This is a genomic window from Streptomyces sp. NPDC047117 (genome assembly GCF_040643545.1).
GTDB lineage: Bacteria > Actinomycetota > Actinomycetes > Streptomycetales > Streptomycetaceae > Streptomyces.
Genome location: NZ_JBEYUN010000011.1, coordinates 112,304 through 169,245, shown reverse-complemented (window position 1 = coordinate 169,245; position 56,942 = coordinate 112,304). Strand labels below are relative to the sequence as shown.

51 protein-coding genes (2 of these 51 running past the window's edge) are annotated in these 56,942 nt (G+C 72.5%); 28 read left to right on the top strand and 23 right to left on the bottom strand.

From position 1 onward, the window contains the following. A protein-coding gene (locus tag ABZ840_RS22515; RefSeq protein WP_361561869.1) for a benzoate/H(+) symporter BenE family transporter crosses the window boundary here: on the bottom strand, window positions 1-943 show its 5' portion. The gene continues 338 nt to the left of window position 1, outside the view; only the first 943 of its 1,281 coding nucleotides appear in the window; the start codon lies at window positions 941-943; its stop codon lies off the left edge, out of view. A 121-nt stretch (window positions 944-1,064) separates the two neighbouring features. Here ABZ840_RS22515 and ABZ840_RS22510 point away from each other — a divergent pair, with 121 nt between their 5' ends. The 3 genes from ABZ840_RS22510 to ABZ840_RS22500 all read left to right on the top strand — a co-directional run bounded on the left by ABZ840_RS22510 (window position 1,065) and on the right by ABZ840_RS22500 (window position 3,559). After that, on the top strand, window positions 1,065-1,616 hold the full coding sequence (locus ABZ840_RS22510; RefSeq protein ID WP_361561868.1) for an XRE family transcriptional regulator: 552 nt from the start codon (window positions 1,065-1,067) through the stop codon (window positions 1,614-1,616). A 142-nt stretch (window positions 1,617-1,758) separates the two neighbouring features. Beyond that, the gene (locus ABZ840_RS22505) at window positions 1,759-3,084 is read left to right on the top strand and encodes a DUF1479 domain-containing protein (protein WP_361561867.1); all 1,326 of its coding nucleotides are present in this window, start codon (window positions 1,759-1,761) and stop codon (window positions 3,082-3,084) included. Next, window positions 3,071-3,559 (top strand): hypothetical protein, encoded by a 489-nt coding sequence (locus ABZ840_RS22500; RefSeq protein WP_361561866.1) that lies wholly within the window; start codon window positions 3,071-3,073, stop codon window positions 3,557-3,559. The genes ABZ840_RS22505 and ABZ840_RS22500 overlap by 14 nt, the downstream gene beginning before the upstream one ends. A gap of 31 nt (window positions 3,560-3,590) precedes the next feature. Here the strand turns inward: ABZ840_RS22500 and ABZ840_RS22495 are convergent, their stop codons facing one another. Further along, window positions 3,591-4,787 (bottom strand): ROK family transcriptional regulator, encoded by a 1,197-nt coding sequence (locus ABZ840_RS22495; RefSeq protein WP_361561865.1) that lies wholly within the window; start codon window positions 4,785-4,787, stop codon window positions 3,591-3,593. A gap of 163 nt (window positions 4,788-4,950) precedes the next feature. Between ABZ840_RS22495 and ABZ840_RS22490 the strand changes: the two genes are divergently transcribed. Beyond that, the gene (locus ABZ840_RS22490; protein WP_361561864.1) at window positions 4,951-5,535 is read left to right on the top strand and encodes a nucleosidase; all 585 of its coding nucleotides are present in this window, start codon (window positions 4,951-4,953) and stop codon (window positions 5,533-5,535) included. 227 nt (window positions 5,536-5,762) lie between these two features. Beyond that, window positions 5,763-6,884 carry an NADH:flavin oxidoreductase gene (locus tag ABZ840_RS22485; RefSeq protein ID WP_361561863.1) on the top strand — a complete coding sequence of 374 codons (1,122 nt, stop codon included), beginning with the start codon at window positions 5,763-5,765 and terminating at the stop codon, window positions 6,882-6,884. Between the two features lie 20 nt (window positions 6,885-6,904). Here the strand turns inward: ABZ840_RS22485 and ABZ840_RS22480 are convergent, their stop codons facing one another. After that, window positions 6,905-7,825, bottom strand: a complete 921-nt coding sequence (locus ABZ840_RS22480) for an alpha/beta hydrolase fold domain-containing protein (protein WP_361561862.1) — start codon at window positions 7,823-7,825, stop codon at window positions 6,905-6,907. Between the two features lie 165 nt (window positions 7,826-7,990). Here ABZ840_RS22480 and ABZ840_RS22475 point away from each other — a divergent pair, with 165 nt between their 5' ends. Beyond that, a complete protein-coding gene (locus tag ABZ840_RS22475; RefSeq protein WP_361561861.1) occupies window positions 7,991-8,479 on the top strand; it encodes a hypothetical protein in 489 nt (162 codons plus the stop codon). Between the two features lie 28 nt (window positions 8,480-8,507). Here ABZ840_RS22475 and ABZ840_RS22470 read toward each other — a convergent pair whose 3' ends face one another. The 4 genes from ABZ840_RS22470 to pstS form a co-directional block, all read right to left on the bottom strand. Next, window positions 8,508-9,239, bottom strand: coding sequence for a TetR/AcrR family transcriptional regulator (locus tag ABZ840_RS22470; RefSeq protein WP_361561860.1), 732 nt, complete (start codon window positions 9,237-9,239; stop codon window positions 8,508-8,510). A gap of 134 nt (window positions 9,240-9,373) precedes the next feature. After that, window positions 9,374-10,723 (bottom strand): S1 RNA-binding domain-containing protein, encoded by a 1,350-nt coding sequence (locus ABZ840_RS22465; RefSeq protein ID WP_361561859.1) that lies wholly within the window; start codon window positions 10,721-10,723, stop codon window positions 9,374-9,376. 113 nt (window positions 10,724-10,836) lie between these two features. Continuing rightward, window positions 10,837-12,303 carry an APC family permease gene (locus ABZ840_RS22460; protein ID WP_361561858.1) on the bottom strand — a complete coding sequence of 489 codons (1,467 nt, stop codon included), beginning with the start codon at window positions 12,301-12,303 and terminating at the stop codon, window positions 10,837-10,839. Between the two features lie 438 nt (window positions 12,304-12,741). After that, a complete protein-coding gene (gene pstS, locus ABZ840_RS22455; RefSeq protein WP_361561857.1) occupies window positions 12,742-13,899 on the bottom strand; it encodes a phosphate ABC transporter substrate-binding protein PstS in 1,158 nt (385 codons plus the stop codon). A 279-nt stretch (window positions 13,900-14,178) separates the two neighbouring features. Between pstS and ABZ840_RS22450 the strand changes: the two genes are divergently transcribed. After that, window positions 14,179-15,639 carry an aldehyde dehydrogenase family protein gene (locus tag ABZ840_RS22450; protein WP_361561856.1) on the top strand — a complete coding sequence of 487 codons (1,461 nt, stop codon included), beginning with the start codon at window positions 14,179-14,181 and terminating at the stop codon, window positions 15,637-15,639. Window positions 15,640-15,668: 29 nt separating this feature from the next. On the opposite strand, the gene ABZ840_RS22445 is transcribed toward ABZ840_RS22450, so the two are convergent. From ABZ840_RS22445 to ABZ840_RS22435, 3 genes are all read right to left on the bottom strand, one after another. Beyond that, on the bottom strand, window positions 15,669-16,697 hold the full coding sequence (locus ABZ840_RS22445) for an alpha/beta hydrolase (protein WP_361561855.1): 1,029 nt from the start codon (window positions 16,695-16,697) through the stop codon (window positions 15,669-15,671). Between the two features lie 52 nt (window positions 16,698-16,749). Continuing rightward, window positions 16,750-18,135 carry an MFS transporter gene (locus ABZ840_RS22440; RefSeq protein ID WP_361561854.1) on the bottom strand — a complete coding sequence of 462 codons (1,386 nt, stop codon included), beginning with the start codon at window positions 18,133-18,135 and terminating at the stop codon, window positions 16,750-16,752. A 109-nt stretch (window positions 18,136-18,244) separates the two neighbouring features. Next, complete coding sequence (locus ABZ840_RS22435) at window positions 18,245-19,144, bottom strand: LysR family transcriptional regulator (protein ID WP_361561853.1); 900 nt, start codon at window positions 19,142-19,144, stop codon at window positions 18,245-18,247. Window positions 19,145-19,269: 125 nt separating this feature from the next. Here ABZ840_RS22435 and mdlC point away from each other — a divergent pair, with 125 nt between their 5' ends. Then, window positions 19,270-20,862: a benzoylformate decarboxylase gene (mdlC, locus tag ABZ840_RS22430; RefSeq protein ID WP_361561852.1), complete on the top strand. Its 1,593-nt coding sequence runs from the start codon at window positions 19,270-19,272 to the stop codon at window positions 20,860-20,862. 21 nt (window positions 20,863-20,883) lie between these two features. On the opposite strand, the gene ABZ840_RS22425 is transcribed toward mdlC, so the two are convergent. Continuing rightward, window positions 20,884-25,356: an HAD-IC family P-type ATPase gene (locus ABZ840_RS22425; protein WP_361561851.1), complete on the bottom strand. Its 4,473-nt coding sequence runs from the start codon at window positions 25,354-25,356 to the stop codon at window positions 20,884-20,886. Window positions 25,357-25,593: 237 nt separating this feature from the next. On the opposite strand from ABZ840_RS22425, the gene ABZ840_RS22420 reads away from it, so the two are divergent. After that, a complete protein-coding gene (locus ABZ840_RS22420; protein ID WP_361561850.1) occupies window positions 25,594-25,905 on the top strand; it encodes a hypothetical protein in 312 nt (103 codons plus the stop codon). Window positions 25,906-26,031: 126 nt separating this feature from the next. Here ABZ840_RS22420 and ABZ840_RS22415 read toward each other — a convergent pair whose 3' ends face one another. Together ABZ840_RS22415 and ABZ840_RS22410 are read right to left on the bottom strand one after the other, a co-directional pair. Beyond that, entirely contained in the window at window positions 26,032-26,994 is a 963-nt protein-coding gene (locus ABZ840_RS22415) for a YihY/virulence factor BrkB family protein (protein WP_361561849.1), read from the bottom strand. A 114-nt stretch (window positions 26,995-27,108) separates the two neighbouring features. Next, complete coding sequence (locus ABZ840_RS22410; RefSeq protein WP_361561848.1) at window positions 27,109-27,903, bottom strand: SDR family oxidoreductase; 795 nt, start codon at window positions 27,901-27,903, stop codon at window positions 27,109-27,111. 105 nt (window positions 27,904-28,008) lie between these two features. On the opposite strand from ABZ840_RS22410, the gene ABZ840_RS22405 reads away from it, so the two are divergent. The 6 genes from ABZ840_RS22405 (at window position 28,009) to ABZ840_RS22380 (ending at window position 34,721) form a co-directional block, all read left to right on the top strand. Continuing rightward, window positions 28,009-28,605 carry an AAA family ATPase gene (locus tag ABZ840_RS22405; protein WP_361561847.1) on the top strand — a complete coding sequence of 199 codons (597 nt, stop codon included), beginning with the start codon at window positions 28,009-28,011 and terminating at the stop codon, window positions 28,603-28,605. A gap of 75 nt (window positions 28,606-28,680) precedes the next feature. After that, the gene (locus ABZ840_RS22400; protein ID WP_361561846.1) at window positions 28,681-29,214 is read left to right on the top strand and encodes a DUF2243 domain-containing protein; all 534 of its coding nucleotides are present in this window, start codon (window positions 28,681-28,683) and stop codon (window positions 29,212-29,214) included. Next, window positions 29,214-30,059 (top strand): cytochrome c oxidase assembly protein, encoded by an 846-nt coding sequence (locus ABZ840_RS22395; RefSeq protein WP_361561845.1) that lies wholly within the window; start codon window positions 29,214-29,216, stop codon window positions 30,057-30,059. The genes ABZ840_RS22400 and ABZ840_RS22395 overlap by 1 nt, the downstream gene beginning before the upstream one ends. Before the next feature lie 108 nt (window positions 30,060-30,167). Further along, window positions 30,168-31,634: an aldehyde dehydrogenase family protein gene (locus tag ABZ840_RS22390; RefSeq protein WP_361561844.1), complete on the top strand. Its 1,467-nt coding sequence runs from the start codon at window positions 30,168-30,170 to the stop codon at window positions 31,632-31,634. Between the two features lie 37 nt (window positions 31,635-31,671). Next, a complete protein-coding gene (locus ABZ840_RS22385; RefSeq protein ID WP_361561843.1) occupies window positions 31,672-33,216 on the top strand; it encodes a GMC oxidoreductase in 1,545 nt (514 codons plus the stop codon). Continuing rightward, a complete protein-coding gene (locus ABZ840_RS22380) occupies window positions 33,216-34,721 on the top strand; it encodes an APC family permease (RefSeq protein WP_361561842.1) in 1,506 nt (501 codons plus the stop codon). The genes ABZ840_RS22385 and ABZ840_RS22380 overlap by 1 nt, the downstream gene beginning before the upstream one ends. On the opposite strand, the gene ABZ840_RS22375 is transcribed toward ABZ840_RS22380, so the two are convergent. Then, on the bottom strand, window positions 34,667-35,128 hold the full coding sequence (locus tag ABZ840_RS22375) for a hypothetical protein (RefSeq protein ID WP_361561841.1): 462 nt from the start codon (window positions 35,126-35,128) through the stop codon (window positions 34,667-34,669). The genes ABZ840_RS22380 and ABZ840_RS22375 overlap by 55 nt on opposite strands. After that, entirely contained in the window at window positions 35,082-35,927 is an 846-nt protein-coding gene (locus tag ABZ840_RS22370) for an FAD-dependent monooxygenase (protein ID WP_361561840.1), read from the bottom strand. Before ABZ840_RS22370 ends, ABZ840_RS22375 begins: the two co-directional genes overlap by 47 nt. A gap of 123 nt (window positions 35,928-36,050) precedes the next feature. Here ABZ840_RS22370 and ABZ840_RS22365 point away from each other — a divergent pair, with 123 nt between their 5' ends. Further along, window positions 36,051-36,812, top strand: a complete 762-nt coding sequence (locus ABZ840_RS22365; RefSeq protein ID WP_361561839.1) for a TetR/AcrR family transcriptional regulator — start codon at window positions 36,051-36,053, stop codon at window positions 36,810-36,812. Here the strand turns inward: ABZ840_RS22365 and ABZ840_RS22360 are convergent. Continuing rightward, window positions 36,790-37,812: an SDR family oxidoreductase gene (locus ABZ840_RS22360; protein ID WP_361561838.1), complete on the bottom strand. Its 1,023-nt coding sequence runs from the start codon at window positions 37,810-37,812 to the stop codon at window positions 36,790-36,792. The genes ABZ840_RS22365 and ABZ840_RS22360 overlap by 23 nt on opposite strands. 163 nt (window positions 37,813-37,975) lie before the next feature. On the opposite strand from ABZ840_RS22360, the gene ABZ840_RS22355 reads away from it, so the two are divergent. Together ABZ840_RS22355 and ABZ840_RS22350 are read left to right on the top strand one after the other, a co-directional pair. Continuing rightward, window positions 37,976-38,470 carry an SRPBCC family protein gene (locus ABZ840_RS22355; RefSeq protein WP_361561837.1) on the top strand — a complete coding sequence of 165 codons (495 nt, stop codon included), beginning with the start codon at window positions 37,976-37,978 and terminating at the stop codon, window positions 38,468-38,470. A gap of 1 nt (window position 38,471) precedes the next feature. Continuing rightward, window positions 38,472-40,100: an NAD(P)/FAD-dependent oxidoreductase gene (locus ABZ840_RS22350; protein WP_361561836.1), complete on the top strand. Its 1,629-nt coding sequence runs from the start codon at window positions 38,472-38,474 to the stop codon at window positions 40,098-40,100. A 70-nt stretch (window positions 40,101-40,170) separates the two neighbouring features. Here ABZ840_RS22350 and ABZ840_RS22345 read toward each other — a convergent pair whose 3' ends face one another. Next, window positions 40,171-42,282, bottom strand: a complete 2,112-nt coding sequence (locus ABZ840_RS22345; RefSeq protein WP_361561835.1) for a tetratricopeptide repeat protein — start codon at window positions 42,280-42,282, stop codon at window positions 40,171-40,173. 3 nt (window positions 42,283-42,285) lie between these two features. Then, complete coding sequence (locus ABZ840_RS22340) at window positions 42,286-42,696, bottom strand: hypothetical protein (RefSeq protein ID WP_361561834.1); 411 nt, start codon at window positions 42,694-42,696, stop codon at window positions 42,286-42,288. 350 nt (window positions 42,697-43,046) lie between these two features. Between ABZ840_RS22340 and ABZ840_RS22335 the strand changes: the two genes are divergently transcribed. The 8 genes from ABZ840_RS22335 (at window position 43,047) to ABZ840_RS22300 (ending at window position 50,365) form a co-directional block, all read left to right on the top strand. Beyond that, window positions 43,047-44,207, top strand: coding sequence for a Gfo/Idh/MocA family oxidoreductase (locus tag ABZ840_RS22335; protein ID WP_361561833.1), 1,161 nt, complete (start codon window positions 43,047-43,049; stop codon window positions 44,205-44,207). A 7-nt stretch (window positions 44,208-44,214) separates the two neighbouring features. Then, on the top strand, window positions 44,215-45,162 hold the full coding sequence (locus tag ABZ840_RS22330) for a PmoA family protein (protein WP_361561832.1): 948 nt from the start codon (window positions 44,215-44,217) through the stop codon (window positions 45,160-45,162). A gap of 17 nt (window positions 45,163-45,179) precedes the next feature. After that, entirely contained in the window at window positions 45,180-45,926 is a 747-nt protein-coding gene (locus ABZ840_RS22325) for a cupin domain-containing protein (RefSeq protein ID WP_361561976.1), read from the top strand. A gap of 2 nt (window positions 45,927-45,928) precedes the next feature. Continuing rightward, window positions 45,929-47,206: an extracellular solute-binding protein gene (locus ABZ840_RS22320; RefSeq protein WP_361561831.1), complete on the top strand. Its 1,278-nt coding sequence runs from the start codon at window positions 45,929-45,931 to the stop codon at window positions 47,204-47,206. After that, complete coding sequence (locus ABZ840_RS22315) at window positions 47,203-48,195, top strand: sugar ABC transporter permease (RefSeq protein ID WP_361561830.1); 993 nt, start codon at window positions 47,203-47,205, stop codon at window positions 48,193-48,195. The genes ABZ840_RS22320 and ABZ840_RS22315 overlap by 4 nt, the downstream gene beginning before the upstream one ends. A gap of 56 nt (window positions 48,196-48,251) precedes the next feature. Then, entirely contained in the window at window positions 48,252-49,028 is a 777-nt protein-coding gene (locus ABZ840_RS22310; protein ID WP_361561975.1) for a carbohydrate ABC transporter permease, read from the top strand. Further along, on the top strand, window positions 49,025-49,630 hold the full coding sequence (locus tag ABZ840_RS22305) for a hypothetical protein (RefSeq protein WP_361561829.1): 606 nt from the start codon (window positions 49,025-49,027) through the stop codon (window positions 49,628-49,630). The genes ABZ840_RS22310 and ABZ840_RS22305 overlap by 4 nt, the downstream gene beginning before the upstream one ends. A gap of 177 nt (window positions 49,631-49,807) precedes the next feature. After that, a complete protein-coding gene (locus ABZ840_RS22300; protein WP_361561828.1) occupies window positions 49,808-50,365 on the top strand; it encodes a 2'-5' RNA ligase family protein in 558 nt (185 codons plus the stop codon). A 10-nt stretch (window positions 50,366-50,375) separates the two neighbouring features. On the opposite strand, the gene ABZ840_RS22295 is transcribed toward ABZ840_RS22300, so the two are convergent. The 5 genes from ABZ840_RS22295 to ABZ840_RS22275 all read right to left on the bottom strand — a co-directional run bounded on the left by ABZ840_RS22295 (window position 50,376) and on the right by ABZ840_RS22275 (window position 54,984). Next, the gene (locus tag ABZ840_RS22295) at window positions 50,376-51,410 is read right to left on the bottom strand and encodes an aldo/keto reductase (protein ID WP_361561827.1); all 1,035 of its coding nucleotides are present in this window, start codon (window positions 51,408-51,410) and stop codon (window positions 50,376-50,378) included. 65 nt (window positions 51,411-51,475) lie between these two features. After that, a complete protein-coding gene (locus ABZ840_RS22290; protein ID WP_361561826.1) occupies window positions 51,476-52,234 on the bottom strand; it encodes a glucose 1-dehydrogenase in 759 nt (252 codons plus the stop codon). Beyond that, window positions 52,231-53,667 carry an L-fuconate dehydratase gene (locus ABZ840_RS22285; protein ID WP_361561825.1) on the bottom strand — a complete coding sequence of 479 codons (1,437 nt, stop codon included), beginning with the start codon at window positions 53,665-53,667 and terminating at the stop codon, window positions 52,231-52,233. The genes ABZ840_RS22290 and ABZ840_RS22285 overlap by 4 nt, the downstream gene beginning before the upstream one ends. Window positions 53,668-53,764: 97 nt before the next feature. Further along, window positions 53,765-54,604, bottom strand: coding sequence for an amidohydrolase family protein (locus tag ABZ840_RS22280; protein WP_361561974.1), 840 nt, complete (start codon window positions 54,602-54,604; stop codon window positions 53,765-53,767). A 68-nt stretch (window positions 54,605-54,672) separates the two neighbouring features. Continuing rightward, on the bottom strand, window positions 54,673-54,984 hold the full coding sequence (locus ABZ840_RS22275; protein ID WP_361561824.1) for an L-rhamnose mutarotase: 312 nt from the start codon (window positions 54,982-54,984) through the stop codon (window positions 54,673-54,675). A gap of 214 nt (window positions 54,985-55,198) precedes the next feature. On the opposite strand from ABZ840_RS22275, the gene ABZ840_RS22270 reads away from it, so the two are divergent. After that, window positions 55,199-56,563 carry a sugar porter family MFS transporter gene (locus ABZ840_RS22270; protein WP_361561823.1) on the top strand — a complete coding sequence of 455 codons (1,365 nt, stop codon included), beginning with the start codon at window positions 55,199-55,201 and terminating at the stop codon, window positions 56,561-56,563. Between the two features lie 49 nt (window positions 56,564-56,612). After that, window positions 56,613-56,942, top strand: the start of a protein-coding gene (locus ABZ840_RS22265; RefSeq protein WP_361561822.1) for an alpha-L-fucosidase. The gene runs 1,407 nt beyond the window's last position; 330 of the gene's 1,737 nt are visible here — the first part of the coding sequence; its start codon is at window positions 56,613-56,615; its stop codon lies beyond the right edge, outside the window.

Sequence of the window (56,942 nt, the reverse complement as noted above, 5' to 3'; positions counted from 1 at the left end):
ACGCCACCGTGGCGCCGAGGAGGCCGACGCAGAGGTAGAAGATGCCGGCCCAGACACCGGCGACATAGCGCCTTCGGCGGTCGGGGTGGGCCTCCTCGCTCGTGCAGATGGCGGCGGTGATCGCCGCGAGATTGAGGCCGTACGCGCCGAACGGTGCCAGCAGGAAGTTCGCGGTGCCGGTCCACGTCATGAGCGGCGACACCGGTACGTCGTAGCCCGCGCCCCGGAGGACCGCGACGCCGGGCAGGTTCTGCGAGGCCATGGTCACCACGAACAGCGGGACGCCGACGCTGACCAGGACCTTCCAGTCGAACTCCGGGGCCACGAACACGGGCGTGGCGACGGAGAGCCGTACCCGGTCGGTGTGCCAGCCGCCGGTGAACACCGTGGCGACGACGCCCGCCGCGAGGGCGAGCAGTACGGCGTAGCGCGGCAGCAGCCGGCGGCCCAGCAGGTACGCCAGGAACATCGGGAAGGCCACGGCGAAGCTCGTGTGCATGGTGGTGAAGAGGCCGGTGCCGAACTGGAAGAGGACTCCGGCCAGGAGCGCGGCGGCCAGCGGTACGGGGATGCGGTTCATGGCGCGCGCGAACCAGCCGGTCACCCCGCTGACGAGGATGAGCAGCGCGGAGAAGAGGAACGCGCCGACGGCCTGCGCCATGGAGACTCCGCTGAGGCCGGTGGTCAGCAGGGCGGCGCCCGGCGTCGACCAGGCGGTCACCACGGGCGCCCGGTAGCGCACGGACAGGCCGATGCAGGTGCAGGCCAGACCCACACCGAGGGCGAGCATCCAGGAGGAGATCTCGCGGGAGTCGGCGCCGGCCGCCTTGGCCGCGGTGAAGACGAGGGCGGCCGAACTGGTGACGCCCACCAGCACGGCGATCAGTCCGGCGACGACCGCGGAGGGCGGGGCGGCGGCGCGTATTCGAGCCATCAGGGACATGGTTTCCAGGGTTCTGTTTACGGAACGTTCTGTTTACGGAACAGTAGAGAGTAGGCTGGTCGGCCGTCAACGACCTCCCGACGAGGGCGAGCGAGCACGAAGAGGAGCGGACGCGCACGGTATGGGCCTGAACGATGAGGTGGGGCGCCGGCTACGGGAGCTCCGGCAGCAGCAGCGGCTGTCCCTGTCCGAACTTGCCCGCCGCTCCGGCGTCGGCAAGGGCACGCTCTCGGAGCTGGAGGCCGGGCAGCGCAACCCCACGCTGGAGACCCTGTACGCGCTGACCACCGCACTCAACAGTCCGCTGAGCGCCGTCCTCGGCGACCCTCCGCGGCACGCCTTCGAGGCGCGGACCGAGGGCGTCTCGGGCAGTGCGGTCACCGCGGTGCTCGTCGAACGCTTCGAGGAGCCCCCGGCCGTCACCGACATCTTCCGCATCCGGATCGCCGCCGGCAGCGTCCAGGAGTCGGCGGCGCACATCGCGGACACCTCGGAGAGCCTGATGGTGCTGACCGGTACGGCCGTGGTGGGCGATCCGGCGGAACCGCAGACGGCGGGCCCGGGCGAGTACGCGCACTGGCGCGCCGACACCCCGCACCTCTACAGCGCCCCGGACGGCGACGTGCACGGCATCCTCTTCGTCCGCTACCCGCGGGCGACACCGCCCCGCTGACGCCACTCCCCCCGCATCACGCACCCCCTGGACCTCCTTCAGTAAGGAGGGTTGCCCAAAGCTCGCCCCGGGGTTACGTTGCTGCGCGGATATTCAGTAAGGAGTCCTTACCAAAGAAGAGTCCTGTCAAAGGAGCCCGACCGTGACCGACGACGTGAGCACCGCGCCCTCCGGCGAGCGGGACCGAGAACTGCCCGGCCTGCCCCACTGGGAGACGGTCCCCGACGACCTCCCCGCGGCGATCCGCCGCCTCAAGCCGGCCCTGCGCGCCCGCATCGAGGCCTCCGGCCGCGGCGTCGAGGAGGTCTTCGCCGCCGTGGAGCACCGGGTCGCCGCCCGGGTGGCCGAGATCAAGGCCGCGAAGGAGCGCGGTGAACAGGTGTGGCCGGTCATCGAGTACGCCGACATCGCGAACGGCACCGTGTCCGCCGACCGGCTCGCCCGGCTCAAGGAGCGCGGCTGCCTGGTCGTACGGGGTCACTTCGACCGCGACCAGGCCCTGGCCTGGGACGCCGGCATCGTCGACTACGTCGAGCGGAACGAGTTCTTCGCGCACTACACCGGCCCCGGTGACGATTTCTTCGGCAGTGTCGGCTCCAAGCCCGAGATCTACCCGATCTACTGGTCGCAGGCGCAGATGGAGGCCCGGCAGAGCGACCGCATGGCCCGCGTGCAGACCTTCCTCAACTCCCTCTGGAAGCACGAGTCCGAGGGCGTGCGGTGGTTCGAGCCGGACCGCGACGCGCTGTACCCCGACCGCATCCGGCGCCGTCCGCCGGGCACCGACTCCGCCGGGCTCGGTACCCACTGCGATCCCGGGACCCTCGACCTGTGGATGACCCGGGCGTACCAGCAGGCCTTCCGCCACCTCTTCGACGGCAGCGTCGAGGAGTACGACCCGTGGGACGCCGCGCACCGTACCGCCGGTCCGCAGTACCCCGGCTCCACGATGTGTTCGGCGTTCCGTACGTTCCAGGGCTGGACCGCCCTGTCGGACATGGACCACGATCAGGGCGTGCTGCACACCGTCCCGATCCCGGAGGCGATGGCGTACCTGATGCTGCGTCCGCTGCTGCCGGACGTGCCGGCGGACGACATGTGCGGGGTCACCACCAACCAGGTGTTCCCCGCGACGGAGAAGTGGCACCCGTTGCTGATGGAGGCCCTCACCGGCATCCCGGACGTCCGGGCCGGCGACTCCGTGTGGTGGCACTGCGACATGATCCACAGCGTCGCCCCGGTCACCGCCCAGCAGGGCTGGGGCAACGTCATGTACATCCCCGCCGCCCCGTGGTGCCCCCGCAACGAGCGGTACGCGGCCGAGGTCCGGCAGGCCTTCCGCACCGGCTCCAGCCCCGCCGACTTCCCCGAGGAACACTACGAACGCACCTGGCACGGCCGCTTCACCCCGGACCGGCTCAACGCGACGGGCCGCCGCGGACTGGCGCTCGACAGTGCTGCTCACTGACGGCGCGAGCCGCATCGCGCTGCGGCCCCTGCGCTACCAGTTCCCGGGGGACTCCGGCGACACCTTCGACGACAACTGGCTCGTCGTGGCAGCCGAGGTGACGACACCCGAAGGCGCGTGGTCCTTCACCGATCCGTGCCTGCTGACGGACGAGGCCCGGGAGCTGTCCGGCTGGCTGCGTGCGGTGGCCGCAGGCCGGGTCGCGGACACGGACCTGGTGCCGGACCCGGACGGCGACCTCGAACCGGGACTGGCCTTCCTCGAACCGGACCTCGCCTTCAGCCAGGTCCGGTGGCGGGACGGCAAGGGCCTCCTGCGGGTCCACCTGTCACTGACGGCCGTGCCGCCGTGGCGGCGGGACGACGAGGACCTGGAGGTGTACCGGTACGGGATCGAGGTCGCGACGGACCGGGCGGCGGTGCTCCGCGCGGCGGAGGAGTGGGAGCGGCTGCTCCTCCCCTTTCCCAAGCGGTAGGAGCGCCGCTCCGTGCAGTCGTGGGCCGCGGTCAGCTGTTCGCCCGGGACCAGAGGTCGGTGCGGGCGCGGTGGATCGCTTGCGTGAGGGCGCCCTGGAGGGAGGCGTGTTCGGCGAGGGTGCCGGTGCGGACGTGCGGGGGCAGGGGGGCGAGGTCGGTGACGGTGTCGCGGACCGGTTCGAGGAGCGCGGGGTGGCCGCCGATGGGGCCGCCGAGGAGGACCAGCTCGGGGTCGACGACCGCGCAGACGGCGGCGACGGCCTCGCCGATGGTGCGGCCCTCGCGGGCCACCACTGCCTGCGCCGCCGCGTCGCCCCCGGCCGCCCGGTCCAGGATCGTGCGGGCCGCCTCGACGGCCGCCGCACCACCGAGCCCCGGCTCCCCGACGGTGGCGAAGCCCTCGGCGACCGCGCGGGCGAAGCCGTGGCGATCACCGGCACGATCGGGGCTGCCGCCGAGGTAGCCGATCTCGCCGGCCATGCCGCGCGCCCCGCGCACCAGCTCGTCCCCGATCACCAGCCCCATGCCCATCCCGGCGCCGATGTGGACGTACGCACAACTGGCGGCCTCCCGTGCCGCACCGTGCCAACGCTCCGCCAGGGCCGCGAGGTTGATGTCGTTCTCGACCAGCAGCGGCGCGTCGGTGACGCCGGCCAGCGCCGACCGGGGCCGGAACAGGCCCGCGGGATGCGGCGTTTCCGGCAGTGCGACCACCGCGGAGGTCTCCGGGTCGACCGGGTTCGCGAGGGAGAGCCCCACCGCGAGCAGCGGGCCGCGGGCGTCGCCACCGTGGGCCAGCGCCTCGCGCACCATCGTGCGCAGCTGCTCGGCCGCGTCCTCGGGCCGGCCCGATCCGGCCGGTGGCGCCGCGGTCTCGTGGAAGGGCGTGCCGAAGAGGTCGGCGGCGGTCAGCCGTACCTCGGTGGAGTTCAGCGCGACGGCGAGGACGAAGCCGGCGTCGGCGGCCACCTTGTAGTACGTACCGACCCGGCCCTGCCGGCCCGTCTGGGCGCCGGCCGGCAGCAGCAGGCCCGCGCCCTCCAGGCGGCGCACCGCCTCGGAGACGGTCGGCTTGGAGATGCCGGTCGTCTGAGCGATCTCGGCGCGTGTGATGGGCGCCCGCTCGAACACCGTGTCCAGGACGATCCGGTCGGTGAGTTCGCGCAGCAGCGTCATGCTCGGCAGTGCGGCGCGGCCGAGCCCGCCGAACCCTCTGCGGTATGTCATGCCACCCTCGTCCGCCGCGCGTCGATGCTGCCGCCGCTCAGCCTATCGGCAGCGCGTCGCCGAGGGCGTGCGCCTGACCTGGGGCGGCCCCGCGGTCCCCGGCGCCCCAAGGGCCCGCCGCCCCACCGCCGGGCCGTGTGACAGCTGCGGTTACCGTGGCGGCATGGAACTCATAGGTGAGATAGCCGCCGACCGCCCCCTGCTCGTCCTCGCCCTCAAGGAAGAGGCGCAGTTCCTCGGGGCCGATCACCCGGTTCTGCTCACCGGCATGGGGAAGGTCAACGCGGCGACCGCGCTCGCCACCGTACTGGCGCGCGGCACCCACCCCTCGGGCATCGTCAACCTCGGCACCGCGGGCGCGCTCCGCCCCGGCCTGCGCGGCACCCATGTCATCAGCTCCGTGATCCAACACGACCTGGACAGCGAGCTGCTGGCCACGCTGACCGGCGAGGTCACCGGTGCGCCGCTGGACCTGGCCGACCTCGGCGGACCCGTGCTGGCCACCGGGGACTCCTTCATCGCCGACGACGCGGCCCGCGACCGGCTGGCGGCCCGGGCCGCGCTGGTGGACATGGAGGGGTACGCGCTGGCGCACGTCGCGCAGGAGGCGGGCGTGCCGGTACGGCTCGTCAAGCACGTCAGCGACGAGGCGGGGGACGGCGCCGACCGCACCTGGCAGGAGACGCTGACGGCCTGCGCCCGCGAGCTGGCGGCCTGGGTCACGGCGAACGTGCCCGTACAGGCCTGAGGCACCCGCGGACTTCCGTGGCACCACGGCGGCCGGCCGTCGCCCGAGACTGCGGGCTTCACCTGCGAGCTTCGTCTGCGGGCGTCGACCGCAGCCTCGCCTGCGGCTTCGACTGTGACGAAGGCTACACCCGAAAACGGATGGTGGCTCCGTTTCGTGGTGTTCGGAACAGCGGAACGTCCGCCCGTCCGCGGCGTTCGCACCGCTTTCCGACCGAGGAGAACCACGTGACATCCAGCGACACCACCGCCCGTGCGGCGCAGGTACTCTCCCGCCCCTTCTCCCTGGGCGGGCTCACCGTGCCCAACCGCATCGCCATGGCGCCGATGACCCGTGAGTTCTCCCCCGGCGGCGTGCCCGGCGCCGATGTCGCGGACTACTACGCACGCCGGGCCGCCGGCGGCGTCGGCCTGATCATCACCGAGGGCACGTACGTCGACCACCCGGCCGCCGGTACCAGCGGCAAGGTCCCCCGCTTCCACGGCGACGACGCGCTCGACGGCTGGCAGCGCGTCGTGGCGGAGGTGCACGCGGCGGGCGGCACGATCATGCCGCAGCTGTGGCACGTGGGCATGGCCAGGGAAGCTGGCGCGCCGCCCTTCCCGGACGCCCCGCCGTCCGGCCCCTCGGGTCTCGCCATCGACGGCACGCCGGCCGGGCACGCCATGACGCTGCAGGACCTGGACGACGTCATCGCGGCGTTCGCCAAGGCCGCCGCCGAGGCCGAGCGCATCGGCTTCGACGGGATCGAGCTGCACGGCGCGCACGGTTACCTCATCGACCAGTTCCTGTGGGCGCAGACCAACCAGCGCACCGACGCCTACGGCGGCGACGCGGTGGCGCGCACCCGCTTCGCGGCCGAGATCGTCGCGGCCTGCCGGGCGGCCGTCTCGGCGGACTTCCCGATCCTCTTCCGGATGTCGCAGTGGAAGATGAACAACTACCAGGCGCGGCTCGCCGAGACCCCGGAGGAGCTGGACGCCGTCCTCGCGCCGCTCACCGCGGCCGGCGTGAGCTCCTTCCACGCCTCGACGCGCCGCTACTGGCTGCCGGAGTTCGAGGACTCCGACCTCAACCTCGCGGGCTGGGTGAAGAAGCTCTCCGGCCTGCCGACGGTCAGCGTCGGATCCGTCGGCCTCGACAACGAGTTCATCCAGGCGTTCCAGGGCAAGCAGGCCGGTGTCGCCGGCATCGAGCGGCTGCTGGACCGCATGGAGCGCGACGAGTTCGACCTCATCGCCGTCGGCCGGGCGCTGCTCGGCGACCCGGAGTGGGCCGCCAAGATCTTCGAGGGCCGCACCGGCGAACTCGTCCCGTTCGACGCTTCGATGCTGCACACGCTCAGCTGACGTCCCGTCCGCCTGCCGGATCACCGCCTCACGAGCGGCGATCCGGCGGGCGCCGGCAGGGACGCCAACAGGTGGCGGCGGGCCTGGTGGCCCTCGGCGGTGGGCCACAGCGGATAGACGTGGATCTGGCCCGCCGCCTCGGCGTAGTCCACCTCGACGCCCTCGGCCGTCGCCAGGTCGCGGAAGCGGCGGGCGTCGGCGGTGAGGATGTCGCGGGTACCGGCGAAGACCGTCGTACGAGGCAGCCCGGCCCGGCTCCCCCGTAGCGGGCTCACCCAGGGGTGCGCGAGGCCCAGTTCGCCGGCCCAGAGCGAGCCGCAGTAGCGCAGCGCCTCCACGCCCAGCATCGGGTCGTGCGGTTGCAGGTCCGCGATGCCCGGGGAGTCCATCACGACGTCCAGCCAGGGTGAGATCAGCACCAGCTCGTCCGGCAGGGTGCCGCCGGTGTCCCGCAGCCGCTGCGCCAGCGTCACGGCCAGCCCGCCGCCGGCCGAGTCGCCCATGAAGACGGTGGGCAGCGAGCCGTCGGCGGTGAGCCGGCCCGCCAGTGCGGTCAGGTCGGGGACGACGGCCGAGGCGGTACCGCGCGGCGCCAGCGGGTGGACCGCGACGGTCACCCGGGCCGCCCCTTCGGTCACCAACTGCTCGATCAGGTGCCAGTGATTGTCGCCGATCTCCTCGATGTAGGCGCCGCCGTGCAGGTACAGAACCTGTACGCGTGCGGCGCCGTCCCGCGGGGCGACGTCGTAGCAAGGCCAGCCGTACCGGAAATGGGCGGTCACCCGGCAGTGCCGGTCCAGCCGCCTGGGCGGCCCGAAGGCGGCGGGCCGTCGCTGCTGCTTCTCGACCTTCCGCCGGACCTCGTCCAGGTCGCGGTACCCCATCTTGTGCCCCAACGCCGACGCGACGAGCAGCAGGGCCCGGCTGCTCAAGCTGGGCACGGCGCCCACCTCCCTCTCCACGCTTTCCTCGCAGTTCATTGCACGTCCCTGTGCACACACGCGTTCCACGCGATGCGGATCGGAAACGGACCGGCACGGGTCGCGGCGACCGGCCCTTCCCGCGCGCGATAGCGTCGGGCTCGGACAGAAGGGCTGGTGGTGGGTGTGACGACGCTTTCCGTGACAGGGCATATGGATCTCACCGAGGCGAGCGCCGGGCCGGTGCGGGAGGGGCTGCGCGCGCTGCTCCTGCGGCACGGCGGGGACGGGCTGGTCGGGGTGTCCTGTATCGCGGAGGGGGCGGACTCGCTCTTCGCCGATGAGGTGCTGAGGGCCGGCGGGCGGCTCGTCGTCGTGCTGCCCTCCCGTGACTACCGGCAGGCCGCGGTGTCCCCCGCCCACGCCCCGGATTTCGACCGGCTGCTGGCGGCGGCCGGTGAGGTGTGCGTGATGCCGTACGAGACGGCGGGCCGCGCCGCGTACGAGGCGGCGAACGCGGCCGTACTGGACCGGGCGGACCGGCTGGTGGCCGTGTGGAACGGCGAGCCGCCCGCCGGCAAGGGCGGCGGGACCGCCGATGTGGTGCAGGAGGCCCGGGCCCGCGGGATCGCGGTGGACGTCGTCTGGCCGGCCGGCGCGGCGCGCAAGGGCTGAGGCCCGCGGCGTCCGGTCGCGGCCGGGGTCACGCCTCCGGGGCGGGCGGCCGGTAGTCGGCGGCCAGGCCCATCCTGGCCATCAATTCCTGCATCAGCAGCTCGAACATCGGCTCCTGACCGCCCGGTACGAGGGGCGCGAAGTGGTCGAACACCTCCAGTGCCACCTGGCCGTAGATCGACCGCCAGCAGGAGAGCATCACCACCAGGGCGCCCAGCGGCATGTCGACGCCGGTGGCGGCGCGGTAGGCCGCCATCTGCCGCCGCAGCTCCGGGGCGAGTTCGCCGTCGGCGAGGATCGGGTAGGGGCGGGCGGCCCAGAACTGCATGAACACCTGCCCCCACACACCGGCGAGTTCCCGTACCCACTCGCTGGTCAGGTCGCCGTGCGCGTCGCCTGCGGCCGTCGTCGGCGTGCCGAACAGCAGGCTGAATTCCTGGCGGTGGGCAAGGGACCACCGCCGGAACACCCGGGACGGGGCGATCATCCGGGCCGCGTAGTCGGTCTGTTCCTCGGCGTCCACCGCGGCCCGCAGTTCACGCGTCAGCTCGGTGACGATGTCGCGGGCTGTGTGCCGGACGATGTCGGCCAGGTCGTCGAAGTGCCGGTACAGCGCGGCGGGGGTGACGCCGACGCGGCGGGCGATCTCGGCGAGCGAGAGGGCCTCCACCCCGTCCTTGGTGATGATCTCGCGTGCGACGGCCCGTACGTCCTCGGACATCTGCGCGCGAAGTCGGTCGCGTCGGGTGGGGGTGCGCAACGGGCCGTGCCTTCCTCTGCCTCGGGTCTCCTCGAAGGGCGTCTCGGGGTCGACGATATGCGGTCGCGCGCGGGCGGGGTGGGCGCGGGATCGCCATCCGCCCCACCCCAAGGGCTAGTACCGGTGGAATTCCGTCACGTCGCCGCGGGGACGCCGTCGAGGTCGCCGTCGTCGGCCGCGGGATCATCGGCCACGACGTCCGGCACTTCGGCCAGATCCCGCACCTTCACCTCGTGGAACGGCGGGTTCTTGCGCGAGGGATGCACCTGGATCACCTCGACCGGGAGCGTGTCCCCCTCGGCGAGCAGCCGGGAATTCATCCGCGTACGCAATTCCGGCGTCATACGGGAGCAGTGCAGGAATGCGGCGAGCGGAAGGTTCGGCCAGTCCTGGAGCGTCATCAGGATGTAGCCGCCGCCCCCGCCGGGCTGTTCGGGAACGACCCGGGTCACGGTTCCGGTCTGCCGGTCGCCGTGGCGCGGGTAGGTGTCGGCGGCGGGCCGGCCGGCGGCCGGTGCGGGCTGTCGCGAGAGCGCGAGGTGAATGCGCTGGCGGTCGGCGTCGACGCCGGTGACCACCGCTTCGACTTCCATGCCCAGTTGGAGATCGGCGGCGCGGGTCTGGGCACCGGGCAGCAGCCCGTTCACGCCGTGCGCGACCGCGATATAGGCACCGGCCGGTTTGATGTCCACCACGCGCCCGACGAACACATTTCCCTTCGGATAGGAATTCTGCAGATCCGGCCAGGGATTGCGCTGGTTCACCCGCTGGGAGAAGCGCGGCCGGCCGTCCGCCTCGGTGACGAATGTGCCGGAGACCTCGCGCCCGACCGGATACCGCTTCGCCATGTCCAGGGGTACGTCCCGCAGATAGTCGACGTCCTGCTTGTGCATTTCGGCGATCCGGCCGGTGCGGGCGCCCTTGACGATGACGTGGTCACGGTCCGCGATGAGCACTTCGGCACGGTCCTGTTCGGCGTGCCCCTCCAGCGGCTTGAGGGTCATCTCCGTGCCGACCGGCTCCGCCAGCGCCTGCCGGATGTGCGCCTTGAGGTCCTGCATCATCCGCGGAATTCCGGTGCCGTCGAACGAGTACTGAATGGGCCGCAGCAGCCCCGTCACGTCCGTGGGCACGTCCCGCTCGATGTCCTGGGCGAGGACGATCATCCGCTTGTGCAGGCACATCGCCCAGCCGAATTCCAGTGCCACGTCGGCCGAGCGGGTCGAGAAGTCGATGACGACGACGCCCGCCTGCTGGATTCCCCGCCAGGCCGACTCCAGCACGCCCTGGCTCGTACCGAAGATGCTGTCCGCACGGCACGGGGTGAGATCGAGATCGCGGACCGCCGCGGCGTAGGCGTTGTCGTACAGGTCGTCGTAGTCCCGTTCCGGGCCGCCGGCGGCCGACTTGCGGCCGTAAGGCATCGCGAAGAACACGATGTTGTCGTCGGGGCGGTCCGTTCTCTCGATCTTGATTTTGTCCACCGTGCGTCCCCCTTGGCGCAGTAACCGTGAACAACAAAGTAATGCTGCTTTACCTTCACGGGAATACTCGCGCCTGACGTCTTTTCAGGGGCGCACGGTGGACACGGTGATCGTCAGTTCTCCCCGGCGGCGGACTCGTCCGCGTGCGTGTCCTCCGGGAGCGTCACCAGCCAGTGGGTTGCCTGCCGGGGGCGGAGGTAGCAGGCCCAGTACAGGGTGGCGACGGCCATGATGCCGCCGGTCCACAGCAGGTACTGCGTCTCCTGCTGCGTGAGGATGTAGACCAGGACCACGATCAGCAGCAGCGGCACCGCCGGCCACAGCGGCATCCGCCACGCGGCCGTCTTCTTGTGCGCGCCGCGCCGGGACGCCAGCGCCGCGATCGCGACGAGCAGGTACATGCCCGTGACGGAGACGCCGGTGACGCCGTAGAGGGTGTCGAGGTCGACGAAGCAGAGCACGGCGCCGGGGATGCCGACGACCAGGGTCGCGACCCACGGGGAACCGAAGCGGCCGAGCTTGGACAGCGCGTTGTTGACCGGCTGGGGCCAGGCCTTGTCACGGGCCGAGGCGAACAGCACCCGGGAGTTCTGGATGACCATGACAATCCCGGCGTTGATGATGGCCAGGGCGACACAGAGGCTGACGAAGGTGCCGACGGCCGAGTTGCTCCACGCGATGACCATGGTGCTGATGTCGCCGGAGGTCAGTGCCTGGAGGCTCGGGGCGCCGAGGGTGATGGCGATGACCGGTACGAGGATGACGGCGGCGGAGATCGCCAGCGTGGCCAGCACGGTACGGGCGACGTTGCGGCGCGGTTCCTCCAGCTCCTCGGAGAGGTAGACCGCGGTGGAGAAGCCCTGGGTGACGAAGAGGGCGATGGCCAGCCCGGAGACGACGAGCAGGCCGGTGACCGGGCCGGGGACGCCGCCGGGGCCTGCGACCGCGCCGTGCAGGAGCGCGGAGCCGCCGCGCTCGGTGTGCGCGAAGCCGAGTACGGCGACGACTCCCGCGGCGATGACCTCCAGGACCAGGAAGATGCCGGTGATCCAGGCGTTGGCGCGCAGGTCCAGCAGGCCGGCGAGGGTGGCCAGGAGCATCACGGCGGCACCGGCGACGGGTGCGGGGACGTGCACCACGGGGGCGAGGTAGTCGGCGGTGCCCATGGCGATCACCGGTGGCACGATCATCACGACCAGCAGCGACAGGACGAACACCAGCCAGCCCGCCAGCCGCCCGGTCAGCGTCGAGACCATGGCGTACTCGCCGCCGGCGCTCGGGATCAGGGTGCCCAGCTCCGAGTAGCAGAAGGCCACCGCGATGCAGAGCACGGAGCCGATCGCGATGGTCAGGGCCGTGGCGGTGCCCAGGTCGGCGAAGAGGTCCGGCACCACGACGAAGAGCGTGGAGGCGGGCGTGACGCAGGACAGCGTCAGCAGGGTGCCACCGACGACGCCGATCGAGCGCTTGAGGGTACGCGCGCCGTCGGGGGCGGGACCGTCGGCGGGGTGCGCGTCGACGCCGGGAGCGTCGGGGGCGGCGGTGGCGTCCGCGGGTGGCTGGCTGAGGGTGTCGGTCATGGAGCGGTTCCGATCGACTGGTGCGGCAAGGTGCTGTGCGGGAGCGGTATCGCCTCCGTGGACGGCTGTGTCGTGCTTCGCTGTGCTCCCGGCGCACATGGAAGCCCGACTGGATCCGGAGCGTCAAGGCTTGATTGCCTACGGAATTCGTCGCCAATCGCTTCTATGGATACGCTTTCCACACATCGCGACAGCGGCTGACGCTTGAGTCGTCCGCACCGGAACCGCGCGGGAGCCTTTGAATGGTTGGTTGAATCGACAAAAACTCCTGGGATACACAGGAGATAGCCGCTCCTCACCAGCCCTGTCTCGCGCACCGGCGCAGCACTACGGGAACCGCAGAGCGGCCGCCTCGATCATTTTCCCTGGTCAGGGACGTTCCCCACGCATGGCCATGACCGCGCCGTCCGGACGGCGCGGTCATGGTGGGGGCGTGCGTCAGGAGATGTCGCTCAGCTTGGAGCGGACCTCCTTCATGATCTTGGCGGGGAGGGTGGCATAGCCCTGGAAGGAGAGCTCCCGCTGGCCCTCCAGGCCGGCGGTGTAGGTGAGGAACGCCTTGGTGGCCGGCCACGTCGCCGCCTTGTTGCCCTTGTCGCAGACGATCTCGTACGTGACCATCGCGATCGGGTAGGCGCCGGCGGCCTTGGTCGTGTGGTCGAGACGGAGGACCAGGTCACCCTGGGCCCCCTTGGTCCGCGCACCGGCGAGCGCCTTGGAGGCGTTGACGACGGTGGCTTCGACCGGCGCGGCGGCCCCGGTGTCGATCGCCGCGGTGGGGAGGGACCGCTGGATCGCGTAGGCGAGCTCGACGTACCCGATGGCGCCGCGGGTCTGCTCGACCTCGTCGGCCAGCTCCGACGACCCCCCGGCGGCGGTGCCGCCCTCGGCCGGCCACCGCTGGCCCGGCGGGTGGGGCCAGGCACTCGGCGCCGCGGCATGCAGATAGGCGGTGAAGTTGTCGGTCGTGCCGGACTCCCCGGAGCGGTGCACCGTCTTGATGGCGGTGGCGGGCAGGTCTGCCTTCGGGTTCAGCCGGGCGATCGCCGAGTCGTTCCACTTCGTGATCCGCCCGTCGAAGATCCGGGCGAGAGTGCCGGCGTCCAGGACGAGCTTGTCGACGCCCGGCAGGTTGTACCCGACCGCGATGGGGCCGCCGAGCATCGGCAGGTGGACGGCGCGGCCGTCCTTGCACACCTTCTTCGAGCTGGCCACCTGTGCGGGCCGCAGCGCGGCGTCCGAGCCCGCGAAGGCGGTGCGGCCCTTCAGGAAGTCCGTCTGCCCGGCGCCCGAGCCGGTGTCCTCGTAGTCGATCCGTGTTCCCCGGCACGCCTTCTGGTAGCTCTTGGTCCAGGACCGCATCGCGTTGTGCTGCGCGGTCGAGCCGGAGGCCTTCACCGTCGCCTTCTTGCCGCACCTCACCCCGCCCCCGGGCGACGCGGTACGGGAGCCGGAGGCGGTCGCCTTCCCGGACGCGGAGGACCCGCCGGACTCCGGCGGGTCGTCCGAGCCGCAGGAGGTGAGGGCGAGTACGCCCGAAAGCGCCACCACTCCGGCGGCCAGGGGGCGCAGGCCCCGGTGTCGCTGTGCGGTCACGGTCGACCACTCCTCAGGGTTTCGGCACGGGGGCACGCACGGGATCTCTGTACCCCGGCGCGACGCCGGCGCCCGACGGGTGGCGAAGGCTTCACCCGCACGCCATGCTCCCTGAAGAGGCCGTGCCCGGATCTTGACATTCGCGGGGGCCGGAAGCAGCATTTCCGGTATAAGTGAACAACAGTTCACTATACGAACACGTGATCGCTCGGGGTGGCCTTCTTCCCTTGGCCCTCCCCCGCTTCCGCCTCCCGTCCGCGACAAAGGATCATTGACCCCATGGCCACCACGCGTGAACTGTTCATCGGCGGCAAGGACGTGCCCGCCGCCTCCGGACGCACCGCCGAGGACATCAGCCCCTTCACCGGCGAGGTGTACGCCACCGTCGCCGCCGGCGGGCCCGAGGACATCACGCGGGCCGTGGACGCCGCGGACGCCGCCTTCCCCGAGTGGGCCGCGCTCGCCCCGTTCGCCCGCCGCGCCATCTTCCTCAAGGCCGCCGACCTGCTCGACGCCAAGGGGGAGCAGGCCGCGGAGCTGATGGCGCTGGAGGTCGGCGGGACGGCTCCCTGGGCGCACTTCAACGTCGCGCTCGCGGCCAACGTGCTGCGCGAGGCCGCCGCCGCGATCACCGCGCCGCGCGGTGAGGTGCTCAGTTCCCAGGACACCGGCGCGCTGGGCATGGCGATCCGCGAACCGCTCGGCGTCGTCGCGGCGTTCGCGCCCTGGAACGCACCGTTGATCCTCGGCGTGCGCGCCGTCGCCGCGCCGCTCGCCGCCGGCAACACCGTCGTGGTGAAGCCCAGCGAGGACGCGCCACTGGCCTGCGGGCTGTTCGTCGCCGACGTGCTGCGCGAGGCGGGGCTCCCGGACGGCGTGCTGAACGTGGTCACCAACGCGCCCGAGGACGCCGCCGAGGTCGCCGAGGCGCTGATCGCCGACGCGCGCGTACGGGCCGTCAACTTCACCGGCTCGACCGGCGTCGGCCGCATCATCGGCACCCAGGCGGCGCGCCACCTCAAGCCCGCCGTGCTGGAGCTGGGCGGCAAGAACGCCATCCTCGTGCTGGACGACGCGGACGTGGACTACGCGGTCGACGCGGTCACGTTTGGCGTCTTCATGAACGCGGGGCAGATCTGCATGTCCGGCGACCGGATCCTGGTGCACGAGAGCCTGGCCGAGGAGTTCACCCGCAAGTTCACGGCGAAGGTCGCCGAGCTGCCGACGGGCGACCCGCGCGACCCGCGCACGGTCGTCGGGCCGCTGGTCCGCGCCACCGCTGCGCAGCGGGTCGCGGCGCTGGTGAAGGACGCGGTGGACAAGGGCGCGACCGTGCTGACGGGTGGCGGCGCGCCGGACGGCGCGGTGCACCCGGCGACCGTGCTGACCGGCGTCACCAAGGACATGGACCTCTACTACGGCGAGGCGTTCGGGCCGGTCTGCGTGGTCGAGACGTTCGCCGACGACGCGACCGCCATCGACCTCGCCAACGACACCGATAATGGCCTGACCTGCGGTGTGATCACCGAGAACGCGACCCACGGGCTGGCCGTCGCGCGCCGCATCCGTACCGGCATCGTGCATGTCAACGACCAGTCCGTCGGCGACGAGCCGCAGGCGCCGTTCGGCGGCGTCAAGGACTCCGGGTACGGCCGGTTCGGCGGCCGCTGGGGCATCGAGGCGTTCTCCAGCACCCGCTGGGTCACGGTGGCGACCCAGCAGGCGCACTATCCGTTCTGAGCGGGGGGGGCGGCCGGCATCCGCGGGGCTCAGCTCCGCAGGTGCCGGTCCAGGAACGACACCACCGTGCCCCAGGTCGGGGTGGCCGGGCGGGGCTTCGTACGGTGCCCCGCCCGCGTGCTCTCCTCCCGGGCGTCCCGGCGGGTGGCCGGGGCGCTCAGCATTTCCAGGTACGTGCCGTGCGCGGCGTGCGGGAAGGTCAGGAAGCGGGCCTCGGCGCCCGCTGCCGCCAGCGCGTCGTACAGCAGCCTGGACTGATGGTACGGCACGAAGGTGTCCTGCCGGCCGTGGAGGATGAGGAACGGCGGGACGGGGCGCCGGTCGCTCACGTAGCTGAGCGGATTGGCCGCGGCTGCCTTCTCGGGGGCGCACTCGGGCAGCGGGCAGCCGAGCAGCAGGGATTCCGGGGACTTCGGGTCGGCGTGACAGGCGGTCAGGCCGAATGCCTCGTTGAACGGCGCGCAGCCGTCCAGCATGTGCGCGTCCATCTGCAGCAGGTCGCTCGGCGCGTAGAACGGTACGGCCGCCTGTACCGCGCTGGACGGCCCGGTCATGCCCACGTCGCCCTCCAGCTCCGGTACGTCGCCGGTCACGGCGGCCATCGTCGTGACCCAGCCGCCGGAGGACTCCCCCATGACGGCGATGCGGTCCGGGTCCAGGTGGTACTCGGCGGCGTGCGCGCGCAGCCAGCGGATCGCCGCCTTGATGTCGTGGAGCTGGGCCGGGAAGCGGGCCTGGGAGCTGGCGCGGACGGCGACGCCGGCCACGGCGTAGCCGTGCGGGTTCAGCCGGGCGGCGACCCGGTCGGCGCCGTCGCGGCCGTTGTCGGCGAGCCAGCCCGAGCCGTGGGTGAAGACGACCAGCGGTGCCGGGCGGCCGGTCCGGGGGACGTAGAGGTCGAGCAGGTGCCCCTGGGTGCCGGCGGGTTCGGCGGGCGCGTAGGCCAGGTCCTTGGTGACGTGGACGGGGCGGCCGGGGCCGGCCGCCGCTGCGGGCGGGCCGGCGGCGGCCGCCAGGACGGCGAGCCCTGCCGTGAGGAGCGCGAGCTGTCGGAGCACGGTGCATTCCTTTCCGGTGACGGGGCGTCGGGCTGCCGGTCCGGTGCCGGCCTCAGGCTTCGGGGGCGGCGGCCGGCCGTGCGGCCTTCGGGGTGGTGCCGTCGGGGGGCGTGGTTCCGGGGGTTCCGCGGTGGCGTCGGGCGAGCGGGACCAGGGCGATGGCCGCGGCGCCGGCCAGCCCGGCCAGTGCGAAGGCGGTGAAGCCCCAGGACTGGCTGCCGGTGGCGGCGAGGGCGCCGATGAGCCAGGGGCCGAAGGCGGCGCCCGTCCGGCCGACGCCGGTGACCATGCCGAGCCCGGCGGCGCGCTCGCTGTCGCGGTAGACGGTGTCGGTGACGGCGTAGACCATGACCTGGGCGCTGAAGAGCCAGACGCCGGTGAGGGCGACGACGGCGTAGGTGACGCCGAGCGGCAGCTGGGACTTGAGGAGCAGCGCACCGGCCGCGGTGAGGGCGAACCAGAGTGCGGAGATCCGTACGGCGCCGAAGCGGTCGGCGGCGCGGCCCGCGACGAACATGCCGACGATGCCGCCGCCGTTGATGACCATCAGGAAGGTGACGGAGGAGCTGAGGCCGTAGCCGGAGGCGCGCATCATCTCGGGCAGCCAGGTGGACACGCCGTACACCAGGAGCAGCCCGCAGAAAGAGGCCAGCCACAGCAGGAGGGTGGCCCAGCGGGACTCGGGGGCGAACAGGGCGCGGACGGCGGCCAGTCGGCCCCTGGCGCCGGCGGCCGGCGCCTGGACGGGGGTGGGGCGGGGCAGGCCGTAGCGGTCGGCGACGGCGTCGGCGCGGGTGCGGTCACCGCGCGCGAGGAGCACGCCGGGCGATTCGGGGAGGTACTTCAGCAGCAGGGGCACGGCGATGACGGCGGGGAGGACGCCGGCCCAGAAGACGGCGCGCCAGCCGGCGGCGGGCGCGAGGCCGAGCCCGATACCGGTCGCCGCCATGCCGCCCGCGTGGTACGAGGACATCAGCAGGCCGGTGGTGAGCGCGGCGCGGCCGGGCGGCGCGAATTCCAGCACCATCGCGAGGGCGAGCGGGGTGAGGCCGCCGAGGCCGAGGCCCGCGACGAACCGGCCGGCGCCGAAGATGTCCGGGCCGGTGGCGACGGCACAGACGGCGGAGCCGAGGGAGAAGAGCAGGACGCTGGCGACGAGGGTGGCGCGGCGGCCGAGCCAGTCGGTGATGTTGCCGGCGGCGAGCGCGCCGAAGAACATGCCGAAGGCGGTCCAGCTGCCGATCGTGCCGGCGCTCGCCGGGGTGAGGCCGAGGCCGGGGTCGTCGAGCATGTGCGGCATGACGGCGCCGTAGATGTTGACGTCCATCCCGTCGAAGAAGACCGCCAGCCAGCACAGGGCCAGGACCGGGAAGACCGTGCGGAAGGTGTGCGGCGGGCGGTCGCCGGCCGGGCGGTCCGGCATGCCGGAGGAAGTCATGGAAGTCCCTGAAGTCTGTGGGGGTGCAACTCATGCGACGCTCTGTTCGCCTGGTGAAATCCGATTCACCAGGTGGGTGGCATGAGTGTCAGGGCCCGCCCGGCGGCTGTCAATGGCTGGACGCGAGCAGTCCGGTGACCGTGGCGCGCAGCCACTCCACCGCCGGCGCGGGGAGCGTCCTGCGGTACGTGTGGAGCGCGACCTCGACGGTGGGGATGTCGAAGGGCAGCGTGAAGGTTCGCACCGGCGCTGCGCGGGTGAAGGCGCGTACGGCCCGGCTCGGGACGACAGCCAAGTACCCGGTACGTGCCACCAGTTCGGGCAGCACGGCGAAGTGCGGTACGTGGGCCACGATGTCGCGCGGGTGCCCGAGCCGGGCCAGCACCTGGTCGGCGTCGACGTGGCCGGCCGCGGCGGCGACGGCGATGTGCCGCTCCGCCAGGTACTCCCCCAGCTCGGGCCGGTCGCCGATCCGCGGGTGGTCCGTGGCGCGGAGGCCGACGTACCGCTCCTGGAAGAGCGGGTCGCGGCGGATGTCCGGCGCGTCGATGCGGGGCGTGCAGATCACCGCGTCGGCCCGGCCCCGGCGCAGTTCCTCGGCGGCAGCGGCGGAGTCCAGCGGGGTGACCTCGATGCGGCAGTGCGGCGCGCGGGCCTCCAGCTCGGCGAGCACGGCCGGGAGCAGGATCAGTTCGCCGAGGTCGGTGGCGCTGAGCCGGAAGGTGCGCCGCGAGGTCGACGGGTCGAAGGTGCCCTCGTCGGAGACCGTCTCCGTGATGACCTCCAGCGCCTGGCGCAGCCGCGGGTACATCCGCTCCGCGGCCTCCGTCGGCCGCAGTCCTTCGGTGGCGCGGACGAACAGCTCGTCGCCGAAGTGCCGCCGCAGCCGCCGCAGGGCGTGGCTCGCGGAGGGCTGGGTGAGGAACAGGGCCTCCGCCGTCCGCGTGACGCTCCGGGTCTCGTAGAGCAGCACGAAGGTTTTCACGAGATTGAGGTCCAGGTCCGTCACGCCGCCGACCCTAGGGCACGGCCCCCATAGACACGGTCCATGCGGACATCGATGACAGTCATTGGACCTTTGGGGTGCGGCCTCCATACCGTTCGGCAGGTCACTGCCGCAGGAGGGGAGAGCCGATGGCCACCGTGAGCGAAGCGTCGTACGAGCTGTTGAGGGCGCACGGTCTGACGACGGTCTTCGGCAATCCGGGCTCCAACGAGCTGCCGTTCCTCGCCGGGATGCCGGCGGACTTCCGCTACGTCCTCGGGCTGCACGAGGGCGCGGTGCTCGCGATGGCCGACGGGTATGCGCAGGCCCGCGGCGGTGCGGCGTTCGTGAACCTGCACGCGGCGGCCGGTACCGGCAACGCGATGGGGATGCTCACCAACGCGGTGTACGCGCACAGCCCGCTGGTGATCACCGCGGGCCAGCAGGTCCGCTCGACGGTCGGCCAGGAGGTCATGCTGGCCAACGTGGACGCGGCGGCGCTGCCGAAACCGCTGGTGAAGTGGGCGTGCGAGCCGTCCTGCGCGGCGGACGTGCCGCGGGCGCTGAGCCAGGCGATCCAGCTGGCGAACCTGCCGGCCAAGGGGCCGGTGTACGTGTCGGTGCCGTACGACGACTGGGCACGCGAGGCGCCGGAAGAGGCGCGGCATCTGACGGTGCGTCGGACGGCCGCGGCCGGTTCGCTGAGCGGTGCGCAGCTCGACGGGCTCGTCGCGGCCCTGGGCGGGGCCGCGAACCCGGTGCTGGTGCTGGGCCCCGAGGTCGACGCCGAGGAGGCCAACGCCGACGCCGTGCGGCTGGCGGAGAAGCTGAGCGCGCCGGTGTGGATCGCGCCCTCGGCGTCCCGCTGTCCGTTCCCCACCCGGCACCCCGCGTTCCGTGGCGTGCTGCCGGCCGCCGTGCGGGGCGTGAGCGAAGCGCTGGCGGGGCACGACGTGATCCTGGTGGCCGGCGCTCCGGTATTCCGGTACCACCAGTTCGCGCCCGGCACGTACCTCCCCGAGGGCGCGCGGCTGATCCAGCTCACCAGCGACCCGGGCGAGGCCGCGCGGGCGCCGATGGGCGAGGCGCTGGTGGGCGGGGTGCGGGACGCGCTGGCGCGGCTGGCCGGCGCGGTGACCGGCGGGCGGCGCCCGGCGCTGCCGCCGCTGCCGGACTTCCGGCCCGCGCCCGCGGCCGCGTCCGGCGACCGGCTGCATCCGGAGGAGCTGTTCGCGCTGTTGCGCCGGACCGCACCCGAGGACGCGGTGTACGTGAAGGAGTCCACCTCCACCACCGGCGCCTTCTGGGCCCAGATGGACCTCTCCCGGCCGGGCAGCTACTTCTTCCCCGCCTCCGGCGGCCTGGGCTTCGGGCTCCCGGCCGCCGTCGGCGCGCAGCTCGCGCACGCCGACCGGCAGGTGATCGGGCTGATCGGGGACGGGTCGGCGAACTACGGCATCACGGCGCTGTGGACCGCGGCCCGGTACGGCATCCCGGTCATCATCGTGATCCTCAACAACGGTACGTACGGAGCGCTGCGCTGGTTCTCCAAGGTTCTGGACTCCGGGGAAACGCCGGGCATGGACGTGCCCGGCATCGACTTCGTCCAGCTCGCCGGGGGCTACGGGGTCGCCGCGACCGCCGTGCGGACCGGCGACGCCTTCGTACGCGCCCTCAAGGACGCGCTCGGCAGCCGCCGGCCCGCGGTGATCGAGGTGGCGACGGAACTCACCGAGCCGTGAGCCCCGGCACCTCGGGCGGACTCACACCGTGACCGTCTCCGGGGCCTCCTCCGGGGTCTCCTCCGCGGCGGTCTCCGGGGCCGGTTCCTCCTTCCCCCGGGAGGCCAGCGCCTCCATGCGGGTGATCAGCGGCGGGAGCAGCGACGAGCCCGCCGTCGCCGCGCCGGCCGCGGACAGCGCGATCGTCCAGGCGACCGGGCCGAGCGGGGTGCAGCCGAAGAAATGGCTGAGGCCCGGGGTCTGGACGACGGCCGCGAGCGCCGCCATCGAGCCCGCCGCGGACGCCACGACCGAGCGGTCCCGGCCGCCGATCACCAGCGTCTGACCGAGCTGGGTGGCGACCAGCGCGGTGAGCGCGACCGTACGGGCGCGGGCCGGGCGGCCGGTGAGGCGTGCCGCGAGCCAGCCCGCGGCGGCGCCGGTGGCCGTGGCGAGCGCCCGCTGCGCCGTCTCGTCGGTCAGCGCAGCGCCCAGCGACGCCTCCGGCCCCTCGCGCAGGAGACGGACGGCGGCTTCGGGATGGGGCGCGCGGACGGCGAGGGCGATGGCCGGGAGCAGGTCGGTGAAGAGGTTCACCAGCAGGAGCTGACGTGCCGTCAGTGGCGAGGTGCCGGAGACGGTGGCGCCGAGGACGGTGAACGCGATCTCACCGAGGTTGCCGCCGACGAGCATGGCGAGCGCCTGGCGCACCGAGGCCCACATCGCCCGGCCCTCGATGAGCACGGCCAGGATGGTCTCCAGCCGGTCGTCGGTGACCACCAGGTCGGCGGCGGCGCGCGCCGCCGGGGTGCCCCGGCCGCCGAGCGCGATACCGACGTCGGCGATCCGGATGGCGGGCGCGTCATTGGCGCCGTCGCCGGTCATGGCGACCGTACGGCCCAGACGCTGGAAGGCCTGGACGACGCGCACCTTGTGCACCGGTGTGCTGCGGGCGACGACGCCGACGTCCGGCAGCACCTTGTCCAGCGCCGCGTCGTCCAGTGCGTCCAGCTCAGCGCCGGTGACGACTCGGTGGCCGTTGATGAGGCCGAGTTCCTTGGCGATCGACTCGGCGGTCTGCGGATGGTCGCCGGTGATCATGACAATGTGCACGCCGGCGTCCGCGAGTTCGCGCACGGAGTCACCCGCGGTGCTGCGCACCTGGTCGGAGAAGGCCAGGAAGCCGAGGAAGCCGAGCTTGCCGACCACCTCGTCGGTGAGCTTCTCCTCGTCCGCCGGCTCCTTGCGCACGCGGCGCTCGGCGACCGCGAGGACACGGTGCCCCTCGGCGGCCAGCTTCTCGCCCTCGGCGAGGAGTTCCTCACGGTCGGCGGGCTCCAGCTTGCGCCCCGCCTGGCTCGTACATCGCTGGATCACTTCCTCGGGCGCGCCCTTGACCGACAGCACCCACTCCTTGCCGCTCCTGCCGAGCGCCGCGTGGAAGCCACGGCTCGGCTCGAACGGCAGCTGCGCGGAGCGCTTCCAGCCCGGCGCCGAGCGGGTGCGGTGCACGCCGGCCTCCTCGGCGCCCGCGACCACCGCGTTGTCGGTGACATGGGTCAGCGGCTGCTTGCGGCGCCGCCGCGGGGTGGCACGCAGCCCGGCCGCCAGGACGTCCTGCTGCTCGGTGCCGAGGCGTTCCAGCGCGAGGCTGCGGCCGGCCGCCGAGACGGCGGTGAGCGAGATCTGCCCGTGGGTCAGGGTGCCGGTCTTGTCAAAACACAGCACGTCCGTCCGGCCGACCGCCTCGATGGTGCGGGGGTCGCGGACGAGGACTCCCTGGGTCGACAGCCGCCTGGCCGCGGCCAGTTGGGCGGCCGATACCAGGAAGGGCAGCCCCTCGGGGACGCTGGCCACCGCGAGGCCGACACCGGCACCGACGGTCTCCCGGGCGGGACGGCCGCGCATCAGGCCCACGGCCATCAGGGTGCCGGCCGCGCCGAGCGCCACCGGCATCGTGGTGCGGGTGATCTGCGCGAGGCGGCGCTCCACACCGACCGGTGCGGCGGCGCCCCGCCCGGCCTGCGCGCCGCGGCCCGCTTCGGTGGCCGCGCCGGTGGCGACGACCACGGCCCGCGCACGGCCCGCCGCCACAGTGGTCCCCTCGTACGCCATGGACGTACGGTCGGCCAGATCGGCGGCGAGGACGGGGGCGACGTCCTTGGCCACCGGCAGCGACTCGCCGGTCAGCGCCGACTCGTCCGCCTCCAGGCCGCGGGCGGTGAGGAGCCGGCAGTCGGCGGGTACGACATCGCCCGCGGTCAGCGCGACGACGTCGCCCGACACCAGTTCCTCGGAGGGGAGTTGACGCTCCTCGCCGTCCCGGAGCGCGGTGGCCATGACGGCGGAGCGGCGGTGCAGATCGGCGACGGCCCGGTCGGCCAGGTGCCGCTGGACGCCGCCGATGCAGCCGGACAGCAGGGTGACGCCGATGATGATGTACGCGTCCAGCAGCGCACCGACGCCGGCCGACAGGGCGGCGCCGCCGAGCAGCACCGGGGTGAGCGGGTTGGCCGTTTCGGTGGCGACCGCCCGCAGCAGCGAGGGCTGCTGGACCTGATCGTCCGCCGTCCTCGTACGACTGCGGGCCTGACGGTTGGTCAGGCCGTCCTCGGTGCCGCCGGTCATGCCCAGTACGGTGTCCGCGGTCATGGCGTGCCAGGGGCGGCGCGCCGGTATGGGGGCGCCGTTGGCGCGCAGCGCCTGCGCCGCCGACCACACGCCCTGCGCCATGCTCAGCGCGGCGGCCCCGTTGACCGCGAGGAGGCTGCGCTCGGTCATCCCGCGCTTCCTCCGCCCGGCGAGCGTCGTCACCGTGCCGACCACGGCCGCGGCCTGCGCCAGCCGTACGCCGCGCTGCGAGACCGGGCGCGCCGCTCCGCACGCCGCCACCAGCACGCCGATCTGCGCGAGGTCCTCCCCCACGTACACGGCGGCGCCCCACGGGAGCACTCCGTCCCGGCCGGTGACGCCGACGCCCACGTCGGCGGCGGCCAGCGCGGTGCGGTTTCCGGAGGCCAGCAGGACGCCCGAGCCGTCGCGTTGCAGATCACGGACGGAGGCGGCCAGCCGGTCGCCGCCGGGCACCGTGCCGTGCGCGTCGGACAGCGCGACGTGGGAGACGTGGCGGCCCGCGGTCAGGAGGGTGAGGCCGTGCCGGCGGGCCGCCGTGACGAGCCCTTCGGCGGACTCGTGCAGTTCGGGCACCACGGCGACCAGTGCACACGGCCGGCCCCGGTGGGCGAGCGCCAGGATGTGTTCGGCGCCGCCATGGCGCAGCCGCTGCTCCGCCTCCGTCATGGCTGCCGCCTCCGGGCGGTCCTTCCCTTCCCCGCCCCCCGGCCGGTGGGGTGCCAGCGTCCAGTCGTCCGCCTCGTGCGCCGCCGTGGGCCGGCGGCCGTCGAACAAGCGGTACGCGGTCGCCGCGAGGTCGCCGGTGGAGCGCTCCTCGTCCAGCGGCAAGAGATCGGCGAGCAGGTGATTGCCCGTCAGCAGTGCGTCGGTGTCCAGGACGACGGTGCGCACCCGGTCCAGGCGCCGCAGCGCGCCGGGGTCGGCCACCAGCGTGCCGCGCTGGGACAGGACCCGGCCGAGGGTCCCGGCGAAGGCCTCGCGGGCCGTCCAGGGCGGCTTGGGCAGGGCGGCCACGGCCGCGCTCACCGCGGGCCTCGCCTTCCGGGTCACCGCGAGGGTGCCGGTGAAGACCGTGCCCGCCACCCAGCCGGACCGCCGCGCGTACCGCTCGACCGGCCCCTCCCGCAGCGGCACCTCGCGCGGCAGGTCGGGCACCACGGCGGCGCGTGCGTGCTGCTCGGTCTCGGTGACGCGCGGCTCCGCCGCTTCCCACGCCTCGCGGCGGGCGACCGTCTCGGCCAGCCGCAGGGCGTGCCGTGCGGTGTCCACGCCCAGCCCGGCGAAGCCCCCGGAGCCCGCCTGGGCGAGCGCGCTCAGCCCGGCGAGCACCACGTCGACGTTGCGGGGCCCCACCACGGCCGTCACCCTGCGGCGCAGCGCCGGCTGGGTGTCGACGAGACTGACCAGCGCGGAGAGTCCGGCCGGCAGCGGGGTGTGCTGCGAGAGCCGGGCAGCGGTGGCGACCGGCACCGCGACTGCCTGCAGGGCGAGGGAGAGCGCGGCGCGCTGGATGTCGCCGGGCGCCGCCGGGTGTTCGGGCAGCGGGCCGGTCAGCCCCTGCTCCTCCTCCACCGCCTCGACCGTTTCGGTCAGTGCCTGTGCCGTGGCGAGGTCGGCGGCGCTCCCCGCCTCCAGCGCCACCACCACGTGTCCCAGTACGGCGTTGGCCGCGGCCCACCGGACGGCGGGCAGGGCGGCGAGCCGCTGTTCGAGGGCGGCCGTCGCCGCCGGTGCCGTTGTTTCGTCCGCCTCCTGCAGTCCGCATACCGCGATGTGTGCCTGCTCGCCGATGATCCGCGTGCGTGGTCGCGCCGGCGCGCCGAGCGCGCTCACCGCGGTCCGCGCCACCGTCCGCGCGATGCCGATCCCCGGAACCTTCACCGTCCGCCACCCGCCTCCTGGCACCCGGTCCCCCGAAGCCAGTGCCCGCCCGCTTCGATCCGATGCCCCGTCGCGTCCTCGACGCGCGAGAATGGAGTACGCACAGCACACCGTACTCGGGCCAAACAAGGAGTTGGGATGCCCAGTACAGCTGAAAGCACGCGGAAAACCGCTGCGAAACGGACGGCACCGCAAGAGCCCACCGAGGAAACGCACATTCACCGCAGCAAGCAGGGCTTGAGCGTGCACACCCTCGATGTCCGCGCACCGCTGCACGTCCCGTACTTCACGCCCGGGGACGTGGTGAACAACGCGCGGACGGCGACCGAGTGGCTGCCGCCCCTGCCGCCTGCCAGGGAACTCTGGTACTACGGCGGCCTGGGCGCGCTCGCCGTCGCGGGGGCGCTGGAGTGGCCGGTCGCGCTCGCCGTCGGCGGCGCCACTGTCCTGTTGCGGCGCTCCGGACAGCAGGAATCGGCCGAACAGCGCGAGCCGGCGGAGGAAAGCGCCTCCGCGCAGGCCACACCACCCGCCAAGAAGCGGGACTGACGACCGGGAAGGGGAGGGAAGAGCCGCCGGACAGACCGGCGCCGGGCCCGGTTCCACAAGGAGCCGGGCCCGGCACCGTCTTCCGGCCGAGGGAACCCCGCGCGGGGTGCGTAGCGGCCGGCCGCCTCACATGTTGCGGGTGTCGCGCGGTTCGGCGTACGGCTCCTCGTCCCGCGGATGACCGGCTTCCATGGCGCGGCTCCGCTCCATCTCCGCGTTGAACTCCAGGCCGAGCAGGATGGCGAGGTTGGAGATCCACAGCCAGACCAGGAAGATGATGATCCCGGCCAGGCTGCCGTAGGTCTTGTTGTAGCTGCTGAAGTTGGCGACGTAGAGGGCGAAGAGGCCCGAGGCGACGAGCCAGAGCACGACGGCGAGCAGGCTGCCGGGGGTGACCCAGCGGAACCGCCGGCGGACGTTGGGCGCGGCCCAGTACAGCAGCGCGATGATGAAGCTGATCAGGATCACCATCACGGGCCACTTGGCGATGTTCCAGATGGTGACCGCCGTGCTGCCGAGCCCGAGGGCGTCCCCCGTCTTCTGCGCCAGCGTCCCCGTGAAGACCACGGCCATGCTGATGAGCGCAAGCAGAACGACGGTCACGACGGTGGTCAGGAAGCGGGTCAGCAGGACCTTCCAGGTCGGCCGCCCCTCCTCGATGTCGTAGACGGTGTTCGAGGCGCGGATGAAGGCGGCGATGTACCCGGAGGCCGACCACAGGGCCGCCACGATGCCGATGATCAGGGCGATGCCGGCCCCGCCGCTGCCCTGCATCTGCTTGAGCACGTTCGTGACGACGTCGCGGGTGGAGCCCGGCGCGAACTCCCCGACGTTGTCGATCAGCTGTTGGATCGTCCCGCTGCCCAGCAGGCCCAGGATCGACACCAGCGCCAGCGCGGCCGGGAAGATGGCGAGCACGCCGTAGTACGTGAGGGCGGCGGCCAGGTCGGTGAGGTTGTCCTTCTGGAACTCCTTCGCGGTGCGTTTCAGCACTGCCTTCCACGACTGTTTGGGCAGGTCGCCGGGGCCCTTGGGGATGCCGGCGCTCGATCCGCCGCCGTCGTTGTCGTCCTGCTGTTGCCCTTGCATGGGTACGGGACCTTCCGCATCGGGTGACCGGATCTCCAGCCTCACCCGCCCGGCGGACGCCCGCCCGCCGGGCTGGTCCGTATGGAGTGACAGCGGCCGGAGCCCCGCGCCAGGTCAGGGCAGGATGGAGTCGACGTAGCCGCCGTCCACCCGGAGCGCGCCGCCGGTCGTCGCCGACGCCTGCTCCGAGCTGAGGTAGACGACCATGTGCGCGATCTCCTCGGGCTCGATCAGCCGCTGGAGCAACGACTGCGGGCGGTGCTCGCGCATGAAGACCCGCTGTGCCTCGTCCCACGGCAGGTCGCGGTCCACCAGCTCGTACACGAAGTCCTCCACGCCGCCGGTGTGCGTCGGCCCGGCGATGACGGAGTTGACCGTGACGCCCGTGCCCGCCGCCTGCTTGGCGAAGCCGCGGCTCACCGCGAGGAGCGCGGTCTTCGACATCCCGTAGTGGATCATCTCGGCGGGGATCACCACGGCCGAGTCGCTGGCGATGTTCTGGATCCGGCCCCAGCCGCGCCCGGTCATGCCGGGCAGGTACGTCCGGGTGAGCCGGACCGCCGCCAGCACGTTCACCTCGAAGTAGCGCCGCCACTCCGCGTCGCTGATCTCCAGCGGGTCCTGCGCACCGAAGACGCCGAGGTTGTTGACGAGGATGTCCACCTCGGGCAGCGTGTCCGCCAGCCGGGCGGTGCCCTCCTCGGTGGTCACGTCGGCGGCCGCCGCGACGAACCGGCCGCCGGGCACTTCGTCACCCAGCCGGGCCACGGCCTCGTCGACCCGGGCGGCGTTCCGCCCGTTGACCCCGACCCGGGCGCCCGAGCGGGCCAGTCCCGCGGCGATCGCCGCGCCGATGCCCTGGGTCGAGCCGGTGACCAGCGCCGTCCGTCCTGACAGGTCGAGCTGCATGGCATTCGCTCCGTTTCCTGGCTCGTCTCTCCGCCTGCCGCCCCCGGCCAGCAGGCTGCCACGTACCACCCCCGTCCACCCCCAACGGCACGAAAGGCGCCCCGCATGTCTTCGTCATTCACCCCCGTGTCCGCGCACTCCGACCGCTTCGTCGTGGTCACCGGCGGGCCCGGCGCCGGCAAGAGCACCCTCATCGACCGGCTGGCGACGGCAGGGTACGCCCGGACGGAGGAGGCCGGCCGGGGCGTGATCCGCGATCAGGCGGCCATCGGCGGGCGCGGCCTGCCGTGGGCCGACCCGGCGCTCTTCGCCGAGCTGATGCTGAGCTGGGAACTGCGCTCCTACCGGCTCGCCGCGGCGCACGGGGCGCCGCCCTCCGGGCCCGTCTTCTTCGACCGCGGGGTGCCCGACATCGTCGGCTACCTGCGGCTCCAGGACCTGCCCGTACCGGACCACGTGCACGCCGCCGCGCGGGAGTACCGCTACCACCGCCGGGTGTTCGTCGCGCCCTTCTGGCCGGAGATCTACGCGGCGGACGCCGAGCGCAAGCAGTCCCCCGCGGAGGCCGAACGGACGTACCTGGCCATGGTCGACACCTACCGCGAGTACGGCTACGAGCTGATCGAACTGGAACGCACGCCGGTCGAGGAGCGGGCGCGGTCCGTGCTGCGCCAGGTGAAGGGGGCCCGGAACAGCGCGTGACGGAGGGCCGCGGCCGGGAACCGGTACGGGGACCGGGACGGCGGAGCCCGGCGCCGACCAGGAAGGAGTGCGGGCATGGCCACCACGGGCGAGGTGCGGGCAGGCCCTGCGCCGAGGAGTCTCCGGCTGCCGGGGGTCGTACTGGGCGTGGGCCTCGGCGGCTTCGTCGACGGCATCCTGCTGCATCAGCTCCTGCAGTGGCATCACATGCTGACCAGTACCAACACCGACCGCGTCGGCATCAAGTACTACTCGCCGCACACGGTGTCCGGGCTGCGGATGAACACCGTGTGGGACGGCGTCTTCCACACCGTCTGCTGGCTCGCGGTGCTCATCGGCCTGGCCGTGCTGTACTCCCGGGTCACCCGGGGCCGGCGGCGCGTGTGGGCGTCCCGGGTGCTGTGGGGCTGGATCCTGGCGGGCTGGGGGATCTTCAACGTGGTCGAGGGGCTGCTGGACCACCAGATCCTCGGCATCCACCATGTGCACGGCGGCCCGCACCAGACCTGGTGGGACGTCGGCTTCCTGGTGCTGGGGGCGCTGCTCTGGCTCGGGGGCTGGGCGCTGCAGCGCAGCGGCCGCTCCTACGACCCCGAACGGTGCGTCTGATGGGCGGTCACACGCACCACACCGGAGGTGCGCACCCGCTGCCCGGCGGCCCGGTCCCGACCGCCGTCGCGGTGGCCCTGCTGCTCCTGCTCGCCGCCGGCTACCTGCTGCTCGTACGGCGGGCCGGCCGGCTGCACCCCGGCAGGAGCCGGCACCCCTGGCGCACCGCGAGCTTCCTGACCGGGTGCGCCCTGGCGGCCGGGGCGCTGCTGCCGCCGCTGGGCCCGTTCGCACACGGGGACTTCCGCGGCCACATGGCCCAGCACCTGCTGATCGGGATGTACGCGCCGCTCGCACTGGTCCTCGGCGCGCCGGTCACACTGCTGCTGCGGACGCTGCCGCCCGCCCGTGCCCGGCGGCTGACCGGGCCGCTGCACAGCCGCCCGGCCCGGTGCGTCGCCCACCCGGTCGTCGCGCTGCTGCTGAGCACCGGCTCGCTCGCGGTCCTGTACGGCACACCGCTGTACGACGTGACCGCGGCGCACCCCGCGCTGCACTGGCTGGTGCACGCGCACTTCCTGCTCTCCGGCTGCCTCTTCGCCTGGGTGGTGGCGGGGCCCGACCCGGCTCCGGCGCGGCCTGGGGTGCCGGCCCGACTGGTCGTGCTGGGCGTGGCCGTCGCCCTGCACGCGACGTTCTCGCAGCTCCTGTACGGCGGCTTCCTCATCGGCGTGCACGCACCGGTCGACCAGGTGCGGGGCGGCGCCGAGCTGATGTACTACGGCGGCGACCTCGCCGAGCTGCTGCTGGCGGGCGCGCTGGTCGCCACCTGGCGCCCGGCACGCGGCCCACGGCGCCCGGCCGCTCCGCGCCTTAGCCCGACCGAGTCAGTTTCCTCGCCCTAGCCGGGGTCCTTCGGTGCGCCCCGCCCTCCGCCGCCGTGGACTCTGGACCATGGTGCGGGTCCAGAGTCCAGGCGGAGCGGCACGGCCCGGGAGCGAGGAGATCAGCAGATGGCTGACCTGTACATCGACGGCGAGTGGACCGGAGCGGCGGCGGGCGGCCGGCGCGACGTGGTCAATCCGTTCGACGCGTCCGTGGTGCGCACGGTCGACGACGCGGACGGTACGGACGTCGACCGGGCGGTGCGGGCCGCGCGGCGCGCGTTCGACGACGGGGAATGGTCGGACTCCCCGACCCGGCGCCGCGCCGACGTGCTGCACCGCGTGTACGAGCTGCTGCTGCGCGACCTGGAGGACATCGCCCGCACCGAGACCCAGGACACCGGCAAGACGATCGCCGAGTCCCGGCTCGACATCGAGGACATCGCGAACGCCTTCCGCTACTTCGCCGAGATCGCCGACAAGGACGGCGGCCGGGTGGTGGACGTCGGCCCCGACGTGCTCAGCCGGGTGGTGTACCAGCCGGTCGGGGTGTGCGCGCTGATCGCACCGTGGAACTATCCGCTGCTCCAGGCGACCTGGAAGGTCGCGCCGGCGCTCGCGGCCGGCAACACCTTCGTGCTGAAGCCGAGCGAGACGACGCCGCTCACGACCATCATCCTGTTCCGGCTGCTGGAGGAGGCGGGGACGCCGCCCGGGGTGGCCAACCTCGTCCTCGGCCCGGGCTCCACGGTCGGCGCCGCGATGACCCAGCACCCGGACGTGGACCTGGTGTCCTTCACCGGCGGGCTGTCCACCGGCCGCACGATCATGGCGGGCGCCGCGGCCGACGTGAAGAACGTCGCGCTGGAGCTGGGCGGCAAGAACCCCAATGTGATCTTCGAGGACGCCGACTTCGACGCGGCACTGGACTACGCGCTGGACGCCGCCTTCCTCCACTCCGGCCAGGTTTGCTCGGCCGGCTCGCGCCTCATCGTGCAGGAGGGCCTGCACGACCGGTTCGTCGAGGCACTGGCCGACCGGGCCCGGCGCATCCGGCTCGGCAACGGCATGAACGAGGACACCGAGAGCGGGCCGCTCAGCTCCCCCGAGCACCGCGAGAAGGTCGAGAACTATCTGGCGGTCGCGCGCTCCGAGGGCGCGCGGCTGGTGTGCGGCGGAGCCCGCCCGGACGCCCCCGAGCTCTCCCGCGGCTTCTTCGTCCTGCCCACGGTCTACGCCGACTGCGACCGGTCGATGCGGATCGTGCAGGAGGAGGTGTTCGGCCCGGTGGTGACGGTCGAGCGGTTCCGGGACGAGGAGGACGCGGTACGCCTCGCCAACGACACCAAGTACGGGCTGGCGGGCGCGGTGTGGACCAGCGACGCGAGCCGGGCGCAGCGGGTGGCGCAGCGGCTGCGGCACGGCACGGTCTGGATCAACGACTTCCATCCGTACGTGCCGCAGGCCGAGTGGGGCGGGTTTGGTCACTCCGGCGTCGGCCGCGAGCTGGGGCCGACCGGGCTGCGCGAGTACCAGGAGGCGAAGCACATCTACCAGAACCTCCGGCCGGCCCCCTCCGGCTGGTTCAAGGGCTGAGGGCGACGCGGTGACCGGAAGGACCGAGGAGCGGAACGTGGGTGACGGTACGGAGTTCGACTACGTCATCGTGGGCGGCGGAACGGCGGGCTGTGTGCTCGCGGCACGGCTGACGGAGGACCCGGACTGCCGGGTGTGCGTGGTCGAGGGCGGGCCCAGCGACGTGGGCGACGAGAAGATCCTGCGGCTGCGCAACTGGATCAACCTGCTGGACTCGGAGTACGACTACGGCTACACGACCGAGGAGCAGCCGCGCGGCAACTCCCACATCCTGCACTCGCGGGCGCGCGTGCTGGGCGGCTGCTCCTCGCACAACACCCTGATCAGCTTCCTGCCGCTGCCCGAGGACATGGACGAGTGGGCGGCGCTGGGCTGTACGGGCTGGGACGCCGCGACGGTCCTGCCGTACCGCGACCGGCTGCAGAACAACATCGTCCCGGTGGCGGAGAAGGACCGCAATCCGATCGCGAAGGACTTCGTGACGGCCGCTTCCGCCTCGCTCGGCGTGCCGGTCGTGGACGACTTCAACGCGCGGCCGTTCGCCGACGGAGTGGGATTCTTCTCGCTGGCGTACGAGCCGGAGGAGAACAAGCGCTCCTCGGCGTCGGTGGCGTACCTCCACCCCGTCATGGACCGGCCGAACCTGACGCTGAAGCTGGAGACCTGGGCGCATGAGGTGGTGCCGGACGGCGACGGCCGGATGACCTGCGCACGCGTGCGCGCAGCGGACGGCACGGAGTCGACACTGCGGGCGCAGCGCGAACTGCTGCTGTGCGCGGGCGCCATCGACACGCCGCGGCTGCTGATGCTCTCCGGCATCGGCCCGGCGGACCGGCTGCGGGAGCTGGGCATCGAGGTACGGGCCGATCTGCCGGGGGTGGGCGAGAACCTGCTGGACCACCCCGAGTCGGTGATCATCTGGGAGACGGACGGGCCGCTGCCGCCGAACTCGGCGATGGACTCCGACGCCGGGCTGTTCCTGCGCCGCGATCCGGCGGGCGGGCCGCGCCCGGACCTGATGTTCCACTTCTACCAGGTGCCCTTCAGCGTCAACACGGAGCGGCTGGGCTATCCGCCGGTGGAGCACGGTGTGTGCATGACGCCGAACGTGCCGCGGGCCCGGTCCGTGGGCCGGATGTGGCTGCGCAGCGCGGACCCGGCGGAGAAGCCGGCCCTGGACTTCCGGTACTTCACCGACCCGGAGGGCCACGACGAGAAGACGATCGTGGACGGGCTGAAGGTGGCGCGCGAAGTGGCGGCCACGCCGCCGCTGCGGGACTGGCTGAAGCGGGAGGTCTCGCCGGGCCCGGACGTGACGTCGGACGAGGCGCTGTCGGAGTACGGGCGGCGCGCCGCGCACACCGTCTACCACCCGGCCGGCACCTGCAAGATGGGCGGCGACGGCGATCCGATGGCGGTACTCGATCCGCAGCTGCGGGTCCGCGGCACGGACGGCCTCCGGGTCGTGGACGCCTCGCTCTTCCCCACCATGCCGACGATCAACCCGATGGTGACGGTGCTGCTGGCGGCCGAACGAGCAGCCGACCTGATCCGGGTCGGCGCGGGCGGAGGGCGGCACTGATGGCCTCGGCGAGCACACCGGCGGACGACGCACACGGCAAGGGGAGCCCGGACGCGGTGGCGGACACGCCGGACGACGGCTCCGTACCCGATTCCGAATTCCGCAAGGACATGGGGCCGTGGGCGAACTTCGCGCTCGGCTTCACCTACCTCTCCCCCGTCGTCAGCACGTACACCCTCTTCGCCACCGCGCTCGGCGAGGGCGGCCCGCCGATGGTGTGGGCGTTCCTGCTGGCGGGTTGCGGGCAGTTCCTCGTCGCGCTGGTCTTCGGCGAGGTCGTGGCCCAGTTCCCCATCGCGGGCGGGGTCTATCCATGGGCCCGGCACCTGTGGGGCAAGCGCTGGGCGTGGATGACCGGCTGGGTCTACATGTGGGCACTGCTGGTGACCATCACCTCGGTCGCGTACGGCGCAGGGCCGTACATCGCGATCCTGATCGGCTTCGAACCGACCGTGCACACCACGGTGTTGTGCACGGTGGTGCTCATCGTCATCGCCGTACTGATCAACTATGCGGGCACCAGATGGCTCTCGTGGGCGGCCATGATCGGCTTCGCCGCGGAGCTGATCGGTGCGCTGATCGTCGGCATCTACCTGCTCGTCACGCACCGCGAGCACAACCTGGGCGTGCTCTTCGACACCTACGGCACGGAGGGCGACGGCAGCTATCTGCCGGTCTTCCTCGCCGCCGCGATCATCGGCTTCTACCAGTACTACGGCTTCGAGGCATGCGGCGACACCGCCGAGGAGGTCGCCCACCCGGGCAAGGTCATCCCCAAGGCGATGCGCCGCACCATCTACGTGGGCGGCGCCGCGGCCACCTTCACCTGCCTGTCGCTCCTGCTCTCCGTCACCGACTACCGCGCGGTGATCTCCGGCAAGGACACCGACCCGGTGGTGCACCTGCTGTACGACGCGCTCGGTGAGTTCGGGGCCCGCCTGGTGATGGCCGTCGTCCTGATCTCCTTCCTCTCCTGCACGATCAGCTTGCAGGCGGCGGCCGGGCGACTGATCTACTCCTACGCGCGCGACCAGATGATCGTCGGCCACCGGCTGCTGCGGAAGTTCTCCCCCGCCCGGGCGGTGCCGGGCTGGGCCCTGCTGGTGTCGGCCGTCGTTCCGGCAATCATCGCCTTCGGCTCCCTGGTGTCGGCCGACGCCCTCACCAAGATCGTGTCGTTCGCGATCCTGGGCATCTACGGGGCGTTCCAGATGGTGGTGCTGGCCGCCCTGCGGGCCCGCCTGAAGGGCTGGAAGCCGTCCGGCGAGTACCGGCTCGGCCGCTGGGGCCTGGTGGTGAACGCCGGAGCGCTGGTCTACGGCATCTTCGCCATCGTCAACATCTGCTGGGCCCGCACCCCCGAGGCGCCCTGGTACGACAACTACATCGTGCTCCTCTGCGGCGGCGTCGTCGTCCTGGCCGGCGTCCTCTACATGTTCACCACCCACCACTACGGCCGCAGCGACGCCCCGTGCGGCGACGCGATCCCGGAGTCACGCCGCTGAGCGACCGTCACCGCCGGACTGTCACCGCGGGGCCGGAGCCCTTCGGGGCCGTTCGGGGCCGGTTCTGGGCCGGGCAGCCCGGCGCTGCCGTCCGGCGAGTCGGCACTGCACTCGGGTAAGTCGGCGCCGTAGTCGGGCAGCTCGACCGTGCTGCTGACCTTCTGCCCGGCCCTGAGCATCCGGTCCAGCAGGAACGGCCGGGACAGCAGGGTGTTGCGCAGCCACAGCCCGGTGGCGGTGCGCGGCGCGAGGAACGGCCCGGTGCGGTCGCCGCCCTTCTGGCACCCTTCGGCGTACGGCCGGATACGCCGCTCGTACCGGGCGAAGGCGGCGCGGTGGTCGCCGTCGGCCCGGGCCAGCTCACCGTCCAGGACGTACGCGGCGACCAGTGCGGTGCCCGTGCCCATGCCGCCGAGCGTGGCACCGCACGCGGCGTCCCCGACGAGCCCGATGCGCCCCCGGGACCAGGCGGGCACATCGGCCCTGCTCGACGGAACCCCGGTCGTACGGCAGCTGGGGCGCGGCGAACACGAACATCGCACCGGCCCGCGCCGGGTCCCGGTGGTCGGCGCCGACGGAGGCGAGCCGTCCCGGAACGTTGTGGCCGACCGCCCCCTCCCCCGCCGCCAGCCCGAGGTCGTTGGGGAGCTGCCAGGTGGCGGCGTAGTGACCGAGGTGGCGTACGTACCGCTCCTCGGGGCCGATGGCGAGCCGCCGGACGGTCGAGTGCAGCCCGTCGGCGCCGATCACCAGGTCGAAGTCGCGGTCCGGGCCGTCGCGGAAGGTGACGTGCACGCCCGAGGCGGTCTCGGTCAGGCCGGTGATGGTGTCGCCGAAGACGTACTCCGTGGCGGGGGCGCTGCGCTCGTACAGCACCCGGGCCAGGTCCCCGCGCAGCACCTCCAGCTCGCCGCCCATGAACTCCGCGGGCAGTCGCAGCAGTTGACGCCCCCGCGCGTCGACGAAGCGGATCGCACTGCCGCCCGTCCGCAACCGCCGCAGCTCCGGCAGCAGCCCCATGCGGCGGAGCACCGTCATGTGCGTCTCCCCGCGGAAGTCCACGGCGTGCCCGCCGGTGCGCAGGGCGGGGGCTATTTCGACGACGGTGGGCCGGAATCCGTGGCGTGCCAGCCAGTAGGCCAGCGCGGGCCCGGCGACGCTCGCGCCGGAGATCAGGACGGTTCTGTGGTGCAGCTTCGATGACATGGCTCTCCCTGTTTCGCAATCCGCATCCGGCGGACACAGTTATTACTGTGTACCATGGACACGGTTTTTCGTGGAACGGTTCACCGAAAAGCCGCAGTACGAGCCACGGAAACGGGGACGCGCATGACCGAGGGCACACGCAACGGCGTCGGCGACGGCGGAGAGGCCCGGCACGCCGCGACCGTACGGCTGCTGTGGGGGCCGCAGCCGCAGCCGGCGCGAGGGCCACGGCGGACGCTCGACCTGCCGGGGATCGCGCGGGCCGGCGTCGCGGTCGCCGACGCCGAAGGCCTGGCCGCCGTGTCCATGCAACGGGTCGCTGCGCAGCTGGCCGTGACGAAGATGGCGCTGTACCGGTACGTGCCGGGCAAGGCCGAACTGGTCGCGCTGATGGTCGACGCCGCGCTCGCGCCACTGCCGCCCGAGGACGAACCGCGCCCCGACTGGCGGGAGCAGTTGACCACGTGGGCACATCACCTGCTGGACACCTTCACCCGTCACCCCTGGCTGCTGGACGCGACGGTGGGACCGCGTGTGCTGGGCCCGGTCGAGCTGGCGTGGATGGAGCGGGCCGTCGCCGCGCTGGACGGCACCCCGCTCACCGGCGCCGAACGCCTGGATGCCGCCGTCCTGCTCACCGGCCACGTCCGCACCATCGCCCAGCACGGCGGCGCGGCGGGCCCGGCCGGCGACGCCGAGGCCCAACTGCACGCGCTGCTGGACGAGGTGCTCCACGACCACCGCACCCGCTTCCCCGCGGTGAGCGCCGCCCTCCGCGACGCCTCGGCCGACCAGGCCGCACCCCAGGACCAGGCCTGGGAATTCGGCCTCCAGCGCATCCTGGACGGCCTGGCGACACTGATCACCGAGCGGTCGCCGGGCTGACTCCGGCTCGGGACCTTGACGAACGGCCGCACGTCGACCTCAGTGCCACATAGGCCGCGCCCGCGGCGAGCGCTGCCGTGGCCAGGCGGCGGCCGGCTGTGCGGCGGGTGCCGTGCCAGCCGCCGTGGACGGAGCCGCCCGGGAGGGCGTGCGGGACGGTGCCCGCGGTGTCGGGGGCCTGCTCGGTGCGGGAGAGGTGGGACCGGTTCATCTGGTACGCCAGGGCCTTCTCCACCGGACCGGGGAGGAGCTTGGTCCAGCAGGCCAGCACCACGGCGGCGGGGCCTACGTAGACCTCGCGGCGCGGGGAGCGGACCAGGCGGAGGATCGTGCGGGCCGCCCGTTCGGGGGTGTAGACGGGGGCCATCGGCGTGACCTTGCGGCCGGAGTAGTTGGCGGCGCTCCCGAAGAACGGCGTGTCCATGGTGGCGGGCAGCACCGTGCAGACGTGGATGTCGCGGTGGCCCTCCAGCCACAGCTCCTGGCGGAGGCTGGTGCTCAGCGCCCGGACGGCGGCCTTCGCCAGTGCGTACGGCGCGTTGTAGGGGACCGGGGAGACGCCGACGACGGAGGAGACGTTGATCAGCGTGCCGCTGCCCTGGCGGCGCATCGCGGTGAGCGCGGCGCGCGCCCCGTAGACGTAGCCCAGCACATCGGTGTCGATCACCTTGCGGCAGACGTCCGCCGGGATCTCGTCGAGCGCGCCGAAGGCGGCGACCGCGGCGTTGTTGAGCCAGACGTCGATCCGTCCGAAGGCGGCGACGGCCTCCTGGGCCAGCCGGTCCACCGCGGCGGCGTCGGTCACGTCGGTGGGTACGGGGAGCGCACGGCCCCGGCCGCGCCTGCGGCACCGGCGGGCGACCTCGTTCAGCTCCTCGGCGCGCCGGGCGGCCAGGACGACGTGCCAGCCGTGGGCGGCGAACCTCTCGGCGCAGGCCCGTCCGACCCCGCTGGAGGCCCCGGTGATCACCACGACGCCGCACTCACCCTCGGCCCCCATGGCCGCCTCCTCCATCTGTACGGCCGCGGACCGTTCCGCGGTGGTTGTCGAGGCCATCAAGTACCCGGATCGCCATAATGCACACATAACGGATCACCTGTCAGTGTGATGGGAACGCAGGCTGTCACCGCCGGCCCCGCCGGCCGACCCGGATGGAGCATCCATGGCCGTACGGCACCAGCTCATCGCCCGGAAGCCGGCCGCCGTGTGGGAGGTGCTGGAGGACAGCCGCCGCTACGGCGACTGGGTCGTCGGCCCCACGGGCTCCGACCCGCTGGACGACAGCTGGCCGGAGGTCGGCTCGACCATCGCCTACAAGCTCCGGCTGGGCCTCCTGGAGATGACCGGCCGTACCGTCGTCCGCCGCCACGAGCCGCCCCGGTGGCTGGAGCTGGAGGCGCACTGCGATCCGCTCGGCTCGGCCCGGATCGCGCTGGACATCCGCCCCTGGGGCGAGGAGACGCTGGTCATCGTCGACGAACACCCGCTGCGCGGTTTCGGCGGTCTGGTGCACAACTTCGCGCTGGACGCGCTGCTGCAACTGCGCCACCGCAACATGCTCAAGCGGCTGGCGAAGGTGGTCGAGGGGCTGCCGCCGGAGGCGGATCACAGCGGCGCCGGGCGGGGCCCGGCCGCCGAGCGCCCGGCGGGGCGGTGACATGGCCGACGCGGTGGTGATCGGGGCAGGACCCAACGGCCTGGTGGCGGCCAACCTCCTTGCCGACGCGGGCTGGAGCGTCACGGTACTGGAGGCGCAGCCCGAGCCCGGCGGCGCCGTCCGCAGCGACCGCGGCGTCCACCCGGACTACATCAGCGACGTGTTCAGCGCGTTCTACCCGCTGGCCGCCGCCTCGCCCGTGCTGCGCGGGCTGGAGCTGCACCGGGACGGCCTGCGCTGGAGCCACGCGCCGCACGTCCTCGCCCACCCGCTGCCCGACGGCCGGTGCGCCGTCCTCGACCGCAACCGCGCGGTGACGGCGGACGGGCTGGAGGGCTTCGGGGCCGGGGACGGCGAGGCCTGGGTCCACCTGTGCCACCTCTGGGACCGGCTGGGCCAGGACATCCTGCACGCGCTGTTCACCCCGTTCCCGCCGGTCCGTGCCACCGCCCGGCTCGCGGTGCGGCTGCGCGGCGCAGGCGGGCTGCGGCTGGCCCGGAGCCTGGTGCTGCCGGTACGCCGGCTGGGCGAGGAGGAGTTCCGGGGCGAGGGGGGCCGGCTGCTTCTGGCGGGCAACGCGCTCCACGCGGACCTGGCTCCGGAGGCGGCGGGCAGCGGCGGATACGGCTGGCTGCTGACGATGCTCGGGCAGTCGGTCGGCTACCCGGTGCCGGTCGGCGGGGCGGGCGCGCTGACGGCCGCACTGGTCCGGCGGCTGGCCCGACGGGGTGTCACGGTGCGCTGCGGGGAGCCGGTCACCGAGGTGGTGGTGCGCGGCGGCCGGGCGGTCGGGGTGCGGACCGCGGGCGGCGACCGGATCCCGGCGGAACGGGCGGTGCTGGCGGACGTGCCCGCGCCGGTGCTCTACCGCGAACTGGTCGGCGCGGGGCACCTGCCGCCCCGGATCTTCGACGACCTGCGCCGCTTCCAGTGGGACTTCGCCACGTTCAAGGTCGACTGGGCGCTGAGCGGCCCGGTGCCGTGGTCGGCGCCGGGCGCCGCGCGGGCCGGCACGGTGCATGTGGCGGACGGCGTGGACGACCTGACCCGGTTCGCCGCGCAGCTCGCCATGGGCGTGGTGCCGGACCGGCCGTTCGCGCTGTTCGGGCAGATGACGACGGCGGACGCCGCCCGTTCGCCGGCCGGTACGGAGTCGGCGTGGGCGTACACCCACGTCCCGCAGACGGTGAAGGGCGACGCCGGGCCGGACGGGCTGACGGGCGACTGGGGCGCGGGCGAGCAGGAGCGCATGGCCGACCGCCTCGAGGCGCAGGTGGAGCGGTTCGCGCCGGGCTTCCGCGACCGGATCCGGGCCCGCCGCATCCTCGCGCCGCCCACGCTCCAGGCGGCGAACAACAACCTGCGCGGCGGCGCGATCAACGGCGGTACGGCCGGCATGCACCAGCAGCTCTTCTTCCGCCCGCTGCCGGGCACCGGCCGACCGGAGACCCCGGTCCCCGGCCTCTACCTGGCCTCCGCCTCAGCCCACCCCGGAGGTGGCGTACACGGCGCCCCCGGCGCCAACGCCGCCCACGCCGCCCTCCACACAGGCACCCGCCCCCGCCTCCTCGCGACCGCCCAGGACGCCCTCTCCCGACGCGGCCGGGGAGGCGAGAAGGGGCGTACGTAGCCGCCGGCTCCGACACCGGCCGCGGGGCGGCCCCGGGCCCCGGACGGACAGGCGCTGTGCAGGGCTCACTTCACGACATGGAACAGAGAATCCAAGCTTCGGCCTCTTCGAAGCGGCCGGCCTCTTTCAGCAGGAAAACGAGGTTCCCCAGGTCCGCGGTGTATCCGGATTCGACGGCTCGACGGAGCCAGGCTTCGGCCTCCTTGACCCGGCCCGTCTCCTTCAGCAGGAAAACGAGGTTCCGCAGGGCCACGGTGTCTCCGGATTCGGCAGCTCGGCGGCACCAGGCTTCGGTCTCCTCGTCCAGGCCCGTTTTGTCCAGGAGGACACCGTCGCCGGCGTCGAGGTCCGGTACTTCGGTGACTTGTCGGTACCGGGCGTCGGCCAGCTCGACCCGGTCCGTCTTGTCCAGTCGGGCACCGAGGTCGGCATCGACGTCCTCTGCTTCGGCAACTGTCCGGTACCAGGCATCGACCCGCTCGACCCGGCCATCCTCGTCCAGCAGGACACCGAGGTCGGCATCGGCGTCTTCTGCTTCGGCGGCTTGCCGGTACCAGACATCGGCCTCCTCGACCCGGCCTTCATCGTCCAGCAAGAAGCCGAGGCTGAACATGGCACGGGGGTCCGCCGCTTCAGCGGCTTGCCGATACCAAGCCTCCGCCTCCCCGACCCGGCCCTCCACGTCCAGAAAGACACCGAGGCTGAACACGGCGCGGGGGTTCCCGGCCTCCGCGGCTCGGCGGTACCAAGCCTCCGCCTCCCCGACCCAGCGCTCATCGTCCAGCGAGAAACCGAGGTTGAACGCGCTCCGGCCATCCTCGTCCAGCAAGGCTCCAAGGTTGACCATGGCATCGGTGTCCCCGGCCTCCGCGGCACGGCGGTACCAGGCTTTCGCGCCCTTGTGCCTGCCGTCCCCGTCCAGCAGGACACCGAGGTGGAACATGGCGTCCACATCACCGGCTTTTGCGGCTCGGTGGAACCGGGCTTCCGCCACTTCCTTCCGGTCTGCCTCCTCCGGCAGGGCCGGGAGGTTGGCCATGGCGTTGGCGTTCTCGGTTTCGGCGGCTCGGCGGAACCAGGCTTCCGCCACTTTGTGCCGGCCTGTCTCCTTCAGCAAGGTCCCGAGATTGACCATGGCATCGGTGCTCCCGGCCTCGACAGCTCGGCGGAGCCAGGCTTCCGCCCCCTTGTGCCGGCCTGTCTCCTGCAGCAGGGCCCCGAGCTCGACCATGGCATCGGTGTCCCCGGCCTCGGCGGCTCGGCGGAACCGGACTTCATCGGGCATGCCGTTCCCGACAACATCCCGTCCATTGATCACGCTGCCCTGCCGGCCACCCGAAATGGTGTGGTGCCGATCCGATTCGGAAGGGGAAGGCGAGACGGTCGGCTGCGGGTTGGTGGCAGGCTGTTGCCCCGCAAGAGGGCTTACCGTCAACGGGGCCGGCGGTTGGGCAGCGCGGTTGCGAGCGAGAGCGATGAGCGCTCCGGCGTCGCGGCTGGTTTGCTGCGGCACGGGTCGGGACTTTTCCTCCAACGTGCGACGGAGGTGTTCCCACAGGCTGATCATGTCGATCGGGTCCGGTGCTCCGGGAATGCCCTCAGCCAGTGCGGTGATCAGCTCACCGGTGAAGGCTGTGTACGTCTCATCCGATGGGGCGAGCGCCGTGTGTATCTCGGACGAAGCGGTGAGCACACAGGCGCCCGCGACCCTTGCATGGCTAGCGATGTCGTCACTCGCGCTCATGCGGCCGGCCAGTGCGCGTCCGCTGTAGCAGCAGTCCAGGATCACCACGGTGCGCCGGGCAGGAGCCTCCCGCACCGCACGTCGCAAGAACTCGTACCTCAGCGCCTTGTCCGGGCGTTCGGGATCCGACTGTGGCAGGGCCAGCAGCAGTTCGTCGCTATGTGGATCGATCAGGCCATGTCCTGCGTAGTAGACGAGCAAGGTGTCCGTGGCTCGACGTGCGGTTTCTTGCACCGCGTCCAGAACCTGCTCGCCGTTGCGCGGCTGAGCGACCACGATGCAACGGTCGGCGGGCAGGCCCCACACTGCGGGGTCGGTCAAAACCTCACGCAGGCCGACCAAATTGCTGGCAACCGACGGCAAGTCGTCCAGGACGTCGTATTCGTGCACGCCCACCAGTAGCGCTGCTGAGCCGGCCGGGTCCGCGAGGGCGGGCACCGGTTACTCCACGTTCCCTTGGTTCGAGTCCTGATGGTCATCGGGTCTGCCTGCATCCCAGGTCCTGAGGATCTGTTCGACGACCTCTGGTGATGAGCCCTGCACGGTGACGACTACGCCGTCGCGTTCCAGCCGCACCTCAGGTGCGCGCGGACGTGATCCGCGCCAAGCACCGACGGCAACCAGCAGGCTGCCAAGGGCGATGGTGTTGCTGACGACGACATTGACGACCTCCAGAGGCCCACCCATGTGCCCTTGGCCTGGTTGCGCAGGCGCTATGGATGCCTTGGCCCGCCCACGCAGTTCAGGGTCCATGAGCAGCCAGCGGTACAGCGACATCGTATGGTCGGCGAGATCAGTGCCCCGCGTGTCTTTGTCGTTTGCACCCTCTACAAACGTAAGACGAACCTCCACCGGCCCGGCTCCCCCTCGCTCGCGCTGATCAACAACGATGCACCATAGTAAAGATGGTTGCCCCGCGCAGGTGGGCCTCTTGGCCGTCACAGCCAGCGGGAAGGCGCAGCATGCCCACGCCCCACAGGCCGGCTGTTCTCGTTTCCGCACACAGCCGGATTCACCCGTCATGGCCACCGCTGCCGGTAGCTTCCGGGAGCGCATTGCCCTGTACATACGGGGTGCGTCCCGCATACCGGACGTCGTTCGTCCCGTAGAACTCCGTTGCTGCACGGGTCTTGTGGCGGTGTGTGGGGCGGGCCTAGTGTCGCCAGCCGGTAAGCGCTTTCTATCCGAGGGAGCTTCACGGCATGCCCGTTGCGGAACCGGCCGCCGAGCCGTCACCCACCGGCACCACCCCCTCCTTTCCCATCCGGGCCGCGGTCGTCGGCACGGGCGGCATCGTCACCGGGAGCCACCTCCCGGCCCTGCGTGAACTGGGAGGCCGCGTACGGCTGGTGGCCGCCGTCGACACCGACCCGGCACGGCTCGCGGCCTTCCGCGATCTGGCAGGCGAGGAGGTCAACGGCTACGGCAGCCTCGACGAGATGCTCGCCGCCGAACGCCCCGCGCTCGTCCTCCTCGGCACACCGCCCGCGCTCCACGCCGAACAGGCCCGGGCCGCACTGCGTGCGGGCGCCTGGGTGCTGTGCGAGAAGCCGCTGTGCCTGTCGCTCGCGGAGTACGACGCCATCGCCGCCGCGGAGAACGAGGCGGGCGGCCCGTACGCCTCCGTCGTCTTCCAGCACCGGTACGGCTCGGGCGCGGTGCACGCACGCGAACTGTTGCGCTCCGGGGAGCTGGGACGGCCGCTGGTCGCGCACTGCCAGACCACCTGGTACCGGGACCGGGCGTACTACGCCGTGCCCTGGCGCGGCCGGTGGGCGACCGAGGGCGGCGGGCCGACCATGGGGCACGGCATCCACCAGATGGACCTGCTGCTGCACCTGCTGGGCGACTGGACCGAGGTCCGCGCGATGGCGGGCCGGCTGGTGCACGACGTGGAGAGCGAGGACGTCTCCACCGCGCTCGTCCGGTTCGCCGACGGGACGATGGCCACCGTTGTGAACAGCGTGCTGAGCCCGGACGAGGTGAGCCGCATCCGCATCGACTGCGCGGACGCCACGGTCGAGCTGACGCACCTGTACGGGCACTCCAACGACGACTGGGCGTACACCCCGGCCGTGCACCGCCGCGACGACGCGCGGCGCACGGCCCACTGGCGCACCCCGTCCGCCGTCGTGCCCAGCTCGCACGCCGCGCAGCTCGACGGCTTCCTCGACGCCATGGAGAAGGGGGTCCGGCCGCCCGGCAGTGGCGCCGAGGCGCGCCGCACCCTGGAGTTCCTCGCCGCGCTCTACAAGTCGGCCTTCACCGGCCGGCCGGTCCACGCGGGCGAGATCGGCCCGGACGACCCGTACTACCACGCCATGCACGGCAACCACCCCGACTGGGCACCGAAGGAGCAGTGACCGCAGCATGAGCGCATCCACCAGCCCCACGACGCCGATCACCGTCACCCACACCCACGGCGAGCGCATCCGTGTGGCCGCCGGCGGCACCGAGCTGCTGTCGTACGTCTACGCTCCGGACCCGGAGGCCTTCGAGTCCCGCAAGCCGTACGTGCACCCGCTGCGCACCCTCGCCGGGAACCTGGTCAGCGGCTACCGGCCGCATGACCACCGCTGGCACAAGGGCCTGCAGATGACCGCCAGCCATCTGTCCGGGCAGAACTTCTGGGGCGGCAACTCCTATGTGCACGGCGAGGGTTACCTGCCGCTCCACGAGCGCGTCGGCTCGATGCGCCACGACGGCTTCGACGCGTTCGACGTCGGCGCGGACCGGCTGGCCTTCACCGAGTCGCTGACCTGGGTGGAGAACGGCGGCGATGAGTGGGCGCGGGAGCGGCGCGACGTGTCGGTGCATTCGGTCGATGCGGAGGCGGGCGCGTACGCGATCGACTGGTCGATCCGGCTGACCAACGTACGGGACGAGGCGTTGCGCTTCGGCTCGCCGACTACGGCGGGCCGCGAGATGGCGGGCTACACCGGGCTGCACTGGCGCGGGCCGCGCGACTTCACGGGCGGGCAGGTGCTGACGCCGGCCGGCCCCAGCACGGACGAGGAGACGATGGGCACGCCGGCCGCGGAACAGCCGTGGCTCGCGCTGATCGGCGCGCACGACGACGTGGACGCGCAGTCCACGCTGGTCTTCGCGCACGCGCCGGAGAACGCGGACTCGGTGCACGCCTCGCACTGGTTCGTGCGGTCCGAGCCGGTGCCGACCGTGGCGTTCTCCTGGGCGTTCTTCGAGGAGTTCGCGCTGGCACCGGGCGCGTCCTTCGCGTACCGGTACCGGGTGCTGGTCGCCGACGGGACGTGGGAGCCCGACCGCATCGAATCCCACCTGAAGTCGCTGGCCTGGTGAGCGGGGAGGAACCGGAGATGGTCATGGACGCACCGCTGCCGGGCGGCATCGGGCTGTCGCACATCGGCGCCTACGAGTGGGAGGCCGCCGACGGCGTGTGCGGGGGCAGCCCGCATCTGCACCTCGTCTGCACGGAGGCGTACGTCGTCACCGGCGGGCGGGGCGCCGTGCAGACGCTGAGCGTGGTGGACGGGTACCGCGAGACGCCGCTGGAGCCGGGCGTGATCGCCTGGTTCACACCCGGGACCGTGCACCGCATGGTCAACGGTGACGGGCTGCGGGTGACGGTGCTGATGCAGAACGGCGGGCTGCCGGAGGCCGGCGACGCGGTCTTCACCTTCCCGCCCGAGGTGCTGGCCGACCCCGTGGCGTACGCGGCGGCCGCCGCACTGCCCGCGAAGGAGGGCCCGGCGGCGGAGGCCGCGGCACGCAAGCGCCGGGACCTGGCCGTCGAGGGGTACCAGGCGCTGCGTACGGCGCTGGCGGACGGTGACGACGGGCCGCTGCGCGCCTTCCACGAGGCGGCGGCCCGGCTGGTCGCGCCCAAGGTGACGGACTGGCGGGCGCGGTGGCGCGAAGGGGCGCTGGCCGCGGCCGAGCGCACCGGAACGCACCTGGACGCGCTCGGGACGGGGGACGCGGCGCACCTGGCCGAGGGCGGGGTGCGGGCCACGAGTCCGACCCGGCGCGGCGGGTACGGCATGTGCGGCCGCCGCGACGAGTACGAACTGCCCGGCACCACGCTCCCCTACTACGGCGAGTGACCATGCGGCGGATCAGAACGGCCGCGGCCGCGGTCCTCGTCCTGTGCCTGGCCCTCGCGGGCTGCGGCGGCGGTGGCGCGTCCACCGCCGCCGGCGGCAAGGTCACGCTGCGCTTCACCTGGTGGGGCAACGCGGACCGGGCAGCACGCACCGAGCAGGCGGTCGCCGCCTTCGAGAAGGCACACCCGGACATCGACATCCAGACCTCGTACTCCACCTACGAGTCGTACAAGCAGAAGCTGGCCACGCAGGCGGCCGGCGGCGACGTGCCCGACCTCATCCAGCTGGACTACCGGCAGATCAGCCAGTACGCGGGCGCCGAGATCCTGCTGGATCTCAACACCCGGCGCAGGACGCTACCGACCAAGGAGATGGACTCCGGCCTGTTGAAGACCGGGCAGGTCGGCGGTGTGCAGTACGCACTGCCGATGGGCGTCGGCACGCAGGCCATGGCGTACGACAGGACGGCCTGGCGGAAGGCCGGGCTCGCCACCCCGAAGCCGGGCTGGACCTGGGACGACTGGGTGAGCGCGGCGCGGAAGCTGAAGGCCGCCGGGTACGAGCGGCCCATGACCGACCCGGGTCAGATGGAGGACTGGTTCGAGGTCTGGCTGCGGGGGCAGGGCAAGCGGCTGTACGGCAAGGACGGGCAGACCGCGTTCGGCGCGGCGGACCTGGCCCGGTTCTGGACCTTCGTCTCCGAGCTGCGTAGGGAGGGGCTGGTCAGCAGAGCCGAGGACACCACGCAGATGGCCGGAGGAGCGGTCGAGGACTCCCCGATGGGCCGCAAGCGGGCCGTGGCGGAGTTCAACTGGGACGCCCCGTCGGCCGGTTACGAGGCGCTGTACGGGGACCGGCTGGCGCTCGCGCCGATGCCGGCGGGCCCGGACGGCACGCCCGGCCAGTACTACAAGCCGTCGATGCTGCTCGGGATCGCCGCCGACAGCGCGCACCCGCGCGAGGCGGCGCTCTTCATCGACTTCCTCCTCAACTCCGACAAGGCCGCCGACATCCTCGGCGTGGACCGCGGCACCCCGGTCAACGACCGCCAGCGGGCCCGGGTCCTGCCCAAGGTCACCGGCTTCCAGCAGCAGGTCGCCGGGCTCCAGGAGTCCCTCCAGGGCAAGCTCAAGGACCCGCCGGCCGCACCGCCGCGCGGCGACAACGGCCTGCAGTCGACCTTCGGGCGCGACTACGACCAGGTCTCCTTCGAGCAGGCGTCACCCCGGGAGGTCGCCGAGGACTTCCTGACCGAGGCACGGACGGAGCTGAGACCGTGAGCACGCGAGCGATGGACCAGACGGCCGCACTCCCCCGGCAGCGCCCGGTCACCGGGACACCAACCGGACCCCAGAGCAGCCCGGGGAAGCGGCGGCCGAAGCGGGAACGGGAGGGCGCCGCCTGGGTGTTCCTCTCCCCCTGGGTGCTGGGCGCCACCGTCCTCACCCTGCTCCCCATGGCGGTCTCCCTCTACCTCTCCTTCACCGACTACGACCTCTTCGACCCGCCGTCCTGGGTGGGCCTGCGCAACTACACGCAGATGTTCACCGAGGACCCGCGGGTGCTGCGTTCGGTCGGCAACACACTGCTGTACGTCGTGGTGGCCGTGCCGTTGCAGCTCGCACTGGCACTGGCCGTGGCGCTGGCGCTCAAATCGATGAAGCGCGGCAAGGCCTTCTACCGGTCGGCGTTCTACGCCCCGTCGCTGCTCGGCGCGTCGATGAGCATCGCGCTGGTGTGGCGGGCGCTGTTCAACGACGGCGGCACCGTCGACAACGTGCTCGGATCGCTCGGTCTGCACACCGGCGGCTGGATCAACAAGCCCGGCTGGGCGCTGCTGTCCGTGGCGCTGCTGACGGTGTGGCAGTTCGGCGCGCCGATGGTCATCTTCCTGGCGGGTCTCCAGCAGATACCGAGGGAGCTGTACGAGGCGGCGTCGGTGGACGGCGCGGGCCGGTGGCGGCAGTTCGTCTCGATCACCCTGCCGATGCTGTCCCCGGTGCTCTTCTTCAACCTGGTACTGCAGACCATCCAGGCGTTCCAGGTGTTCACCCCGGCGTTCGCGGTGAGCGCCGGCCGGGGCGGTCCCGCCGACTCCACGCTCTTCTACACGCTGTACCTGTACGACCGCGGCTTCACCGCCTCGCACATGGGTTACGCCTCCGCGATGGCGTGGGTGCTGCTGATCGCCATCGGCATCGTCACCGCGGTGCTCTTCCGCACCTCCCGGTCCTGGGTCTTCTACGCGAACGAGGAGGGCGGCCTTTGACCGTCAACTGGCCCCGCGCCGCCCTGCACACGGGCTGTCTCGTGGTCCTGGCCGTCATGCTGTACCCGCTGGGGTGGCTGATCGCGACGTCCTTCAAACCGGCCGACGAGGTGCTCGCCAGCCTCGCGCTGCTGCCTTCCCGGCTCGCCACCGAGAACTACACGACGGCCGCCACCGGCATCCAGGGCGTCAGCCTGCTGAAGCTGTTCGACAACTCGCTGACCATCTCCGTCGGCGCCGTGCTGGGCAACGTCCTCAGCTGCTCGCTCGCCGCGTACGCCTTCGCGCGGCTACGGTTCAAGCTGCGCGGGCCACTGTTCGCCTTCATGATCGCCACGATCATGCTGCCGCACCACGCGGTGCTCATCCCGCAGTACATCGTCTTCAACCAGCTCGGCATGGTGAACACCTTCTGGCCGATGGTGCTACCGAAGTTCCTGGCCACCGACGCGTTCTTCGTCTTCCTCATCGTGCAGTTCATGCGCGGCCTGCCGCGCGAGCTGGAGGAGGCCGCGAAGATCGACGGCTGCGGTCCGTTCCGTACGTTCGCGCGGGTGGTGCTGCCGCTCACCCGGCCCGCGCTGATCACCACCGCGATCTTCACCTTCATCTGGACCTGGAACGACTTCTTCACCCAGCTCATCTATCTCTTCGAGCCGGACAAGTACACGCTGACCCTGGCCCTGCGCACCTTCGTGGACACCTCCAGCCAGTCCGCGTACGGCCCGATGTTCGCGATGTCGGTCTTCGCGCTGCTCCCGATCGTGCTGTTCTTCCTCGCCTTCCAGCGGTTCCTGGTCGAGGGCATGGCGAACTCGGGGGTCAAGGGATGAGCACCGCATCGGATCAGGCGTCCGGACGGCGGGAGCCCGGCGAGCTGTTCGGCCCGCGCTTCGAGCTGTTCGCCGACGTACTCGCCATCGGCCTGGTCACGGCGGTGGCCTGCCTGCCGCTGGTGACCGTACCGGCAGCGCTGGCGACGGCCTGCACACTGCTGCGACGGCGCCAGCGGTACGCCGAACCGTGTACGGCCGGCCACTACGTCCGGGCGCTCCGGGCCCGGCGCCGGCGCGCCGACCTGACCGCCGGCGGACTGCTGCTCGCGTTCGGCGCACTGTTCGCGGCGGACGCGGCGCTGGCGACCGCAGGGCTGCCGGGGGCCGTGCCGTTCGCACTGTTCCTGGCAACGGCGGGCACGGCCCTGGCGGTGCTGGCACTCCGCGCCTGCGCACAGGAGGAGGCGGCCGACAACTGGCCGGCGGCCCTGCGCGCGGCCGCCCGAAACACCGTCCGCGACCTCCCCGGCTCAGCCCTGGTCCTCCTCGCCCTGGCCACCGCAGCGGTCTGCGCCTGGGTACTGCCGCCCCTGCTCCTCCTGGTCCCGGGCCCGCTCGCGGCGGCGCTCACCGCCGTGGAACGACGGGTGAGCGGCTGAGACCGTCAGCCCACCGGTGCCTGCCCTACGAACAGCCGGCGGCCGCCGTCAAGGGGCAGGCGCCGCGTTCACCGGTTCGGTCGGTACGGAGCACGGCGGGGAGGATTCCCGGCGAACCGGGGCAGACCCCCTGCACCGGGGCAGCTGCGCCGGAAGATCCCCGAGCGAGGAGCTCATATGGCGGACGGCCGGACGATCAACGCCTTCTTCAGCCTGCACATCCCGACCGAGTTGGTGGACGGCGTCATCGCCCTGCAGCAGGAACACGACGCGGTCCAGCCGCAGAAGCGCGAGGAAATCCACATCACACTGGCCTTCCTCCACGACGCCGACGCGGCGAAGCTGGCCGACGCGGCGGCGCTGACGAGCGGCAAGACGTGGCCGGTCCCCCGTATCCGCTTCTCCGGCGAGGTGCGGCACGGCAGCTGGGACCTGCAGAAGAACCCCGACTACCACTACGACGACGCCACCATCCAGAAGGGGGAGCAGATCCGTCTGGGCGTCGAGCCCGTGCAGGAGCTCCTCGACCTCTACGCCGACCTGACGAGCACTCTGGGTGGCAAGGAGGACACCTACTGGCCCCACGTCACGCTCGGCATTGCGCGCGAGGACATCCCCGCCGCCTCGATGGCCGACCTGGACATCCCGTCCGAGGGCGGCCCCGCACGGAGCCTGGACCTGCGGCAGGCGGGCGGCTCCACGTTCCGGATCCTGGTGCGCAGGGATCTCTCCTAGTCGGCCTCGCCTAGTCGCCGGCGCCCAGCACGGGCTCGGGCACCGGAACATGGGCCGGCAGTAGGCCCTCCTTTCGTAGGTCGGTCCAGAGGGTGGGTGGTACGGGGCGTGGCAGTAGGGCGGCGGCGTCGGTGATTTCGGCGGGTGAGCGGGCGCCTACGAGGACGGTTGCGACGGCCGGGTGGCCGAAGGGGAAGTGCAGGGCGGCGGCGCGGAGTGGTATGCCGTGCCGTTCCGCGATGGCCTTCATGCGCAGGGCGCGGTCCAGTACGGGCCGTGCGGCGGGCGCGTAGTCGTAGGTGGCGCCGGGGCTCGGGTCGGCGAGCAGGCCGGAGTTGAAGACGCCGCCGATGACGACGGAGCGGTGGCGCGCTGCCGCTTCCGGGAGCACCTCCACCAGGCCCGAGGGGTCGAGCAGGGTGTAGCGGCCGGCCAGCAGCACGGCGTCGACGTCGGTGTCACGGAGGAAGCGGGCGAGCATGGCGGTCTGGTTCATGCCCGCGCCGATGGCACCGACGACGCCCTCGGCGCGGAGGCGTTCGAGGGCCGGGTACGCCTCCCCAAAGGCCTGCTCCGCGTGGTCGTCCGGGTCGTGCAGGTAGGCGATGTCGATCCGGTCCAGGCCGAGACGGTGCAGGCTCTCCTCGATGCTGCGCCGGACACCGTCGGCGCTGAAGTCCCAGACCCGATGGTGGGTGGCGGGCACCGCGAACCCGTGGGCCAGGTCGTCGCCGCCCGGGCCGCCGGGGCGCAGCAGCCGGCCGACCTTGGTGGAGACCGTGTATGCGGCACGGGGCCGGTCGCGCAGGGCGTCACCGAGCCGCCGTTCGGCGAGTCCGAGTCCGTAGTGCGGCGCGGTGTCGAAGGCCCGGATGCCGGCGTCCCACGCGGCGTCCACGGTGGCGGCGGCCTGCTCGGGGGCGACGGGAGAGTAGAGGTTCCCGAGGGGGGCGGTGCCGAGGGACAGTGCGCTGACGGGGACTCCGCTGCGCCCGAGGGTGCGACGACGGGACTGCGGAATCCCCGTCGGCCGTGTCGCGGTCACGGGAGGCTCCGTGCCTGGTGCGGCGCCGGCGCGGTCGTCGTCCGGTATGCCCCGGCGCTCGTCGCTCACCGTTCCGCCTCCGGGCGCAGTCGCAGGCCGGCCATGCCACCGTCCACGGCGAGCGTTGTGCCGGTGACCGAGGCGGCTGCCGGGGACGCCAAGTAGACGATGGCAGCGGCCACTTCGTCGGCGGTGACGAGGCGGCCCATGGGCTGCCGGGCGTTGAGCGCGGCGCGTTCGGCTTCGGGGTCGTCGGCCGCGTCCAGGAGCCGCCCGACCCACGGGGTGTCGGCGGTGCCGGGGTTGACGCAGTTGACGCGGATGCCCTCGCGGACGTGGTCGGCGGCCATGGCGAGGGTGAGGGAGAGGACGGCGCCCTTGGAGGCCGAGTACAGGGCGCGCTGCGGCAGCCCCGCGGTGGCGGCGATGGAGCAGGTGTTGACGATCGCGGCGTGTGCCGACTCCCGGAGGTACGGGAGGGCCGCGCGGCTGGTGCGGACGATCCCGAGCACGTTGACGTCCAGGACCCGGTGCCACTCGGCGTCGGTGTTGTCCTCGACCGTTCCGGCCGCGCCGATGCCGGCGTTGTTGACCAGGATGTCGAGGCCGCCCAGGTCGCTGACCGCGGCCCGGACGGCCTCGCGTACGGAGTCGTCGTCGCTGACGTCGGCGCGGTGGCCGGTCAGCGGTTCCTCGACCTTGTCGGCGGTGAGGTCCAGTACGGCCACGCGGGCACCGCGCGCGGCGAGCAGCCGGGCGGTGGCCAGGCCGATGCCCGAGGCCCCGCCGGTGACCAGTGCGGTGCGGCCGCTCATGTCGTTCATGCCTGCTCCTTTTCGTGTGGCGTCGGAGGTGCCGTGGTGCGTGCCGCGCGGTCGGCCGCCCAGAACGTGCCGCCGGGGTAGCTGTACGTGGTGAGCGTGCCGGGGTGCAGTTCGGCGGAGAAGCCGGGTGCGGTGGGTGCCATGTAGTGCGCGTCCCGGATCTCCACGGGGGTCACGAAGTGTTCGTGGAGGTGGTCGACGTACTCGATGGCGCGGTCCTCGGTGGTGCCGGAGAGCGCGAGGTAGTCGAACATCGAGAGGTGCTGGACCAGTTCGCACAGGCCGACGCCGCCGGCGTGCGGGCAGACCGGCACCCCGTACTTCGCGGCCAGCAGCAGCACCGCCAGGTTCTCGTTGACGCCGCCGACGCGGGCCGCGTCGATCTGCAGCACGTCGAGCGCGCCGGCCTGGAGGAGCTGCTTGAAAACGATGCGGTTCTGCACGTGCTCGCCGGTGGCGACGCGGACGGGCGCGACGGCCCGGCGGACGGCGGCGTGCCCGAGGACGTCGTCGGGGCTGGTGGGCTCCTCGATCCAGTACGGATCGATCTCGGCCAGCGCGTTGGTCCAGGCGATGGCCTCGGCCACGTCCCACCGCTGGTTGGCGTCGATCGCGATGCGGATGTCCGGGCCGACGACGGCACGCGCTGTACGGCAACGGCGCAGGTCGTCGGCGAGGTCGGCACCGACCTTCAGCTTGATCTGGGTGAAGCCGGCCGCGACGGCCTCCTCGGCGAGCCGGGTGAGCTTGGCGTCGGAGTAGCCGAGCCAGCCGGGTGAGGTGGTGTAGGCGGGGTAGCCGCGCTCGCGCAGATCGGCCTCGCGAGCGGCCAGGCCCTCCCGGCCGGTGCGCAGCAGCTCCAGCGCCTCGCCGGGGGTGAGGGCGTCGGTGAGGTAGCGGAAGTCGACCTGGGAGACGAGCCATTCGGGCTCGGCGTGCGCGAGGAACCGCCAGAGCGGCTCGCCCCGGCGCTTGGCGGCCAGGTCCCACACGGCGTTGACCACCGCGCCGATCGCCATGTGCATCACGCCCTTCTCCGGGCCGAGCCAGCGCAGTTGGCTGTCGCCGACGAGGTCGCGGCTGAGCGATCCGGGATCGGCGCAGAGCTCCGCGACGGAGCGGCCGACGAGGTAGGGGCGGAGCGCGGCGATGGCCACGGCCTGGACGTCGTTGCCGCGGCCGATGGTGAAGGCGAAGCCGTGGCCCGCCAGGCCGTCGGGCGCGTCGGTGCCGAGGACGACGTACGCGGCGGAGTAGTCGGGGTCGGGGTTCATGGCGTCCGAGCCGTCCAGTTCCCGGGAGGTGGGAAAGCGGACGTCGTGGACGGTGAGGGAGGTGATCCGCGCGGTGGTGGCGGGCGCGCCGGTGGGCGCGCCGGTGGATGCGGTGGCCCGGATTTCCGCGTCCGGCGGGCCGAGGCGGGTCGGTCTCATCGGTGGCGTCCCTTCCGTCGGCCGCACTGCCGAAATACATCGGATGTCTGTACCGGCGACGCGAACATACGGCCACGCCGAGCCGCGGCACAAGAGGTCATCCGATGTCCGGGCCGTAGAGGTCCAGGCCGTAGACGCGCCGGGCGGTGCCGCCGAGCACGGCCGCCCGCTCCGTCGCGGTGCAGCCGCCGAGCAGCTCGTCGGCGAGAGCGCGTACCGCGCCGTAGCCGCCGGCGAGTTCGCACACCGGCCAGTCCGAGCCGAACAGCACCCGGTCGGCGCCGAACGCCGCCAGCACGTGCTCGGCGTACGGCCGCAGCAGTGCGGCCGTCCAGGTGCACCACGGCGCCTCGGTGACCAGCCCGGACAGCTTGCACACGGTGTTCGGGCAGGCGGCGGCCTCGGTGATCCAGGCGGCCCAGGGCGCCCACTCCCCCGCCGCGATGCCGGGCTTCCCGGCGTGGTCGAGCACGAACCGCACCTCGTCCAGCGCACGCACGCACTCCAGCGCCGCCTGCCGCTGCGGCGCCCGTACCAGGACGTCGTACGCGAGGCCGCGGGCACCGAGCGCCGCGAGCGAGCGCCGGACGTCGGCGCGCGTCAGCCAGCGCGGGTCGGGCTCGTCCTCGACCTGGTGCCGTATGCCGACCAGCAACGGGTCCTCGGGCAGGGCGAGTTCGGGCGCGGTGAGGTCGGTCCAGCCGACGACGCCCGCGACGAGGCCGTCCGACGCCCGGGCCGTGGCGAGGAAGGCGTCGGTCTCCTCGGCGGTGGCCACGGTCTGGACGAGGACGGTGGCGGTCACGTCGTGTGCCGCGGTCCGGCCCTGCAGATCGCCGAGGGTGTAGGGGCGGTGGATCGGCGCGAGCGCTTCCGGGTCCAGCCAGGGGTAGGCGCGTACGGCCGGGTCCCAGAGGTGGTGGTGCGCGTCGATCACATGGTGCCCGTTGATCACGTGGTGCGCATCGGTCACCTCGTGCCCGTCGATCACCTCGTCCGCGTCGGTCACGGCAGCTCCCAGACCAGGCCGAGGCCGTGGTCGTCGCCCGCGTAGCTGTCCTGGACGTCGAGGAGGCCGGCCATCCTGGCCTGCCAGGGGACGTTGGCCGGGTGGTCGGCCAGGGCGCGGCGCATCGCGCGGTAGTCCTCGACCTCCACGAGGTGGAACAGGTCGAGCCCGTCGCGCCAGATGCGCCAGGCGTGCACGCCGGCCGCGCGCAGCGCGTCGTCCAGGCCGGCGGGGATGGTCGCGTGCACCCGCTCGTACTCGGCTTCCTTGCCCGGCTTGAGCCGGGTGTGCAGGGCGATCTGTTCCATGGTTCCGGTTCCGGTCCTTTCCACGGTGGGTGGCGACTCGACGGATACATCGGAGGGATACATCGGAGGAATGGGCCGGGCAAGAGGTCGGATCTCTTGGCGATGCATTCGGTGCAACCCATTGCCGTGACCGGGTTCACAGGCTAGCTTTCGTCGCCGAGCCTGACACCCCCTCCGGATAGGTCCCATGTATGGCGTACGGAAGGACGATCTCGTGAGCCAGGTCCAGTCCCCGGCCGGAACCGCCCCGCACAGCGGCGAGAAGGTGCCCCGGCGGGTGCACTGGATCTCCGTACTCGGCGGCCTCTCCGGCCTGTTGTACGGCTACGACTCCGGGGCCATCTCCGGGGCGCTGCAACCGCTGACCGACCGCTTCGGCCTGGACGCCACCGGGCAGGGCCTGGTCACCAGCCTGCTGCTGCTCGGCGCGCTGCCCGCCATCGTCGGCGGCTCGCTCGCCGCCCGCCGCTGGGACCGCCGCCACCTGCTGATCCTGGCGGGCGTCATCTTCGTCGCCGGTTCCGTCGCCTGCGGCGTGGCCCCCAATGCGGGCACGCTGATGGTCTCCCGGTTCGTCCTCGGCTTCGCCGTCGGACTGGCCAACATGTTCGGCCTCATCTACCTCAGCGAGCTGGCGCCGAAGCACCTGCGAGGCCGGATCACCGCGCTGTACCAACTGGCCGTCAACGTCGGCATCCTGCTCGCCTACGGAGTCGGGGACGCACTGTCGGCGGCCGGCGCGTGGGAGTGGATGCTCGGCCTGGGGGCCGTGCCCGCCGTGGTCTTCCTGGTCGGCATGCTCCTCAGCCCGGCAGGGCCGCGCTGGCTGATGACGCACGGGCGCGAGGAGGAGGCGCGCGGTGTGCTGCGGCGGCTGCGCGCGACGCCGGAGACCGCGGAGGCCGAGGTCACCGAGATCCGCGAGAGCCTGGCCCAGCAGCACGCGGGGCTGCGGGAGCTGGCCGGCACCTACCGCCCCGCCCTCCGCATCACCCTGGTCCTGACCTTCTTCCAGGTCTTCACCGGCATCAACGCGGTGGTCTACTACGCACCCGTCATCTTCTCCCACCTCACCGACGGCAACGGCGGTCAGGCCGGCACGATCGCCAACTACGGCGTCGGCGCCGCGCTGGTGCTGTCCACCGCTGCGTCGCTGCCCTTCATCGAGCGGCTGGGCAGGGTGAAGCTGCTGACCGTCTCGCTGGCGGCGCAGGTGCCGCCGATGGTGGCGCTCGCCCTCTTTCCCGACGTTTCCGTGCTCGCCGTGATCTGCGTCTTCGTCTACACCTTCGCGTTCGGGTTCGGGCTCGGGCCGGTGTTCTGGCTGTACTGCCCCGAGGTGCTGCCGCTGCGTGCCCGCGCGCTCGGCATGGGCGTGATCACCTTCACCCAGTACCTGCTCAACTTCGCCTTCGCGCTGGCCTTCCCCGACGTGCTCAAGGCCATCGGCAGCACCGTCTTCGGCGTCTTCGCCGTGCTGTCCGCGCTCGCCGCGTGGTACGTCGCCCGGCGCGTCCCGGAGACCGCGGGGCGCTCCCTGGAGGAGATCGAACAGTACTGGCAGCGCCGCCCGGCCTGACCTGACTCCGTACCGCCCGCTCGTCCACCACACCCCACGGAGGACCACGATGAGCCCGTCCCGGAGAACGATCCTCGCCATGGGCGCCGCGCTGCCCGCCGCCGCGTTCCTCTCCCGGACCGCGGTGGCGGCCGGCGCCCCACGCCCGGCCGGTGGCATCACCCCCGCCCCCGTCATCCCCGTCTCGCCCGGTGACACCGCCGAACGGATCGTCGCCAAGGCCGCGCACGTGGTGCCCACCCCCCACCAGCTCGCCTGGCAGCGCAACGAGCTGACCGTCTTCACCCACTACGGCATGAACACCTTCACCGACCGCGAGTGGGGGTCGGGGTGCGAGGACCCGGCGTGGTTCGCGCCGGAACGGGTGGACGTGGCGCAG

Excerpts from the sequence above, each read along its gene's own strand:
- ABZ840_RS22380 (WP_361561842.1), top strand. The coding sequence starts at position 33,216 with ATGGCCTCGGCGAGCACACCGGCGGACGACGCACACGGCAAGGGGAGC.
- ABZ840_RS22400 (WP_361561846.1), top strand. The coding sequence starts at position 28,681 with ATGGCCACCACGGGCGAGGTGCGGGCAGGCCCTGCGCCGAGGAGTCTC.
- ABZ840_RS22375 (WP_361561841.1), bottom strand. The coding sequence starts at position 35,128 with ATGGGCACGGGCACCGCACTGGTCGCCGCGTACGTCCTGGACGGTGAG.
- ABZ840_RS22440 (WP_361561854.1), bottom strand. The coding sequence starts at position 18,135 with ATGACTTCCTCCGGCATGCCGGACCGCCCGGCCGGCGACCGCCCGCCG.
- ABZ840_RS22325 (WP_361561976.1), top strand. The coding sequence starts at position 45,180 with ATGGTCATGGACGCACCGCTGCCGGGCGGCATCGGGCTGTCGCACATC.
- ABZ840_RS22335 (WP_361561833.1), top strand. The coding sequence starts at position 43,047 with ATGCCCGTTGCGGAACCGGCCGCCGAGCCGTCACCCACCGGCACCACC.
- ABZ840_RS22290 (WP_361561826.1), bottom strand. The coding sequence starts at position 52,234 with ATGAACGACATGAGCGGCCGCACCGCACTGGTCACCGGCGGGGCCTCG.
- ABZ840_RS22510 (WP_361561868.1), top strand. The coding sequence starts at position 1,065 with ATGGGCCTGAACGATGAGGTGGGGCGCCGGCTACGGGAGCTCCGGCAG.
- ABZ840_RS22450 (WP_361561856.1), top strand. The coding sequence starts at position 14,179 with ATGGCCACCACGCGTGAACTGTTCATCGGCGGCAAGGACGTGCCCGCC.
- ABZ840_RS22350 (WP_361561836.1), top strand. The coding sequence starts at position 38,472 with ATGGCCGACGCGGTGGTGATCGGGGCAGGACCCAACGGCCTGGTGGCG.
- ABZ840_RS22415 (WP_361561849.1), bottom strand. The coding sequence starts at position 26,994 with ATGCAAGGGCAACAGCAGGACGACAACGACGGCGGCGGATCGAGCGCC.
- ABZ840_RS22310 (WP_361561975.1), top strand. The coding sequence starts at position 48,252 with ATGCTGTACCCGCTGGGGTGGCTGATCGCGACGTCCTTCAAACCGGCC.
- ABZ840_RS22370 (WP_361561840.1), bottom strand. The coding sequence starts at position 35,927 with ATGTCATCGAAGCTGCACCACAGAACCGTCCTGATCTCCGGCGCGAGC.
- ABZ840_RS22395 (WP_361561845.1), top strand. The coding sequence starts at position 29,214 with ATGGGCGGTCACACGCACCACACCGGAGGTGCGCACCCGCTGCCCGGC.
- mdlC (WP_361561852.1), top strand. The coding sequence starts at position 19,270 with ATGGCCACCGTGAGCGAAGCGTCGTACGAGCTGTTGAGGGCGCACGGT.
- ABZ840_RS22330 (WP_361561832.1), top strand. The coding sequence starts at position 44,215 with ATGAGCGCATCCACCAGCCCCACGACGCCGATCACCGTCACCCACACC.
- ABZ840_RS22495 (WP_361561865.1), bottom strand. The coding sequence starts at position 4,787 with ATGACATACCGCAGAGGGTTCGGCGGGCTCGGCCGCGCCGCACTGCCG.
- ABZ840_RS22410 (WP_361561848.1), bottom strand. The coding sequence starts at position 27,903 with ATGCAGCTCGACCTGTCAGGACGGACGGCGCTGGTCACCGGCTCGACC.
- ABZ840_RS22405 (WP_361561847.1), top strand. The coding sequence starts at position 28,009 with ATGTCTTCGTCATTCACCCCCGTGTCCGCGCACTCCGACCGCTTCGTC.
- ABZ840_RS22355 (WP_361561837.1), top strand. The coding sequence starts at position 37,976 with ATGGCCGTACGGCACCAGCTCATCGCCCGGAAGCCGGCCGCCGTGTGG.
- ABZ840_RS22390 (WP_361561844.1), top strand. The coding sequence starts at position 30,168 with ATGGCTGACCTGTACATCGACGGCGAGTGGACCGGAGCGGCGGCGGGC.
- ABZ840_RS22320 (WP_361561831.1), top strand. The coding sequence starts at position 45,929 with ATGCGGCGGATCAGAACGGCCGCGGCCGCGGTCCTCGTCCTGTGCCTG.
- ABZ840_RS22285 (WP_361561825.1), bottom strand. The coding sequence starts at position 53,667 with ATGAGACCGACCCGCCTCGGCCCGCCGGACGCGGAAATCCGGGCCACC.
- ABZ840_RS22365 (WP_361561839.1), top strand. The coding sequence starts at position 36,051 with ATGACCGAGGGCACACGCAACGGCGTCGGCGACGGCGGAGAGGCCCGG.
- ABZ840_RS22360 (WP_361561838.1), bottom strand. The coding sequence starts at position 37,812 with ATGGGGGCCGAGGGTGAGTGCGGCGTCGTGGTGATCACCGGGGCCTCC.
- ABZ840_RS22300 (WP_361561828.1), top strand. The coding sequence starts at position 49,808 with ATGGCGGACGGCCGGACGATCAACGCCTTCTTCAGCCTGCACATCCCG.
- ABZ840_RS22490 (WP_361561864.1), top strand. The coding sequence starts at position 4,951 with ATGGAACTCATAGGTGAGATAGCCGCCGACCGCCCCCTGCTCGTCCTC.
- ABZ840_RS22460 (WP_361561858.1), bottom strand. The coding sequence starts at position 12,303 with ATGACCGACACCCTCAGCCAGCCACCCGCGGACGCCACCGCCGCCCCC.
- ABZ840_RS22305 (WP_361561829.1), top strand. The coding sequence starts at position 49,025 with ATGAGCACCGCATCGGATCAGGCGTCCGGACGGCGGGAGCCCGGCGAG.
- ABZ840_RS22275 (WP_361561824.1), bottom strand. The coding sequence starts at position 54,984 with ATGGAACAGATCGCCCTGCACACCCGGCTCAAGCCGGGCAAGGAAGCC.